52 protein-coding genes, 1 tRNA gene and 3 riboswitches (1 of these 56 only partly in view) are annotated in these 56,544 nt (G+C 65.7%); of the genes, 35 read left to right on the forward strand and 18 right to left on the reverse strand.

Features of this window, described 5'->3' with window-relative positions:
- Window positions 1-249 precede the first annotated feature (249 nt).
- Both IEX33_RS18030 and IEX33_RS18035 read left to right on the forward strand, forming a co-directional pair.
- Window positions 250-741, forward strand: a complete 492-nt coding sequence (locus IEX33_RS18030) for an SRPBCC family protein (protein ID WP_188732288.1) — start codon at window positions 250-252, stop codon at window positions 739-741.
- Window positions 742-850: 109 nt separating this feature from the next.
- Window positions 851-2,221, forward strand: coding sequence for an FAD-binding oxidoreductase (locus tag IEX33_RS18035; RefSeq protein WP_229675447.1), 1,371 nt, complete (start codon window positions 851-853; stop codon window positions 2,219-2,221).
- Between the two features lie 2 nt (window positions 2,222-2,223).
- On the opposite strand, the gene IEX33_RS18040 is transcribed toward IEX33_RS18035, so the two are convergent.
- The 4 genes from IEX33_RS18040 to IEX33_RS18055 form a co-directional block, all read right to left on the reverse strand.
- On the reverse strand, window positions 2,224-3,642 hold the full coding sequence (locus IEX33_RS18040; protein ID WP_174179679.1) for a DUF4032 domain-containing protein: 1,419 nt from the start codon (window positions 3,640-3,642) through the stop codon (window positions 2,224-2,226).
- A 185-nt stretch (window positions 3,643-3,827) separates the two neighbouring features.
- Complete coding sequence (locus IEX33_RS18045) at window positions 3,828-4,910, reverse strand: ABC transporter ATP-binding protein (protein ID WP_174179677.1); 1,083 nt, start codon at window positions 4,908-4,910, stop codon at window positions 3,828-3,830.
- 229 nt (window positions 4,911-5,139) lie between these two features.
- Entirely contained in the window at window positions 5,140-5,976 is an 837-nt protein-coding gene (otsB, locus tag IEX33_RS18050) for a trehalose-phosphatase (RefSeq protein ID WP_188732290.1), read from the reverse strand.
- Complete coding sequence (locus tag IEX33_RS18055; protein WP_188732291.1) at window positions 5,966-7,468, reverse strand: alpha,alpha-trehalose-phosphate synthase (UDP-forming); 1,503 nt, start codon at window positions 7,466-7,468, stop codon at window positions 5,966-5,968. Before IEX33_RS18055 ends, otsB begins: the two co-directional genes overlap by 11 nt.
- Before the next feature lie 180 nt (window positions 7,469-7,648).
- Between IEX33_RS18055 and IEX33_RS18060 the strand changes: the two genes are divergently transcribed.
- From IEX33_RS18060 to IEX33_RS18095, 8 genes are all read left to right on the forward strand, one after another.
- Window positions 7,649-8,521: a DsbA family protein gene (locus IEX33_RS18060; RefSeq protein WP_188732292.1), complete on the forward strand. Its 873-nt coding sequence runs from the start codon at window positions 7,649-7,651 to the stop codon at window positions 8,519-8,521.
- Window positions 8,522-8,685: 164 nt separating this feature from the next.
- Window positions 8,686-8,762: transfer RNA gene (locus tag IEX33_RS18065), tRNA-Thr, on the forward strand.
- A gap of 103 nt (window positions 8,763-8,865) precedes the next feature.
- Complete coding sequence (locus IEX33_RS18070; RefSeq protein WP_188732293.1) at window positions 8,866-9,291, forward strand: ChaB family protein; 426 nt, start codon at window positions 8,866-8,868, stop codon at window positions 9,289-9,291.
- A gap of 99 nt (window positions 9,292-9,390) precedes the next feature.
- Window positions 9,391-11,562 carry an elongation factor G-like protein EF-G2 gene (locus IEX33_RS18075; protein WP_188732294.1) on the forward strand — a complete coding sequence of 724 codons (2,172 nt, stop codon included), beginning with the start codon at window positions 9,391-9,393 and terminating at the stop codon, window positions 11,560-11,562.
- Window positions 11,563-11,573: 11 nt separating this feature from the next.
- Window positions 11,574-12,830, forward strand: a complete 1,257-nt coding sequence (locus IEX33_RS18080) for an MFS transporter (protein WP_188732295.1) — start codon at window positions 11,574-11,576, stop codon at window positions 12,828-12,830.
- A gap of 202 nt (window positions 12,831-13,032) precedes the next feature.
- On the forward strand, window positions 13,033-13,236 hold the full coding sequence (locus IEX33_RS18085) for a hypothetical protein (protein WP_188732296.1): 204 nt from the start codon (window positions 13,033-13,035) through the stop codon (window positions 13,234-13,236).
- Window positions 13,237-13,327: 91 nt separating this feature from the next.
- Entirely contained in the window at window positions 13,328-13,630 is a 303-nt protein-coding gene (locus tag IEX33_RS18090) for a DUF4193 domain-containing protein (RefSeq protein WP_104189665.1), read from the forward strand.
- A 292-nt stretch (window positions 13,631-13,922) separates the two neighbouring features.
- Window positions 13,923-14,471 (forward strand): AMIN-like domain-containing (lipo)protein, encoded by a 549-nt coding sequence (locus IEX33_RS18095; RefSeq protein WP_188732297.1) that lies wholly within the window; start codon window positions 13,923-13,925, stop codon window positions 14,469-14,471.
- A gap of 92 nt (window positions 14,472-14,563) precedes the next feature.
- Here IEX33_RS18095 and IEX33_RS18100 read toward each other — a convergent pair whose 3' ends face one another.
- A complete protein-coding gene (locus IEX33_RS18100) occupies window positions 14,564-16,120 on the reverse strand; it encodes an APC family permease (RefSeq protein ID WP_188732298.1) in 1,557 nt (518 codons plus the stop codon).
- Window positions 16,121-16,342: 222 nt separating this feature from the next.
- Here IEX33_RS18100 and IEX33_RS18105 point away from each other — a divergent pair, with 222 nt between their 5' ends.
- A complete protein-coding gene (locus tag IEX33_RS18105; protein WP_104189606.1) occupies window positions 16,343-16,822 on the forward strand; it encodes a Dps family protein in 480 nt (159 codons plus the stop codon).
- 105 nt (window positions 16,823-16,927) lie between these two features.
- On the opposite strand, the gene IEX33_RS18110 is transcribed toward IEX33_RS18105, so the two are convergent.
- Window positions 16,928-18,511: an MFS transporter gene (locus IEX33_RS18110; RefSeq protein WP_188732299.1), complete on the reverse strand. Its 1,584-nt coding sequence runs from the start codon at window positions 18,509-18,511 to the stop codon at window positions 16,928-16,930.
- Window positions 18,512-18,578: 67 nt separating this feature from the next.
- On the opposite strand from IEX33_RS18110, the gene IEX33_RS18115 reads away from it, so the two are divergent.
- The 4 genes from IEX33_RS18115 (at window position 18,579) to IEX33_RS18130 (ending at window position 25,437) form a co-directional block, all read left to right on the forward strand.
- Entirely contained in the window at window positions 18,579-19,118 is a 540-nt protein-coding gene (locus IEX33_RS18115; RefSeq protein WP_188732300.1) for a TetR/AcrR family transcriptional regulator, read from the forward strand.
- A 91-nt stretch (window positions 19,119-19,209) separates the two neighbouring features.
- Window positions 19,210-19,308, forward strand: a riboswitch (glycine riboswitch).
- Window positions 19,309-19,486: 178 nt separating this feature from the next.
- A complete protein-coding gene (gene gcvP, locus IEX33_RS18120; RefSeq protein ID WP_229675448.1) occupies window positions 19,487-22,420 on the forward strand; it encodes an aminomethyl-transferring glycine dehydrogenase in 2,934 nt (977 codons plus the stop codon).
- A gap of 11 nt (window positions 22,421-22,431) precedes the next feature.
- Window positions 22,432-23,589 (forward strand): glycine cleavage system aminomethyltransferase GcvT, encoded by a 1,158-nt coding sequence (gene gcvT / locus IEX33_RS18125; protein WP_188732302.1) that lies wholly within the window; start codon window positions 22,432-22,434, stop codon window positions 23,587-23,589.
- A gap of 408 nt (window positions 23,590-23,997) precedes the next feature.
- Entirely contained in the window at window positions 23,998-25,437 is a 1,440-nt protein-coding gene (locus tag IEX33_RS18130; protein ID WP_188732303.1) for an L-serine ammonia-lyase, read from the forward strand.
- Window positions 25,438-25,450: 13 nt separating this feature from the next.
- Here IEX33_RS18130 and IEX33_RS18135 read toward each other — a convergent pair whose 3' ends face one another.
- Window positions 25,451-25,996 (reverse strand): TspO/MBR family protein, encoded by a 546-nt coding sequence (locus IEX33_RS18135; protein ID WP_188732304.1) that lies wholly within the window; start codon window positions 25,994-25,996, stop codon window positions 25,451-25,453.
- A 109-nt stretch (window positions 25,997-26,105) separates the two neighbouring features.
- Here IEX33_RS18135 and IEX33_RS18140 point away from each other — a divergent pair, with 109 nt between their 5' ends.
- The 3 genes from IEX33_RS18140 to IEX33_RS18150 all read left to right on the forward strand — a co-directional run bounded on the left by IEX33_RS18140 (window position 26,106) and on the right by IEX33_RS18150 (window position 30,220).
- Entirely contained in the window at window positions 26,106-27,239 is a 1,134-nt protein-coding gene (locus tag IEX33_RS18140; RefSeq protein WP_188732305.1) for a lipid II:glycine glycyltransferase FemX, read from the forward strand.
- Window positions 27,240-27,304: 65 nt separating this feature from the next.
- On the forward strand, window positions 27,305-28,651 hold the full coding sequence (locus tag IEX33_RS18145) for a peptidoglycan bridge formation glycyltransferase FemA/FemB family protein (RefSeq protein WP_188732306.1): 1,347 nt from the start codon (window positions 27,305-27,307) through the stop codon (window positions 28,649-28,651).
- 48 nt (window positions 28,652-28,699) lie between these two features.
- A complete protein-coding gene (locus tag IEX33_RS18150) occupies window positions 28,700-30,220 on the forward strand; it encodes a threonine/serine exporter family protein (RefSeq protein WP_229666416.1) in 1,521 nt (506 codons plus the stop codon).
- Between the two features lie 14 nt (window positions 30,221-30,234).
- On the opposite strand, the gene IEX33_RS18155 is transcribed toward IEX33_RS18150, so the two are convergent.
- Both IEX33_RS18155 and IEX33_RS18160 read right to left on the reverse strand, forming a co-directional pair.
- Window positions 30,235-31,074: a siderophore-interacting protein gene (locus IEX33_RS18155; RefSeq protein ID WP_188732307.1), complete on the reverse strand. Its 840-nt coding sequence runs from the start codon at window positions 31,072-31,074 to the stop codon at window positions 30,235-30,237.
- A 14-nt stretch (window positions 31,075-31,088) separates the two neighbouring features.
- Entirely contained in the window at window positions 31,089-31,859 is a 771-nt protein-coding gene (locus IEX33_RS18160) for a uracil-DNA glycosylase (RefSeq protein ID WP_188732308.1), read from the reverse strand.
- 140 nt (window positions 31,860-31,999) lie between these two features.
- On the opposite strand from IEX33_RS18160, the gene IEX33_RS18165 reads away from it, so the two are divergent.
- The 5 genes from IEX33_RS18165 (at window position 32,000) to groL (ending at window position 36,620) form a co-directional block, all read left to right on the forward strand.
- Window positions 32,000-32,329, forward strand: a complete 330-nt coding sequence (locus tag IEX33_RS18165) for a DUF3263 domain-containing protein (protein WP_066273852.1) — start codon at window positions 32,000-32,002, stop codon at window positions 32,327-32,329.
- 50 nt (window positions 32,330-32,379) lie between these two features.
- The gene (locus tag IEX33_RS18170; RefSeq protein ID WP_188732309.1) at window positions 32,380-33,027 is read left to right on the forward strand and encodes a LytR C-terminal domain-containing protein; all 648 of its coding nucleotides are present in this window, start codon (window positions 32,380-32,382) and stop codon (window positions 33,025-33,027) included.
- 193 nt (window positions 33,028-33,220) lie between these two features.
- Complete coding sequence (locus tag IEX33_RS18175) at window positions 33,221-33,427, forward strand: cold-shock protein (protein ID WP_139028133.1); 207 nt, start codon at window positions 33,221-33,223, stop codon at window positions 33,425-33,427.
- Window positions 33,424-34,698, forward strand: a complete 1,275-nt coding sequence (locus tag IEX33_RS18180; protein ID WP_188732310.1) for an ABC transporter substrate-binding protein — start codon at window positions 33,424-33,426, stop codon at window positions 34,696-34,698. The genes IEX33_RS18175 and IEX33_RS18180 overlap by 4 nt, the downstream gene beginning before the upstream one ends.
- A 287-nt stretch (window positions 34,699-34,985) precedes the next feature.
- Window positions 34,986-36,620: a chaperonin GroEL gene (groL, locus tag IEX33_RS18185; protein ID WP_066273856.1), complete on the forward strand. Its 1,635-nt coding sequence runs from the start codon at window positions 34,986-34,988 to the stop codon at window positions 36,618-36,620.
- A gap of 86 nt (window positions 36,621-36,706) precedes the next feature.
- Here the strand turns inward: groL and IEX33_RS18190 are convergent, their stop codons facing one another.
- The gene (locus tag IEX33_RS18190; RefSeq protein ID WP_188732311.1) at window positions 36,707-38,014 is read right to left on the reverse strand and encodes an ABC transporter substrate-binding protein; all 1,308 of its coding nucleotides are present in this window, start codon (window positions 38,012-38,014) and stop codon (window positions 36,707-36,709) included.
- A 209-nt stretch (window positions 38,015-38,223) separates the two neighbouring features.
- On the opposite strand from IEX33_RS18190, the gene IEX33_RS18195 reads away from it, so the two are divergent.
- Window positions 38,224-39,186, forward strand: a complete 963-nt coding sequence (locus IEX33_RS18195) for a ribonuclease HI family protein (RefSeq protein WP_188732312.1) — start codon at window positions 38,224-38,226, stop codon at window positions 39,184-39,186.
- 7 nt (window positions 39,187-39,193) lie between these two features.
- Here the strand turns inward: IEX33_RS18195 and IEX33_RS18200 are convergent, their stop codons facing one another.
- From IEX33_RS18200 to IEX33_RS18215, 4 genes are all read right to left on the reverse strand, one after another.
- Window positions 39,194-39,481, reverse strand: coding sequence for a WXG100 family type VII secretion target (locus IEX33_RS18200; protein ID WP_188732313.1), 288 nt, complete (start codon window positions 39,479-39,481; stop codon window positions 39,194-39,196).
- 106 nt (window positions 39,482-39,587) lie between these two features.
- Window positions 39,588-41,096, reverse strand: coding sequence for a sensor histidine kinase (locus IEX33_RS18205; RefSeq protein WP_229675449.1), 1,509 nt, complete (start codon window positions 41,094-41,096; stop codon window positions 39,588-39,590).
- Between the two features lie 2 nt (window positions 41,097-41,098).
- Window positions 41,099-41,809 carry a response regulator transcription factor gene (locus tag IEX33_RS18210; protein ID WP_104186151.1) on the reverse strand — a complete coding sequence of 237 codons (711 nt, stop codon included), beginning with the start codon at window positions 41,807-41,809 and terminating at the stop codon, window positions 41,099-41,101.
- A 72-nt stretch (window positions 41,810-41,881) separates the two neighbouring features.
- Window positions 41,882-42,382, reverse strand: coding sequence for a DUF427 domain-containing protein (locus IEX33_RS18215; RefSeq protein WP_188732314.1), 501 nt, complete (start codon window positions 42,380-42,382; stop codon window positions 41,882-41,884).
- Window positions 42,383-42,599: 217 nt separating this feature from the next.
- Between IEX33_RS18215 and IEX33_RS18220 the strand changes: the two genes are divergently transcribed.
- Together IEX33_RS18220 and IEX33_RS18225 are read left to right on the forward strand one after the other, a co-directional pair.
- Window positions 42,600-42,857, forward strand: a complete 258-nt coding sequence (locus tag IEX33_RS18220) for a hypothetical protein (protein WP_188732315.1) — start codon at window positions 42,600-42,602, stop codon at window positions 42,855-42,857.
- A gap of 5 nt (window positions 42,858-42,862) precedes the next feature.
- On the forward strand, window positions 42,863-43,732 hold the full coding sequence (locus IEX33_RS18225; RefSeq protein ID WP_188732316.1) for an FHA domain-containing protein: 870 nt from the start codon (window positions 42,863-42,865) through the stop codon (window positions 43,730-43,732).
- 25 nt (window positions 43,733-43,757) lie between these two features.
- Here IEX33_RS18225 and IEX33_RS18230 read toward each other — a convergent pair whose 3' ends face one another.
- The 3 genes from IEX33_RS18230 to IEX33_RS18240 are packed head-to-tail and all read right to left on the reverse strand — an operon-like array spanning window position 43,758 to window position 48,149.
- The gene (locus tag IEX33_RS18230) at window positions 43,758-45,404 is read right to left on the reverse strand and encodes a DNA repair helicase XPB (protein ID WP_188732317.1); all 1,647 of its coding nucleotides are present in this window, start codon (window positions 45,402-45,404) and stop codon (window positions 43,758-43,760) included.
- Window positions 45,401-47,905 carry a helicase-associated domain-containing protein gene (locus IEX33_RS18235; RefSeq protein ID WP_188732318.1) on the reverse strand — a complete coding sequence of 835 codons (2,505 nt, stop codon included), beginning with the start codon at window positions 47,903-47,905 and terminating at the stop codon, window positions 45,401-45,403. The genes IEX33_RS18230 and IEX33_RS18235 overlap by 4 nt, the downstream gene beginning before the upstream one ends.
- A gap of 10 nt (window positions 47,906-47,915) precedes the next feature.
- Window positions 47,916-48,149, reverse strand: coding sequence for a hypothetical protein (locus IEX33_RS18240; protein ID WP_188732319.1), 234 nt, complete (start codon window positions 48,147-48,149; stop codon window positions 47,916-47,918).
- 225 nt (window positions 48,150-48,374) lie between these two features.
- Between IEX33_RS18240 and IEX33_RS18245 the strand changes: the two genes are divergently transcribed.
- Both IEX33_RS18245 and IEX33_RS18250 read left to right on the forward strand, forming a co-directional pair.
- Window positions 48,375-48,758, forward strand: a complete 384-nt coding sequence (locus IEX33_RS18245) for a cold-shock protein (protein WP_066273868.1) — start codon at window positions 48,375-48,377, stop codon at window positions 48,756-48,758.
- Window positions 48,759-48,764: 6 nt separating this feature from the next.
- Entirely contained in the window at window positions 48,765-49,427 is a 663-nt protein-coding gene (locus tag IEX33_RS18250) for a DUF3027 domain-containing protein (protein ID WP_188732320.1), read from the forward strand.
- Window positions 49,428-49,583: 156 nt separating this feature from the next.
- Here the strand turns inward: IEX33_RS18250 and serC are convergent, their stop codons facing one another.
- The gene (serC, locus tag IEX33_RS18255) at window positions 49,584-50,714 is read right to left on the reverse strand and encodes a phosphoserine transaminase (RefSeq protein ID WP_188732321.1); all 1,131 of its coding nucleotides are present in this window, start codon (window positions 50,712-50,714) and stop codon (window positions 49,584-49,586) included.
- Between the two features lie 280 nt (window positions 50,715-50,994).
- On the opposite strand from serC, the gene IEX33_RS18260 reads away from it, so the two are divergent.
- The 7 genes from IEX33_RS18260 to IEX33_RS18290 all read left to right on the forward strand — a co-directional run.
- Window positions 50,995-51,690, forward strand: coding sequence for a metal-dependent transcriptional regulator (locus IEX33_RS18260; RefSeq protein ID WP_104186160.1), 696 nt, complete (start codon window positions 50,995-50,997; stop codon window positions 51,688-51,690).
- Window positions 51,691-51,822: 132 nt separating this feature from the next.
- A riboswitch (cyclic di-AMP (ydaO/yuaA leader) is annotated at window positions 51,823-52,039 on the forward strand.
- A 10-nt stretch (window positions 52,040-52,049) separates the two neighbouring features.
- Window positions 52,050-52,874, forward strand: coding sequence for a M23 family metallopeptidase (locus IEX33_RS18265; protein WP_188732353.1), 825 nt, complete (start codon window positions 52,050-52,052; stop codon window positions 52,872-52,874).
- Window positions 52,875-53,010: 136 nt separating this feature from the next.
- Window positions 53,011-53,184, forward strand: a riboswitch (cyclic di-AMP (ydaO/yuaA leader).
- Window positions 53,185-53,254: 70 nt separating this feature from the next.
- Complete coding sequence (locus tag IEX33_RS18270) at window positions 53,255-53,965, forward strand: C40 family peptidase (RefSeq protein ID WP_104186162.1); 711 nt, start codon at window positions 53,255-53,257, stop codon at window positions 53,963-53,965.
- 157 nt (window positions 53,966-54,122) lie between these two features.
- Window positions 54,123-54,902, forward strand: a complete 780-nt coding sequence (locus tag IEX33_RS18275) for an NlpC/P60 family protein (protein ID WP_188732322.1) — start codon at window positions 54,123-54,125, stop codon at window positions 54,900-54,902.
- Window positions 54,903-55,175: 273 nt separating this feature from the next.
- Window positions 55,176-55,676 (forward strand): HNH endonuclease, encoded by a 501-nt coding sequence (locus tag IEX33_RS18280; RefSeq protein ID WP_066273874.1) that lies wholly within the window; start codon window positions 55,176-55,178, stop codon window positions 55,674-55,676.
- Between the two features lie 39 nt (window positions 55,677-55,715).
- Window positions 55,716-56,360 carry a molybdenum cofactor guanylyltransferase gene (mobA, locus tag IEX33_RS18285; RefSeq protein ID WP_229675450.1) on the forward strand — a complete coding sequence of 215 codons (645 nt, stop codon included), beginning with the start codon at window positions 55,716-55,718 and terminating at the stop codon, window positions 56,358-56,360.
- Window positions 56,361-56,376: 16 nt separating this feature from the next.
- Window positions 56,377-56,544, forward strand: the 5' portion of a protein-coding gene (locus tag IEX33_RS18290) for a DUF6457 domain-containing protein (protein ID WP_181038097.1). Its footprint extends 126 nt past the window's final position; only the first 168 of its 294 coding nucleotides appear in the window; it begins with the start codon at window positions 56,377-56,379; the stop codon falls past the right edge of the window.

Consider the following 56,544-nt stretch of genomic DNA (forward strand, 5'->3'; position numbering starts at 1 on the left):
AACACTGCCCCCCGCACCTGATACAGGCACCCGGACGAACCCTCCACCACCTAACGCAGGCACCCGGGGCACCCTCTCCCACCCACCCCAGGGAAACAGGCACCATTAGGCCCGGGAAAACATCCGGGAAACCCCGCACCCGGTGAGAGAGCGTCACAGGAAACCCCGCATCAAGTGAGAGAGCGTCACAGGAAACCCCGCATCAAGTGAGAGAGCGTCACAGGGGGAGGGGCGGTAAAGTTGGCCATCATGGACAGCCTCTTCAGCCACCAACACGAACCGTCCGGGGGTGACGGCCACGCCGCTTTCGGGATCCTGGAACCCGTGGTTCACACGGTGGTAGTCCCGGGAAGCGTCGCGCACGCATTTACCGGCTTCACAGACCACACCCACCTCTGGTGGCCACTGGAATCGCACGGCGTCTATGGGGCTGGCTCTTACGTGGAGTTCGAGGAGAACCTCATCCTTGAGACGGCGGACGACGGCCGGACCAGCATCTGGGGAACGCTGGATGACTGGCAGCCTCCGTTGTCATTCCACGCCACCTGGCATCCCGGTACCACGGCGCTGTGGTCCACGGAGCTCCTGGTGGCCTTCCGTGCAGTCCCGGAAGGAACCGAGGTGCGCGTGTTCCATGACGGCTGGGAGGGTTCTGAAGAACCGGCCGCCACGCGTGCCAAGTACGCCGATGCCTGGCCCGCGATCCTTGCCAGGTACGCCCGTTTCATGGGCGCTGCCTGAGCCTGTCTTCACGCTGCGGACGCGCCCCTGCCCGGGCATCCGCCAGCCGGTTGCGCTGGGCTTCCCCCTTTAGACTGGGGAGAATCCGCAACGACGTATGGAGGCCAGGTTGGGTAGCGTAGTTGACGAGCTGGAGAGGATCCTGGCACCCGGGCAGGTGGACGCAGGGGAGGCTGCCCTCCGCCGGTATGCCGTTGACCAAGCCCCCGTGATCGACTTTCAGCTGCCGCTGGCTGTTGTCTTCCCGCAGTCAGTGGCCGATGTCCAGGCTGTTGTCCGCGCCTGCGCCGGCACCGGCGTAGCTATCGTGGCGCGCGGCGCGGGCACTGGTGTGTCCGGCGGGGCCCACGCCACGAAGAACTGCATTGTCCTGTCCCTGGAGCGCATGGACCGCATCCTCGCGCTCAACCCCGACGACGAAACGGCCGTGGTGGAGCCGGGCGTCGTGAATGCCGTCCTCAATGACGCAGCCGCGGCTCATCAGCTCATGTACGCTCCCGATCCCGCCAGCTTCCGTACGTCAACGATCGGCGGGAACGTGGCCACCAACGCCGGCGGGCTGCGCTGCGCTAAATACGGGGTCACCCGGGACTCCGTCCTGGCACTGGACGTGGTGCTCGCGGACGGCTCGCTCATCCATACAGGCCATCAAACGTTCAAGGGCGTAGCCGGCTACGATCTCACCGGGCTTTTTGTAGGCTCCGAAGGGACGCTAGGCATAGTGGTCGGAGTTACCGTCCGCTTGAAGTACCTTCCCCGCGACGTGCATACCGTCGCAGCGTTCTACCCCGACTTCCGCCAGGCCGCCGCAGGCGTCCTGGCAGTGGGAAGGGCACGGGTCCAGCCAGCCATCATGGAACTGCTCGACGGCGGCACGCTGGCCCAGCTCGATGACATCCACGGATCCGACCTCACGGCCCGGGGCCGCGCTCTGCTCCTCATCCAGACCGACGGGTTCGGCGCAGCCGCCGAGGCGGAGGTGGTCCGTGATGTGCTGCTGGCGGGCGGCGCGGCCGTCACCACTGAAGCCAGCGCGGAGGCTGAACGGCTGGTGGAGCTCCGGCGCCACAGCCGGGGAGTGGAGGTCGACGACGAATACCGCGTGGGCGAGGACGTCGCCGTTCCCCGTTCCCGGCTTGTGGACTATGTTGCAGCTTTGGATGCCATGGCGTCGGACTACGGGGTGCACCTCAAAGTTGTAGCCCACGCGGGGGACGGCAACCTGCATCCCACCTTCTGGATCGACCGTACGGGCGGCACGGTGGACGCCGGTGCCCTGGAACGCCTCCAGCGGGTCCTGGACGAGTCCATCACCGCCGCGCTGGCCATGGGCGGCACCATCACCGGCGAACACGGGGTGGGGCAGTACAAGCTGCGCTGGCTGGGCCAGGAACAGCCGGAGCCGGTCCGCGAGATCCAGCGGAGGATCAAGGAACTGTTTGATCCTGAGGGAATCCTTAACCCGGGAAAGGCGATCTGACCCTAGTCGTCCGAATCCGGGTATTCGTCAATCGACTCATCGTCGCCGTAGCGGGACTCTTCCGTTTCCACCTCGAGGATCTTCAGCATGCCCGTGTCCGGGTTCAGCATGATCGCGGCTTCATCACGGCGGTGGCGCAGGATGGAGTCAATGTAGGACTGTACGGCCTCCGCCAGCGGAATGTGCCGCTCCTGCTTCTCCGACATGTACCAGCGGTGCTCCAGGACCTCATGCACCACCTCTGCCGGTTCCAGCTTGCCGGACAAGTCCCGTGGGATGGACCTGACGATCGGCTCGAAGATCTGGCTGACCCAGAGGTGGGCGCTGTATTCCTCATCCATGTTCGGGTTGTTGTCCGCACGGAAGGAGTCCATGTCGTTCAGCAGCCGGCGCGCCTGGTTCTCCTGCGCGTCGATGCCCGTGAGGCGCAGCAGCCGCCGCTGGTGGTGCCCGGCGTCCACCACCTTGGGCTGCAGCTGGATAGTGGACCCGTTCTGGGTGGTCTTGATGGCGTATTCCTCGACGTCAAAGCCAAGTTCGTTAAGCCGCCGGATCCTTGCACTCACGCGCCAGCGCTCACCGAGTTCGAAGGACTCCTTCTCTGTGAGTTCCGCCCAGAGCCGGCGGTAGCTGTCCATGATGAGCTCGCTGGTGGCCACGGGGTCCACCTTTTCCTCGATCAGCCCGCCGTCGAGCAGGTCCATCAGTTCACCGGCAATGTTCACCCGTGCAATCTCAAGGTCGTATTCGCGCTGGCCCGTGGACAGGTCCGGGTAGAGCTCGCCGGTCTCTGCGTCCACAAGGTATGCAGCGAAGGCGCCTGCGTCGCGCCGGAACAGGGTATTGGAGAGGGACACATCGCCCCAGTAGAAGCCGATGAGGTGCAGCCGCACCAGGAGCAGTGCCTGGGCGTCGATGAGGCGCGTCAGGGTGTCCTTGCGGAGCATCTGGGAGAACAGGGCACGGTACGGCATGGAAAACTTCAGGTGCCTGGTGACGAGTACCGGGTTCAGCGGGCGTCCGTCCAGGGTGGTGCGTCCGGTGATGACGGCGACGGGCTCCACGCAGGGGACGTCCAGGCGGGCCAGCTTCCGGAGCATGTGGTATTCGTGGCGGGCCACGTGCTCGGAGGTTTCCTTGATGGCGATCACGGAGCCGCCGAGGTGGGCGAACCGCACGATGTGGCGGGAGATGCCGCGGGGGAGGGCCGCCAGGTTTTCCGCCGGCCAGTCCTCCAGGGCGATGTGCCAGGGAAGGTCGAGCAGCTCGGGATCGGCAGCAGCCGCCGTGATGTTCAGGGAGCTGGAGACCGAGGCTGCCTTGCCGTCATCGGCGCTGGCGGCAACAAACCGCGGCAGTTTGCCGATCTGCGCGTAGTCGGTGGGTTCGTCGTGCCACTGGGCGCTGTATTCCTCGGTCATGGGGTCAATTCTTCCGTACATAGGGGCGGCCAGCTAATTCTTTTGCCTGCGCGGTTAAAGGCCGACGGCGGCCCGCACCGTTTCGAAGGGTGCGGGCCGCCGTGGGTGTGCCAGTGCCGGTGGGTGGGCCCACGCCGGCAGGGTTCCCTAACCGAAGCGAAGCGAGGTTAGGGTGCCGGTGGGGACTAGTCGCCCAGGCGCAGGCCGGTCTTGGTGTCGAACAGGTGCACGTGGCCCGACTGCGGCCGGACGTAGATGACCTCGCCCTTCATCGGAGGGCGGCGGCCGTCGACACGTGCCACGATGTCGTGGTCCTTGCCGTCAAGGGTGGTGTGGCCGTAGACGTAGGCGTCGGCGCCGAGCTCTTCGACGACGTCGACCTCAACCTTAAGGCCTTCGCCCTGCGGAGCGGTTTCGAGGTCTTCCGGACGGCTTCCGAGGGTAACCGTGGAGCCGTGCGCCTCTTCCAGGACGTTGCGCGGCACCGGGTACACCGTTCCACCGAACTGGACGCCGCCGTCGACGACGGGGAGTTCGAGCAGGTTCATGGCGGGGGAGCCGATGAAGCCGGCAACGAAGACGTTCTTGGGCTTGTCGTACAGGTTGCGCGGGGTGTCAACCTGCATCAGCAGGCCGTCCTTCAGCACAGCAACGCGGTCACCCATGGTCATGGCCTCGACCTGGTCGTGGGTCACGTAGACGGTGGTGACGCCCAGGCGGCGGGTCAGCGAGGCGATCTGGGTACGGGTCTGGACGCGGAGCTTGGCGTCCAGGTTGGAGAGCGGCTCATCCATGAGGAAGACCTGCGGGTTACGCACGATGGCGCGGCCCATGGCGACACGCTGGCGCTGGCCGCCGGAGAGTGCCTTCGGCTTGCGGTCCAGGTACTGCTCAAGATCAAGAAGCTTGGCTGCTTCGCGGACGCGCTCGGCGCGCTCTTCCTTGGAGACGCCTGCGATCTTCAGGGCGAAGCCCATGTTGTCGGCCACAGTCATGTGCGGGTACAGCGCGTAGTTCTGGAAAACCATCGCGATGTCGCGGTCCTTCGGCGGAACGTCGGTGACGTCGCGGTCGCCAATCAGGATTCGGCCGGCGTTGACGTCCTCAAGGCCTGCGAGCATGCGCAGGGAGGTGGACTTACCGCAACCGGAGGGTCCAACGAGGACCAGGAATTCGCCATCGGCGATGTCGATGTTGAGCTTATCGACGGCGGGCTTATCTGTGCCCGGGTACAGACGCGTAGCGTTATCAAAAGTAACTGTAGCCACAGTTATCAATCCCTTCACCGGCAGGTACGTGCCGGACGATCCGTTGTGAATGGTTCATGTTTGTTCAGTTATGTGATGCTGGCCAATTCCGCCGAGGCGGAGGAGCGCTGAGTGACGCCGCACGGTTCTTGTGCGCCACATCACAAGCAAGAGTATGTCAGATGTTCTACTAATGGTTGCAAATGTTACGGACGTCACACGTGAGCTTGCACAACCTCCGTGCGCTGCCTCACTCGTCGGCTGTCCCTGGAGTTTCCTCTGCGACGGCGATGCTTCGCTGCTGAAGCAGGACCTCCAGCAGTTCCGCCACATGGACCGGCGCCTCTACCCTGTATTGGGCCTGGGTAAAGTCGAGGCCCACTTTGACGCCGACGTCCCCTGGCTCCAGCCGCGCCAGTGCATCCTCGTCCGTGGTGTCGTCGCCGGCGAACAGGACCCCCGTGGCGCCGGTGATCTGCCGCAGGAAGGTGACTCCCTCGCCCTTGGAGGCATTGACGACAGAGGTCTCAAGGACCCTTTTGCCGTCCTTGAGGAACACCCCTTTCCGTTCCTGCAGCACGGAACGCGCAGCTGCCACGGCATCGTCGGCGACGTCGTCGGGGGCGAGGCGGGTGTGCAGCACCACCCCGGCCGGCTTGTCCTCGAGCATGGTGCCGGGTGCTTCCTTGACGATGTCCTCCAAGACGGCGCGCACCTCGGCAAGGAGCGCTTTTTGCTCGGGTTCGAGCGTCAGCCCGGTGGATCCAGGGCCCAGCCATGCCTCTGCTCCGTGGCTGCCAATGAGGAGGGTGTTCACCGGAGGGGACGCGACGGCGCGCAGGCTGGCGAGGGCGCGCCCGGAGATGAGTGCCGTCGTCGTTCGTGGAAGTACGGCCAGCCCGGCGAAAGCCGCTGCGGAGCGCGGCAGGGGCCGGGCGTCGTCCGCGTGGCCGACGATAGGCGCCATGGTTCCGTCGAAGTCCATGGCCACCAGCAGGTGCTCGGTCCCGGCGATCTCCCGGATGGCCTCCCGAAGTTCAGGAGTCAGCGCGAGCTTGTCCTTCGCGTGGCGGGCATCAGGAGTCATCGCGGACCACCTTTTCGTTGAGCGCGTGGAGGAAGTCGGCAGACCAGTGGTCCACATCGTGTTCGAGGATCTGCTTGCGCATGGCCCGCATCCGGCGGCCGGCTTCCCTCGGCTGCATCTCCACGGCGCGCATGATGGCGCCCTTGAGCCCGTCGATGTCGTGGGGATTCATCAGCAGGGCCTGCTTCAGTTGGTCGGCTGCGCCGGCGAACTCACTCAGGACCAGGGCGCCGTCGTTGTTGGTTCGTGCCGTGACGTACTCCTTGGCGACGAGGTTCATACCGTCCCGGAGGGCCGTCACCAGCATGACGTCGGCGGCGAGGTACAGGGCCACCATCTCCTCAACGGGGTAGCTGTGGTGCAGGTAGCGGACGGCAGTATTCTCGATGGTGTCGTAGGTGCCGTTGATATGGCCCACGGTGCCCTCCACCTCCTCGCGCAGGAGCCGGTACTGCTCAACGCGTTCGCGGCTGGGGCTGGCTACCTGGATCAGGGTGGCGTCACCGACAGAAAGCTTGCCGTCCGCCAGGAGCTCCTCGAAGGCCTTGAGGCGGTGCCGGATGCCCTTGGTGTAGTCCAGCCGGTCCACGCCGAGCAGGATGGTTTTGGGGTTGCCAAGGTCCTGGCGGATCTGGCGTGCCCGCTCAACGATTTCCGGGGTGGCGGCCAGCTCGCTGATATGCCGCACATCGATGGAAATGGGGAAGGCCTGGGCCCGGGCAATGTGGGTGATTTTACCGTCCGGACCCTTGACGTGCACCTGCTGCTGCTTGACGCTGGCGCCCAGGAAGCGGCGTGCGGACCGCATGAAGTTGCCGGCATCGCTGGTCCGCTGGAAGCCCACCAGGTCTGCTCCGAGGAGCCCGTCGATGATTGCCTGGCGCCATGGCAGCTGGGCAAAAATCTCGGGCGGAGGAAAGGGGATGTGGTTGAAGAACCCGATGCGGAGGTCCGGCCGCGCTTCGCGCAGCATGCGCGGCACCAGCTGGAGCTGGTAGTCCTGCACCCATACCGTGGCGCCCTCGTCGGCATGGCGGACGACGGCGTCGGCGAACCTTCGGTTGACCTTGCGGTAGGCGTCCCACCAGGTCCGGTGGAACTCCGGCGGTGCGATGACGTCATGGTAGAGCGGCCAGAGGGTGGCGTTGGAGAACCCCTCGTAGTACAGCTCCACGTCGTCGGTGCTGAGCTGGACCGGGACGAGGTCCATGCCGCCGTGGCTGAAGGGCTTGACCGTCTCGTCCGGCGCGCCGTGCCACCCCACCCAGGCACCGTCTGTCTTGGTCATCATGGGCGCCAGTGCTGTCACCAGGCCGCCTGGGGAGCGGCGCCAGCCGGAGCCGTCGTCCCCGCTGTCGCCGGGGGCGCAGCGGTCCACAGGCAGCCTGTTGGACACCACCATGAAGTCGTACTTTGTTTCGCCGCCGTGGCCTGCTCCGGCGGCGCCGGACGTCGCCGGGGTGGTGGGTTTTTCCTGGACGGGTGTTTGCATTGCGGCCCCCTGGGGTTGCTTGTGCCTCTCTGCCCACCCTAACGGGACGGAATCTTCCGTGCTATTCGGCCGTTCGTCAACCCCGCCAATACTTGAAGGAGCAAGCTCCCAGCTTTCTCCCCTAAAATGTTTGGAGTTGCCACGAAGTGGTCCCCCCACGTCAACCGACCCAAGGAACACATGAGCCCTGCAAACGAAGTCCGTAAGTCCAAGGCTGAGCGAACCGCGGAGGCGCGGGAAAAGGCGCGCCTGATCCGTGAAGCGCAGCTGAAAAAGGACAAGCGCAACAAACTGCTCATCGGCTGGGGCATCGTGGCGGCTGTCGTGGCCATCCTGGCTGTTGTCGCATTGGTGGTGACCACCAGCATCAGGCAGAACACCCCCATCGCCGACCAGGGGCCCGTGCCCGCCAATGCAAACGTCAATGGCGGCGTGACCCTCCTGGCCAACACCGACGTCAAGCAGACGGATCCTGCCACCGTTGACGTGACCACCCTGACCAAGCCCGAAACCCCGCCCAGCCCCGTGGTGGCGCCGGGGGCAGAAGCCGAAGAAGGGCAGCCCGTCAAGGTCATTGCCTACATCGACTTCATCTGCCCGGTCTGCCTGCGCTTCGAAGAGACCTACAACGAGGCACTGACGAGCCTTCGCAATGAAGGCAAGATCACCATGGAGTACCGCCCCCTGGGCTTCCTGGACCGCCAGTCCAGCACCAACTACTCATCCCGGTCCGCCAACGCGGCCGCTTGTGTTGCCGACACGGCCCCCGACAAGTACGGGGAATACGTCAATGTCCTCTTCGAGAACCAGCCCGCCGAAGGCGGTGCCGGCCTGTCCGATGACAAGCTGAAGTCCCTCGCCACCGACATCGGTGCGGACATCAACAGCTGCGTGGACGACAAGACCTTCCGCCCCTACGTCAAGTACTCCACGGAATTGGCCGCAAACACCGGCATCACCGGTACGCCCACGGTCTTCATCGACGGCAAGCAGTGGGACGGCGGCACCGACCTGAACGCCGAAATCCAGGCGGCAATCGACGCCAAGGCCTAACGCCTTCCCCGCACCTGTACACCCAGCGGCCCGCTCCCGGATTCTTCCGGGAACGGGCCGCCGGCGTTAACCCTGAATCCGGTGAAGGCCGCCGGCGTTTTTACCACCGGCAGCAGTTGGGCTAACCTTATCTAGCGCCGTTCAGGCGCCGCCCGCAGGGGCACGCCTCCTTAGCTCAGTTGGCCAGAGCACCGCTCTTGTAAAGCGGGGGTCGTCGGTTCGAATCCGACAGGGGGCTCCACCGCCAGACATTCCGTTCAGGCCGCCCGCCTCTCCGTGCACCCCGCCAGTTAAGCTGGTGTCATCCGCATGATCAGCCTGCTGATGAAAGGAGTGTGGGTGCCATGCCCAAGACCGGCAAGAACGACCACGCCCGCAAGGAAGAGCTTCCCTCCACCCTGCAGCGCTCTGAGCAAAAGGCCCAGGACACGTTCGCCAAGACCTACGATTCAGCCCTTGAAAGCTATGACAATGACGAGGGCCGGGCTGCGCGGGCGGCCTACGCCTCCCTCAAGCACAGCTACGAGAAGGTGGGAGACCACTGGGAGCCGAAGGAAAAGCGCGGCCCCTCGGACAAGCGGGCCGAGGAGGGCGGCACGTCATCCGAGCCCACCGCGGGAGGGGTGGACGCGAACGCCTCAAAGGAACACCTCTACAAGCTTGCCCAGGAGCTGGACATCGACGGCCGGTCCACCATGGACAAGGACGAGCTGGTCAAGGCCATCCAGAAGGCCAATGACGCCGCCACCCGGAAGGCGCGCGGAAGCTAATCCCAGGCCCTGCGGCTCTTGCCGATCCACCCTCCAGGGTGTCGAATCAGAGGACACATTTCAGTCCGGTCGGATGGCAAAGACGCCAGGAGGTTTCCCATGTCGGTCAAGGGCACCAAGGACCCAGGCAGGACGGCAGCTGGCCGCAACGGAGCCGAATCGCGCCGTGCAGACGCCTCTGCCGGCATTGCCGCGGAGGATCCGGCCAGAATCCGGAATGTGGCGCTCGTAGGCCATTCGGGCGCCGGAAAAACCATGCTCATAGAAGCACTGCTCGCTGCCCAGGGAATGATCACGCGCAAAGGATCCATCCCGGACGGGACAACGGTCAGCGATTCCGACCCCGCTGCCGTGCACCAGCAACGCTCCGTGACCCTGTCTTTGGTGCCGCTGCTGATCGACGGCATCAAAGTGAACCTCCTGGATACTCCCGGTTACCCCGATTTCATCGGCGAGCTCCGGGCTGGCCTGCGCGCGGCGGACGCCGCCTTGTTCGTGGTGTCCGCCGTCGACGGCATCGACGCCACCACCACCGCGCTGTGGGGTGAGTGCGAGCTCATGCAGCTGCCCCGCGCCGTCGCCATCACCCGGATGGACCACCCGCGGGCAGATTACGACGGCGTCCTGGCCGCCTGCCGGAAGTCCTTCGGCGAGGGCGTCCTGCCGCTCTATGTCCCGGTGCGGGCGGGCGGTGAGGTCACCGGCCTGCTGGGACTGCTGTCCGGCACGGTTACGGACTATTCGTCCGGGGAGCCGGCCGCTGCCGTGCGGGCAGCGGATGCGGCGGAACTCGCCGCGTCCGGTGCCGCCAGGGGTGATCTCATTGAGGGGATCATCGCCGAGAGCGAGGACGAGACCCTGATGGACCGCTACCTCGAAGGCGAGGACATCGACACTGATGTCCTCATCGCCGACCTGGAAACCGCCGTCGAACGAGGCACCTTCTTCCCGGTCCTGTCCACGTCCGCCGTGAGCGGGCTGGGCACCGCGGAACTCCTGGAGGTGCTGGTCCGGGCCTTTCCGTCGCCGCCGGACGGCAGCGTGCCCGGGGCGACCGACCTTGGCGGTTCACCAGCAGATGCCTTGCGGTGCGATCCCACGGGACCGCTGGCGGCGGAGGTGGTCCGGACCTCCGTCGATCCGTTCCTGGGCCGCGTCTGCCTGGTCCGGGTTTTCTCCGGGACGCTGCGGGAGGATGCGCCGGTGCACGTTGGCGGCCACGGACTGGCGGACCGCGGCCACCAGGACCACGACTCGGACGAACGCGTCACGCACCTCTACTCACCGCTGGGGGCCTCCCTGCGGCCCGTGCCGTACTGCGTGGCCGGCGACATGTGCGCGGTGGCCAAACTGGGAAGCGCCGAAACGGGAGACACCATTTCCGGACGGGACCGGCCCCTGCTGCTGGCCACCTGGGAGATGCCCGAGCCGCTGCTGCCGGTGGCGGTGGAACCCGATTCGCGCAGCGACGAGGACGCGCTGGCGCGCAGCCTGGGGAAGATCGCGGCCGGCGATCCCACCCTCCGCGTGGAACGCAACTCAGAAACGCACCAGCTGGTCCTTTGGTGCATGGGCGAGGCCCACGTCGAGGTAGTCCTGGACCGCCTCCGTGATCAAGGAGTAAAACTGCACACGGTGGACGTGGTGACGCCCCTGCGGGAAACCTTTGCAGCACCCGCGGCAGGACACGGCCGGCACGTCAAGCAGTCCGGAGGCCACGGGCAGTACGCCGTCTGCGACATCGACGTGGAGCCGCTTCCCCGCGGCGGGGGGTTCGAATTCGTGGACAAAACGGTGGGTGGCGTTATTCCGGGGACCTTCATCCCGTCCGTGGAAAAGGGCGTCCGTGCGCAAATGGAGAAGGGCGTGAGCGCGGGTTTCCCCGTGGTGGACCTGCGGGTCACCCTGACAGGAGGCAAGGCGCACAGCGTGGATTCCTCGGACGCAGCATTCCAGGCGGCGGGGGCACTGGCCCTGCGGGAGGCCGCGGCGGCCGGGCGGATCCAGCTGCTTGAACCGGTCTCGTCCGTGACCATCACGGTGGCGGACGAGCACGTGGGGTCTGTGATGAGTGACCTGTCATCCCGTCGCGGCCGGCTCACCGGCACCACGTCCTCGGGCGGGGGCCTGACTGAAATCGGCGCTGAAGTCCCGGACCAGGAGCTCCTGCGGTACGCCGTGGACCTGCGGGCGCTCACCGCCGGAACGGGGCGCTTCCGCCGCCGGTACCTGCGGCATGATCCCGTGCCTGCCAGCTTCAGCCTTTCGTAGCGGCACCTTCCATGAACGCGGCTGCCCGGAAGATCCAGCGCGTCTATCTCACGCTGACCCTGGGAAACACCCTGGCGGCCTCGTTCATCTGGGGAATCAACACCCTCTTCCTGCTGGACGCCGGGTTGACCAACCTTGAGGCCTTCGCCGCGAACGCCTTCTTCACCGTGGGCATGGTGCTCTTCGAGGTGCCCACCGGCGTGGTGGCGGACAGCTGGGGGAGGCGGGCTTCCTTCCTGCTGGGGACCGTCACGCTGGCCGGGTCCACCTTCCTGTACTTCCTGCTGTGGCAGTTCTCGGCCCCGTTCTGGTGGTGGGCCGGCGTCTCGGTCCTGCTGGGCCTGGGCTTTACATTCTTTTCGGGGGCTGTGGAGGCCTGGCTGGTGGACGCCCTGCGCTTTTCGGGATACGAGGGCGGGCTGGAGGTGGTGCTCGGGCGCGGACAGATGGTGTCCGGGGTCGCCATGCTCACCGGCTCCGTGGCCGGTGGGGTGATCGCCCAGGCCACGAACCTGGGGGTACCGTTCCTGGTGCGCGTGGGTGTGCTGGTGGCGATGTTCGCGGTGGCCTTCCTGCTTATGCACGACGTCGGCTTCACGCCTGAACGCTCGGCCCACCCCGTGCAGGCCACCCGGGCCGTCCTCAAAGCTTCAGTGGACGGGGGCCTCAAGCATCCGCCGGTGCGGTACATCATGCTGGCTGCGCCGTTTACCGAGGGCGTGGGCATCTACGTGTTCTACGCTCTGCAGCCCTACCTGCTGCAGCTGTTTGGAGATCCCCGGGCCTATGCCATCGCCGGCCTGGCGGCGGCACTGGTGGCAGGAGCGGACATCGTGGGCGGGTGGATGGCGCCGCGCATCCGCAAACTGGTCAAGCGGCGGACCAGCGTGCTGATCGCCACCAACATCGTCAGTGCAGTCATCCTGGTGGTACTGATGTTCACCACCGTCTTTTGGCTTGCCCTGGCGCTCCTGGCGCTGTGGGCAGTGGTGGCCTCGGCAGGGACTCCCGTGCGGCAGGCGTACCTGAACGACATGATCGCATCGAAGCAGCGGGCAACAGTGCTGAGCTTCGATTCCCTGATGGGTTCGGCAGGGGGAGTGGTGGTGCAGCCTGCGCTGGGCAGGGCTGCAGACCTCTACGGCTATCCGGCTTCCCTGGCCGTGGGCGGTGCGCTGCAGCTGATCGCTGCACCTTTTATCCTGCTCAGCCGCAGGCAGCGGCCGCCGGCGGACACGGCATCGGAGAGCACACCGGCGGCGCCCTAGCAGCAGCCGGGGCTACGGCGGACGTTCCGGTCAGTAAGAGTCCATCAGTTCGAGCAGCTAAGCCGCGTCCCTGATGTCATCGTGCCCGTACGGCGCCGCCCTGCTTTCCAGCGAGGAAGCGAGGCAGGGAAATCGTTATGGATTAACGCCGGCGAGACCGCGACGAAACGCGCCCACAACAATCGCTGCGTAGCTTTCAGGCATGATCGCAAACATTCCCGACCGGTTCCGCACGTGGCTCTTTGACACGTTTACCTACGAATCCGGCCAGCAGGCAGCCGATGCCATGGCTGATGCCACCCGGTGGGGATGGCTGCCGGCCCTGAGCGGAGTGGCGGTCGGGGGAGAACACGCCAGGCGGAGCCACAATGAATCCGTGGTCCAGGGCAGCGGAGTGTCCGGTTGAGCACACTATTGCGCCGGTAGCGGGATCATGCCCTAAACTGCTGCACTGAGGTGCCTGAAATGGCGCTGCGCAGCAACGAAAGTGAAACGCTATGGCTACCGATTACGATGCCCCACGCAAGCAGGAAGAAGAAACTCCGGCCGACTCGCTGGAGGCCCTCCAGGCGTCGCGTGGCGGCAACGCGCAGACCGCAGTCATTGACGTCGATGAGAACGACACCGCCGAAGGCATAGACCTGCCCGGCGCGGATCTTTCCAACGAGGAACTGACGGTCATTGTTGTTCCAGAGCAGTCTGATGAATTCACCTGCTCATCCTGCTTCCTGGTCCGCCACCGCTCCCAGGTTGCCCGCGAAAAGAACGGCATGAAGTACTGCCGCGACTGCGAAGGCTGACTCCTCCCGAACTTCCTGCGCCGGCGACCTCCAAAGGTGGCCGGCGCTTTTTCGTCTCCTGCCGCCGTCGTTATGCCGGTAACGGCAAGGTGCAGGAACAGCGCAACCACAGGTCGAAAACAGCCCGTATGGGGCCAAGGAAAGCCCGTTTTCCGCCCCGGATTTATGCGTGCGTGATGCGCGGCACCGCAGCCTAACGGTTGCGCGGCGAAGCGGCCACAGGCCTCGATCTGCGCCGGAAACGCTCCTACCCTTGAGCTATCACATCGCTCTACACATGGGTGGCCCCACAATGAAAAAGTTCTCCACCTGGCTCGCCGCCATCCTCATGGCCGCCGGGCTGGGAATAGTGGCACCGGGGCCCGCCTCGGCAACCACTTCCTATTGCGGGCTCGTCTGGGGGTCCCTGGCGAAAGCCGACCGGGACATGAGCACCGCCAACGTCACCAACGTCCGCGCGGGGCAGCACTACTGCTTCGACAGGATGGTGGTGGACCTCAACGGCCCTGCCGCCGGCTACACCGTGAGGTACGTTCCCCAAATAGTGCAGGACGGATCCGGGTTCACCATCCCGGTCCGGGGAAACGGGCGCCTGCAGGTGACAGTCAACGCACCCGCCTACGACGGGAACGGCAACTCCACCTATAACCCGGCTGACCCTGCCGAGCTCTCCAACGTGGCCGGTTACCAGACCTTCCGCCAGATGGTCTGGGCCGGGAGCTACGAGGGCTACACCAGCATTGGCCTGGGTGTCCGCGCCCGCCTTCCGTTCCGGGTCTTCACCCTGGACGGGCCGGGCTCGGGATCCCGCCTGGTGGTGGACGTGGCGCACTACTGGTGACAGGTGGCCGTAAACGGAAAGGTGCCGCTTCCCCCTGGTACGGGGGAACGGCACCTCTCCTGCGCCCGGGCTGTTGGGCTGGCCCAGGGTGACTACTCCGGCACCACGAGCGCGGGGGTATCCCGCTTGAGGGTTTCGCCGCGGAAGAAGCCGGGACGCACCCTGGCCATAATGAGCATGACGGCGGCGCCTGAGGCCAGGATGCCGACGCCGAGGACGAACACCAGGCCCACTCCAAAGATTTCCGAGCCGCTGCCGAATTCCGGGGCCCAGCTGTCCACTGCCGTCTGCAGGAACACTACGAACAGCCCGACCCCGCCCAGCACCGGGCACACCAGCCGGAGAACGAAGTGCCGCAGGCTGTCGAAGACGCTGTGGCGGAAGTACCAGGCGCAGGCCAGTGCCGTCAGTCCGTAGTAGAAGCAGATCATCAGTCCGAGCGCCAGGATGGTGTCGTTGAGGACGTTCTCGCTGAGCACATGCATTACCGCGTAGAAGCCCGCAGACATGATGCCGGCGGCAACGGTGGCGAAGCCCGGCGTCGCGAACTTCCTGCTGACGCGGCCGAACGGTGCGGGCAGGGCGCCGTAGAACCCCATGGCCAGCATGCTCCTGGAGGGGGACATGAACGTGGACTGCAGGGAAGCAGCCGAGCTGGACAGCACGGCAAGGGACATGAGGATGGCGAACGGACCCATGATGGGGGAGGCCAGGGCGGTGAAGATGTTCTCGTGGATCTCGGTATTGTTCAGGCCGTTGCCGGTATCCCCGACGCCGGCGAACATCATGGTGGCGATGCTCACCAGCAGGTAGATCGCCAGGACAATGAGGGCGGTGAGGGTACCGGCCAGCCCGGAGGTCTTCCGGCCGTTGGACGTTTCCTCATTGACCGTCAGGCAGACGTCCCAGCCCCAGTAGACAAAGATGGAGAGCGAGATGCCGGCGGCGATCTGCCCAAAAGTCTCGATCCTGGTGACGTCGAACCATTCCCAGCTGAACGGGATGGCGGTTTCAGACGAGGACCAGTTGGCAAAGGCCATGCCGACAAACAGCCCCAGGACCAGCAACTGGAATCCCACCAGGCTGTACTGGACCAGCTTGGTGGTGTGGAGTCCCCGGTAGCTGACCCAGACCGCCAGGGCCACGAACACAAAGCAGGTCAGCACGTTCAGTGCCTTGTTTGCTGACAGCTCAGCAAGTTCGGGTGAGCCGGTCAGCTGTGAAAGGAAGAGGTAAAAGAAGTCGACGGCGACTCCCGCGAGGTTGGAGAGCACAATGATGTTCGCGGCCAGCAGGCCCCAGCCTCCCATCCATCCCACCCAGGGGCCGAAGGCCTTGGTGACCCAGGTGAAAGTGGTGCCGCTGTCCGGGGAATCGGCATTGAGTTCCCGGTAGGCCAGGGAGACCAGGATCATGGGGATGAACCCGATCAGGAAGATGACAGGCAGCTGGAGCCCGGCTTCGTTGACCGTGGGACCCAGGGCGCTGGTGAGGGTGTAGGCGGGGGCAATGGTTGATATGCCCAGGACCACGACGGCGAGCAGGCCCAGCTGCCCGCCCTTCAGTCCTTTGGGGCTGATGCCGGACGTCCCCGGGGAGTGCGGCCCGGAACCGGCAGGGGATGTTCTGGTGCGGATGGTCTCGGTCATGGCACCACTTTCTGGAAGATGTTGAGACAACGGTCACTATATGAATGGCGTTCATTTAGTATGAGTGGATGTGACGCAGGACGCAAGGGGAAATATGAATGCCGTTCGTTTATGTCCGTGTTTCACAAATTAGTAAGCTCACTGAGAAATCCTCCGCCGACCGTCCCCAGCGCGCTGCGGTGCTGATAGCGTCGGGACTACTGGACCACTTGAGGAGGACGCATGAAAGCTTCACCGACACTGACCAACAACCTGCAGGCCGTGCTCGCCGACCTGATCGAACTGCACATCCAGGGCAAGCAGGCGCACTGGAACATCGTGGGAACCAACTTCCGCGACCTGCACCTGCAGTTGGATGAAATCGTGGACGCTGCCCGCCAGTTCGCTGATGACACTGCCGAGCGGATGCGGGCACTGCACGCGCTGCCGGACGGCCGCAGCTCCACCGTGTCCGGGTCCACGAGCCTGGCCCAGTTCCCTGAAGGCCTGATCAGCACCAAGGACGCGATCGAACGCATCGTCGCTGCCCTTGAGGCTGCCGTTGGCACCATGCGCAAGGTTCACGATGAAGTGGATGAAGAGGATCCCACCACTGCGGACCTTCTGCACGAGTTCATCGCCAAGCTGGAGCAGTATGCCTGGATGGTCAACGCGGAAAACATGAAGCCTACCGCCAGCGTTACGGCGCCGGACGCAAAGTAGCAGCGTCCGCAGCGAAGCGGAGTGCAGGGCGCCCGCAGCCGGAGGTGGAATCCTCCGGCTGCGGGCGCCTTTTGCTGTCCCGGGACGTGGTGGGCAGGGCACCTTTCAGCTGTCCGCCTTGGGCACTTTCCGAAGCACGACGGCGGCGAGGACTGCCGCCGTCGCCATCAGTACCAGCCCAATTCCTGCGGTGATGTGCACTCCCGAATCGAACGCGGCTGCCGCGGCCAGGCGCACGGCGTCTGCAAGGGGCTGCGGCAGCCTGGCCGCCAGCTCCATGGCGCCGGCGAGGGTCTCGCCGGCCTGCGCGGTTCCCGCGGTGGGGGCGCCTTCGGTGATGCCCGCCGGCAGCCGCAGGTTGTGCTGGTACGAGGCCGTAAGAATGGAGCCCAATACCGCGGTTCCCAGCAGTGCGCCCACCTCGTAGCCCGTCTCGGAGACCGCTGCTGCTGCGCCTGATTTTTCCGGGGGCGCACTTCCCAGGATGAGGTCGTTGGAGATTGTTTCGGCAGTTCCCACGCCCAGCGCGAGGATCAGCAGTGCGGCCAGTAGCAGTGAGGGACCCCCCGTGTGGCTGCCAAAGGTGACCAGGCTGTACCCCATGGCGCTCATCGCGAGCCCGGCCGCCACCACGAAGCCCGGCCGCATCTTCCGCACGGCCGGCACCGCGGCGAGCCCCGCAACAACGGTGGCCACCAGGGCCGGAATCATCGCCATTCCGGCGGCCGAGGGTGACATGCCCTCGATGAGCTGAAGGTGCTGGGCCAGGAAGAGGATGAACCCGTTGAAGGAGAACAAGGCCAGGACGTTGGCGGTGATCGCCATGCTGAAAACCCTGTTCCGGAACAGGGAAATGTCCAGGAGCGGGCTGTGCAGGCGCTGCTGGCGGCGGACAAACACAACACCCATTGCCACGCCGAACGCCATGGTCCCCAGCGCCGCGGCGCCTGGTCCTTCAGTGGCGAACTCCTTGATCCCATAGACCACCGGGGCCATGGTGAGCAGCGAGAGCAGGATGCTGGGCGCGTCCACCTTCCCCGGGGACGGGTCCCGGGATTCCGGAATGAAGGCGGGGCCCAGGACCAGGAGGGGGAGCATGATGGGCACTGCGACCAGAAGCACTGCTCCCCACCAGAATTGTTCCACCAGCCAGCCGCCAAAGATCGGCCCCAGTGCGGCGCCGCCCGAGAACCCTGCGGCCCAGACCGCGATGGCCAGCCGCCGCCGGTTGGGGTCCGGAAAGATGTTCCGGATCAGCGACAGCGTGGAGGGCATCAGCATGGCACCAAAGAAGCCCAGCGCGGCCCTGCCTGCGATAAGCCAGCCGGCGCTGGGGGCAAAGGCGGTGGCTGCTGATACCGCCGCGAAGCCAATGCTGCCGATGATCAGCAGCCGCCGGCGTCCGACTCTGTCGCCCAGGCTCCCCATGGCAACCAGGAGCCCCGCCAGCACCAGCGGGTAGGCGTCCACCACCCAGAGGAGCTGAACTCCCGAGGTGTCCAGGGCGCTCGCGATGGCCGGCAGTGCAAACGTCAGTGCCGTGTTGTCCACGGCCACCAGCAGGACTGGGAACATCAGTAGCGCCAGCGCCAGCCAGTCCCGCCGGCCTCCCCGGAAGCGGTTGCCTGCGGGCAGATTGGACGGAGCGGGGTGGAAGCTCTTGGGCTGGGAGGCGGCGGGCGGTGTCATGAACTTAACTGTACCGTCTGGACGGTATAGTTAAGAAATCGAATCCCGACCGTGCATGATGGGAACCATGGCCAGGAAACCCGTCGCGCGAGATGCAGTCCTCGATGCTTTTGAAGAGCTCCTTATCGACGTGGGGGAGCGGGCGGCCACCCTCGATGCGGTCGCCAGGCGGGCCGGAGTCTCCAAGGGCGGCCTGCTCTACCACTTCCCCAACAAGGAAGCACTGATCACGGCCACCCTCGAGCGGCTGGACCGGCTGGCAGGGGAGGATCTCGCCGCGATGGCGGCCGCGAAGGAAGGCGCCGCCGCGTACTTCATCCGGTCATCCCTCTGGTCCGACACCCCCATGGACCGCTCCTTTGTTGCTGCCACCCGCCTGGCGGAAGTGGCACATGAGGAGGCACGGCGCCGCTTCGCCGCGATCCAGCAGCAGTGGCTGGACCTCATCGGGAAGGACGTGGGTACGGCAATGGCCAAGGCGGTGCTGTACATGGGGGATGGGCTGTACTTCAATGCCATGTGGGAGAGCGGGCCGTCCGGTAACCCCGGGAACAGGCGGGAAGACGTGGAGGAACTCCTGGCGGCAGTGGAGCGGCTGAGGGGCTGACCGGCATTTGCCCGCGGGCCCGCAGCGTAGGAGAATTGCTCCATGTGTGGGCCGTCACCGGCAACCACAAACACTACAAATTAATAGCCTTTGATCTGCGGCGGGAGAGTTCTGCCAGAAGGTACAAGCAGGCGCCGTAGGAGCAATACCTCCCCAGGAATCTCACAGGCCCATGTACCGCCGCGGCGAGGCAACTCTGGAAAGCAGCAGGCTGCCGGCTCGGAGATCCGGTCCCGGAGATCCAGGCAGCTGTACTCACCGACGGTGCAAGCGCGGCCAGCCCAGGCAGGCCACGCGGAAACTCTCAGGTCCACTACAGAGCGGGGAGGGACACGAATCGATGTGGCGTACCCTGCGCCGCCCTATTTATGGAGTTCCTCGTGACTGTATCTTCGGCCTCCGCCACCCCGGCAACCGCCACCCATGCTTCTGCCGAACCCGCTGCCGCAGCCTTCGTTGACCGGCACATCGGCGCAAGGCGCCAGTCCGACGTCGACACCATGCTCAAGGCCGTGGGATACGACACCGTGGACGCACTGGTAGATACCGCCGTCCCCAAGGACATCCGGCAGGACTCTCCGCTGGAACTGGCAGGCGCGCTGAGCGAGGTGGAGGCCCTCGCTGAGCTCCGCAGGCTGGCCGCCAAGAACAAGACCGCCGTGCAGATGATCGGCCAGGGCTACTACGACACCGTTACGCCGCCGGTGATCCGCCGCAACATCCTCGAGGGACCGGCCTGGTACACCGCCTACACGCCCTACCAGCCGGAGATTTCCCAGGGCCGGCTCGAGGCGCTGCTGAACTTCCAGACCATGGTGCAGGACCTGGTGGGCCTGCCCATCGCCAACGCCTCCCTGCTGGACGAAGCCACCGCCGTGGCCGAGGCCGTGCTGATGATGCGCCGGGCGAACAAGGCCACAGGCCAGAATGCAGATGCCCGTGACGGCAAGACCGTGCTGGACGCAGACTGCCTGCCGCAGACCATCGCCATTGTGAAGGGCCGCGCCGAAGCGCTCGGCTTCGAGGTTGAGGTGGCGGACCTTTCCCAAGGACTGCCGGACGGAGCCATCAACGGGATTGTCCTGCAGCAGCCTGGTGCTTCCGGCCGGGTCTTCGACCACTCCGCGGTGATCGGCAAGGCCAAGGAGCGCGGCGCCCTGGTGACCGTGGCAGCCGACCTGCTGGCCCTCACCCTCATCACGCCTCCCGGCGAGCAGGGCGCGGACATCGCCGTGGGCTCCGCCCAGCGCTTCGGCGTCCCGCTGTTCTACGGCGGCCCGCACGCGGCCTACATGGCAGTCCAGAAGGGCCTCGAACGCTCGATGCCCGGCCGCCTGGTGGGCGTCTCCAAGGACAACGCCGGCGTTCCCGCCTACCGCCTGGCCCTGCAGACCCGCGAGCAGCACATCCGCCGCGAAAAGGCCACGTCCAACATCTGCACCGCGCAGGCGCTGCTCGCCATTGTGGCTTCGATGTACGCCGTGTACCACGGCCCGGAGGGCTTGAAGGCGATTGCGCAGTCCGCCCACACCCATGCCAGGACCCTGGCTGCGTCCCTCAAGGCCGCAGGCCTCGAAGTGCTGCACACCAGCTTCTTCGACACCGTCACAGTCTCCGTACCGGGCAAGGCTGCCGGAATCGTTGCTGCCGCCGAAGCCAAGGGCATCAACCTGCGCAGCATCGATGCCGACACCGTCGGCTTCTCCACAGATGAAACCACGACGCCGGACATTGCCGGCCGTGTCCTCGACGCTTTTGGCGTGAAGGCCCCCGGCGTCCCGGCCACGGCGAACGGCGACTCAGCCTTCGCGCTGGACAGCGCCGTCGAACGCTCCACCGACTTCCTCCAGCACCCGGTGTTCAACACCCACCGCTCCGAGACCCAGCTCCTGCGTTACATCCGCAAGCTTTCCGACCGGGACCTCGCGCTGGACCGCACCATGATCCCGCTGGGTTCCTGCACCATGAAGCTGAACGCCACGGCCGAGATGGAAGCCATTTCCTGGCCGGAGTTCGCCTCCATCCACCCGTTCGCCCCGGATTCGCAGACTGAGGGCTGGCGCGAACTCATTGCTGACCTGGAAGCGCAGCTGACGGAGATCACGGGCTATGACCAGGTGTCCATCCAGCCGAACGCCGGTTCGCAGGGTGAGCTCGCGGGCCTGCTGGCGATCCGCGGCTACCACCACTCCCGCGGGGACCAGCAGCGCAACGTCTGCCTCATCCCGGCCTCGGCGCACGGCACCAATGCCGCATCGGCTGTCCTGGCCGGCATGAGGGTGGTTGTCGTGGCGACCGCATCGGACGGCACCATCGACCACGCGGACCTGTACGCCAAGATCGAGGCCCACAAGGACTCCCTGTCCTGCATCATGATCACCTACCCGTCCACGCATGGTGTGTACGACGCCGACGTCCGCGAGGTCTGCGATGCCGTCCACGCCGCCGGCGGCCAGGTGTACATCGATGGCGCAAACCTGAACGCGCTTGTCGGTCTGGCGCAGCCGGGCAAGTTCGGCGGCGACGTGTCCCACCTGAACCTGCACAAGACCTTCTGCATCCCGCACGGCGGCGGCGGACCCGGCGTCGGACCCGTTGCCGCCAAGGCACACCTGGCACCCTTCATGCCCGGCAACGCCGCCACTTGGACCGAAGGCAACGACGTCCCCATCTCCGCCTCCAAGTTCGGTTCCGCCGGCGTGCTGCCCATTTCGTGGGCGTACGTGAAGCTGATGGGCGGCCAGGGCCTGACCGAGGCCACCAAGTCCGCACTGCTGGCGGCCAACTACGTCGCGGCACGGCTGAACGGCTACTTCCCGGTCCTCTACACCGGCGAAGCGGGGCTGGTGGCGCACGAGTGCATCCTGGACCTGCGCGAACTCACCGCCCGCACCGGCGTCACTGCTGAGGACGTGGCCAAGCGCCTCATCGACTACGGTTTCCACGCCCCCACGCTGGCGTTCCCCGTGGCCGGCACGCTGATGGTGGAGCCCACCGAGTCCGAGGACCTGGGGGAGATCGACCGCTTCATCGAAGCCATGACCGCCATCCGCAAGGAGATCGACCAGGTGGCCAACGGCGACTTCACCGTGGCCGACAGCCCGCTCCGGAACGCCCCGCACACCGCTGCCGCCGCCATCAGCAGCGACTGGGACCGCGCCTACCCGCGCGAGCAGGCGGTGTTCCCGGTGAAGTCACTCAAGCAGGACAAGTACTTCCCGCCGGTTGGCCGCATCGACGGCGCAGCCGGTGACCGGAACCTGATTTGCTCCTGCCCGCCGCTCTCCGAATTCGAAAACTGAGGACGCCTGCCATGACTGAGAAGCGCACCGTCCTCTACGACGAGCACACGAAGCTGGGTGCCTCCTTCACCGACTTCGGCGGCTGGCAGATGCCCCTTAAGTACAGCTCCGAACTGGCCGAGCACCATGCCGTCCGGAACTCCGCAGGGCTTTTTGACCTGTCCCACATGGGCGAGGTCTGGGTCACCGGGCCGGAGGCTGCCGCGTTCCTGGACTATGCGTTGGTGGGAAAGATCTCGGCCATGGCCGTGGGCAAGGCCAAGTACTCGCTGATCTGCACTGAGGACGGCGGCATCATCGACGACCTCATCACCTACCGCCGCCCTGCGGCGGATACCGCAGGAGACGGGACGGACCGCTTCCTGGTGGTTCCCAACGCAGGCAACGCGGACGTAGTGGCCGCGGCCCTGGCCGAACGTGCAGCCGGGTTCAACGTCCGGGTGGACGACGCCTCCGCGGCCACCTCGCTGATCGCCGTCCAGGGTCCCAGGGCACAGGAGCTGCTGCTGCGCCTTGTCCCGGCTGCACAGCATGGCCTGGTCACGGAACTGAAGTACTACGCCGCCGTGGAGGTTCCGTTCCTCGTGGGAGGCGCCGGGAAGGAGCTCCTGCTCGCCCGCACCGGCTATACCGGTGAGGACGGCTTCGAGATCTTTGTGGCGAACGACGACGCCCCCGCCCTGTGGCAGGCACTCGCCGCCATCGCGGAGGATGGCGAGCTGACGCCTGCCGGGCTGGCTTCGCGCGACTCCCTCCGCCTTGAAGCGGGGATGCCGCTGTACGGGAACGAGCTCTCGCTGCAGGGTGACCCCTTCGCCGCCGGACTGGGACCCGTCGTCGCGCTCTCCAAAGAAGGCGACTTTGTGGGAAAGTCCGCCCTGGCCGCCAAGAAGATGGCCGGAGCCGGCTCCACTGGAGGCCGCAGGCTTGTGGGACTCAAAGGACTGGGCCGGCGCGCCGGCCGCGCACACTACCCCGTGCTCAAGGACGGCAAGACCGTGGGCGAAGTGACCTCCGGACAGCCTTCGCCCACCCTGGGGTACCCGATCGCCATGGCGTACGTCGATGTTGAGTTCACCCAGGCCGGCACGGTATTGGACATCGACCTGCGAGGCAAAGCGGAGCCGTTCGTCGTCGTCGATCTCCCGTTCTACAAACGCTCCACATAGGCCTGGAATCACAGTGGCTCCGGGGCCACCGGACCGGACAGTTTCACGCGTGCCCTGGGCCCACGCCGTCAGGGTTCCCTGGCCGAGCTTGCGAGGCTAGGGAGACGGTGGGGAGCACGCTTCCGGATACCTGTCCCACAGGGGCGAGGTCAAGGCACCTTGGGCACGGACACGAGGCCGCTTCCTGCACGGGCAGGAGCGGACAACGTTTGTGTGTTGGTTTCCTCCGCCCATGCCGGGTCGCGGAGGTTGTCTCCTGCTTGCCTTGTCGCTTGGTGACGGAACCCTGGATGGCTGGGGGATTCCGGAAGCGTGCGTCAGAGCGACGAAGGAGCAGCACGCGGAGGAATTCCGCAGCCATCCACCCAACCGACCACGCACCCAACTCAGTTTTAGTAAGGACAAGTAATGGCTGTTGGCGTCTTTGATCTCTTTTCTATTGGGATCGGTCCCTCTTCTTCCCACACTGTGGGGCCGATGCGGGCTGCTGCTGTGTTCGCGGAGGAGTTGAAGGCTTCGGGGGTGCTGGCGGGGGTGGCGTCGTTGCGGGTGGATTTGTATGGGTCGTTGGCTGCGACCGGTCACGGGCATGGGACGATGACGGCCATTTTGCTGGGGTTGGAGGGTTTCCATCCGGAGTTGATCCTGCCTGATGAGGTGGAGGAGCGGCTGGCTGCGATCGCCGAGACCGGGACCCTTCAGCTGGCCGGTGCGGTGGCGTTGCCGTACGGGGTGAAGGATATGGTGCTGCGGCCCTTGACGGTTCTGCCCAGGCATACGAACGGGATGACGTTCACGGTCTCTGACGCCGGTGGGCGGGTGTTGCATGCGGCGACGTTCTTTTCGGTGGGTGGCGGGTTCATTGTCCGTGAGGGTGAGGAGGACGCGGCCCAGCTGGAGCTGGAGGAGTCGAAGAAGGAGCTGCCGTTGCCGTTCCGGACCGCTGCGGAGTTGTTGGGGCACTGCCGGGTGACGGGCCTGGGCATCAGTGAGGTGATGCGGGTGAACGAGGAGGACAGCCGGTCACCGGAGGAAATCCGCGAAGGCCTGCTGCACATCTACTCCGTCATGGAAGGCTGCGTGGCCGCGTCGCTGAAGCGGGAGGGTGTGTTGCCGGGCGGGTTGAAGGTCCGGCGCCGTGCCCCGGACTGGTATGACCGGTTGCGGAAGGAAAGCGCCCGGCCCGGCGGCGCCGGTGACGAGAACGGGGCCGGGGACGAGTTCCATGATCCGAAGTATTGGCAGGAGTGGGTTAATTTGATTGCTCTTGCGGTGAATGAGGAGAACGCGTCGGGGGGCCGTGTGGTGACGGCGCCGACGAACGGGGCTGCGGGGATCATTCCGGCGGTGCTGTATTACGCGCTGCATTTCGCACCCGGCATGGAGAACGCGTCCCAGGAGGACCGGGATGACGTCGTGGTGCGTTTCCTGCTCGCCGCGGGTGCGGTGGGGGTGCTGTACAAGGAGCAGGCGTCGATTTCGGGGGCTGAGGTGGGGTGCCAGGGTGAGGTGGGGTCGGCGTCGTCGATGGCCGCTGCGGGCCTGGCTGAGGTGATGGGCGGGTCTCCGGCGCAGGTGGAGAACGCGGCGGAGATCGCGATGGAGCACAACCTGGGGTTGACGTGTGATCCGATCGGCGGGCTGGTCCAGGTCCCGTGTATCGAGCGGAATGCCATTGCGGCGGCGAAAGCGATCAACGCGGCGAAGATGGCGCTCTGGGGTGACGGGTCCCACCGGGTGTCGCTGGATGAGGTGATCGTGACCATGCGTGAGACCGGCAAGGACATGAGCTCCAAATACAAGGAAACGGCCATGGGCGGCCTGGCCGTCAACGTCGTCGAATGCTGACAGCACTAACCCTTCAGTTGTGGACCGCTGCCCACCAGTTCAAAGTGGACGCGAAGACCAGCCAGGCGATGTAGGGCATCAGCAGCAGTCCCGCGGTCCGGCTGATGGGGCCGAAATAGAGCACCGTCACCGTGACCGCGGCGATCAGGGCCACAATAATGGCCATGGCCAGCCAAAGGGCAGCCGTACCCAGAGCTGGATAGAGGCCGAAGAACACCGGAGTCCAGGCGAGGTTCAGGCCCAACTGGACCGCGTAGGCCGTTAACGCAGGCCTGGTCCTGGAAGTCCGCTTCCGCCAGACCAGCCAGGCAGCCACCGCCATGGCTGTGTAGAGCAGTGTCCACACCGGGCCGAAGAGCCAGTTGGGCGGGGACCAGGGTGCTTTGTCAGCTGTGGCATACCAACCGTCCACGTTGTCCACGGTAGAGAATCCGCCGAGCCCGGCCACCAGGAAGGATGCCACCAGGAATCCGGCCAGCACCGCTGCCTGAACCCGCGCGCTGTACGGCTGGTCGCTTCCATCCGGCGGGGATGACAACTCTTCACGGTTCGGCTGCATGCCTCCACCCTTGCCAACCCGTCCACCCGAGTCAAGGGCACGGGTGACAGCAGGCACGGGCCGGCTCCTGAAAAGCCGCGGGGGCTTCAGGCTTTAGACTTGAGGCTGCATGTCCGCACGCAGACACGAGTACCGAAACCGCGCACGAAACCGATTGGACACGGCCCCCTTGCGAGAATTTACCGCACGTTTTGCCACAGCCGAAGAGATTGAAAACTGGGACAAGCACGTCACGGCCAACCCCAACGGCGGCAACATGCTGCAGTCCGCCGCGTACGCGTCAGTAAAGAACGGCAGCGGCTGGAAAGTCCGCTTCCTGGTCCTCGAAAACGGTGGATCTGCCAGCTACAACCTGGTGCTCGAAAAGAGCTTCCCTGTGCTGGGCCGGCTGTGGTACCTCATCAAGGGCCCTGGCCTGGAGGCGGCGCCGGACCTCAAGGCTGCGCTGGAGGCCTGCGCAGCTTTTGTCCGCGGCCGGAAGCTTAACGTCTTCACCATCAAGATCGAGCCGGACATCGTGGACTCGGATGAGGCCCAGGCACACCTGAGGGGGGCGGGCCTGGCCAAGGCACCCAACATCCAGTCCAACGACTCCACTGCGCTGCTTGATATCTCCGGCCCCGAAGAAGCGGTGTTCAAGGCCATCTCCTCCCGGGCACGCAACGCCATCCGACGGGCCGAGCGGGAAGGCTGCGAAGTGGTCCGCAAGGAACACGGTCCGGAAACCTACCGGGCCCTTTATGGCCTGATGGCGGACACCGTCAACGCCAAGGGCTCCATGCCCTTGCGCAGCTACGAGTATTACGCTGCGTTCTGGGACGAATTCTGCAACCGGGGCCAAGGCAACTTCTTCTTCACCTATGAGGACGGAAAACCCAGTGTGGGAGCCTTTGTCATCAACTATGGTGCCAAAGCCACCTACAAGGACGGCGGCTCCACCCAGAACCGCAAGCAGTACGGCGATTCGCACCTCGTCCAGTGGGCTGCCATCCGGCGCATGCAGGAACTGGGCTGCACGGAATACGACTTCTGCGGCACCCCGCCAGCCTCACAGATCAAGGACAAGAGCCACAATCTCTACGGGATGGGCATGTTCAAGACCAGCTTCACCAAGACTGTCACCGATTTTGTCGGCTGCCACGACTACGTTCTCTCGCCCCTCAAGCACCGGCTCTGGGTCAAGGGAGCGGAGAAGGTGTTCCGCCGGATCGAAACTGCCCGCACCGGCCAGCAGTTCTACTGACCCGGAAGACCGGCCGCAGCTGACTGCCCAGCCACCCGCCGCCGGGCCCTGCCCACATCCTGCCTATGCCAGCCCCCATCCGTGAAGAAGGTAACCCCTTGACTGCAATATCCGCCGCCGACCTGGAGTTCGCCATGCTCAGCGATGCCGAATTCGAGCAGTTCGCACTGAAGCACCCACAGAACAGCTTCCTCCAGTCCCTCGACTTCGCCCGGTTCCAGCGCGCCAGGGGACAGCAGGTTGAACTCTTCGGAGTGCGCCGCGACGGCGAACTGGTGGCGGCCGGCAAACTGAACTACACCACCACGCGCCTCGGCTACACGGTGTGCGAGTGCGCCAAGGGCCCCCTGATGGACTACACGGACCTTGAACTGGTGCGCGCCGTCGTCGAACTCCTCCGCAAACGCGCAGCGGAGCGGAAAGCCGCCGAGCTGCGGATCTCCCCGAACCTCAGGTATATCGCCCGCGATGCCGACGGCGCGGAACACCCCGACGTGGAGGACAACAGGCCGCTGGTGGAACAGCTCGGCGGGCTGGGGTTCCAGCACCAGGGGCTGGACATGAACTTCGTGAACGTGAACTGGATGTTCATCAAGAGCCTGGAAGGCATCCAGGACGCGGAGGAACTGATCATGGGCACCAGCTACCGCACCCGGAAGGCCATCCGCAAAGCGGAAAAGAACGGTGTTTTCCTGGAACAGGCAACGCTGGAGACCCTTGATGAGTTCTACGGCGCCCTGAGCCGGGCCGGCGACGAAAAGGGCTTTGTCTACCGCGAACGCGCCTACTATGAACAGCTGCTCCGCACCACCTCGGCCGAGTTCACCAAGCTCATGATGGCCAAGATTGACATTCCCGCCTACCGGAAATCCATTACGGAGCGGCTGGCCGCGGAAGCGGAAACCGCGGCAGAACTCCGCCGCGACGTAGAGGAGACCGGCAGCAAGAAGAAGGCCAACCGGCTCAAAGTGGTCCAGGACCTGGTGGACAGCTACGAGCGAAGTCTGAAGGACATTGAACGCTTTCCGGATTCGGTTGGCGTTGCCACGGTGGCCGCCATCCACTTCGTCTGCTACGGCGACGAAGTGGTCTGCGTCATCGGCGGCACCGTACAGGACTACATCTACTTCAACGGCGCCACGTCGCTGTACTGGGGAATGATGCTGCACGCCCTTGAAAAGGGCTACCCGCGGTACAACTTCTACGGCACGTTCGGCATCTCCGGCCAGGACGAGGAAGGCCACGGCGGCTACGAGTTCAAGAAGGGCTTCGGCGGCGAAGTGGTCCAGCTCGTGGGCGACTTTGTGATGCCTGTCCGCCCTGCCGTGTTCCGCGCCAATAAGCTTGCCCGCGCGGCAGCGGGGGCCGCCCGCCTCCTGCTGGCCAAACTGCCCCTGCGGCGCTCCGCCTGACGCGCTCCGCAGCCACGCTGCACACCATTACAACGGGAGGAGGGACCCATGACCGACCGGCCTGACTATCCCGGCGGCGGATCACCGAAGGCGACGCCATCACCGAAGGCAACGCCGCGCACGGACGGCCTGCCCAAAACCGAGCCGCTGACCCCCTCCCAGCTGCGGCAGAATGCTGCGGCGAAAAGGATGCTGCGGCGCCTGGTCCAGGGCGAGAACCCGCCCACGGCTCCCATGAGCATCGTGGACAGGCTCACCGGGAGCCCCTATGCGAACCCCATGATCCAGGTGGGCGGCGTGGACACGTCCGCCCGGAAAACCCTGGATTTCGCGCTGCACCTGGCCGAAACCATGTTCCGCTACGGTGCTGGTGCCTTGGAGGTTGAAACCAGCATCATTGCCGTCACGGCGGCGCTTGGCCTGAAGAACATCGAAGTGGACATCACCAACCAGTCGGTGGGCATCAACTACGCCCCCAAGGACCAAACACCCATTGCGCTGCTGCGGGTGGTCCGGTCCTGGACCAACAACTACGCGGGCCTGGCCAAGGTCCACCAGCTGGTGACGGACATCGTTGCCGGGGGAGTAGGGCGTGATGAGGCGATCCGCAGGCTGGATGAGGCCATCACCAGTCCCAAGCCGTTCCCCCGCTGGATGGTGACGGCGGCGTTCGGAGTATTTGCCGCCGCGTTCGTTGCTGTGCTGGGCGGCGGTCCCGTGTCCTCCGCCATTGCGTTCGCCGTCAACATCGGCGTGAGCCTGCTGGCCCGCCAGCTGGGCCGCTGGCGCGTGCCGGACTTCTTCACCACCGCCAGCTGCTCCTTCGCCGTGACCCTGCTGGCGTTGCTCTTGTGGCAGTTTGGGCTGACCACCTCGCCGGCGATCGTGGTGGTGGGCGGAATCCTCCTGCTCCTGCCCACAGGCCGGCTGGTCTCCTCCGTGCAGGACGCCATCAACGGCTTCCCCGTGACCGCCGCGGGGCGGTTCCTTTCCACCCTGCTGACCTTTGGCGCGCTGGTGGCAGGCATCGCCGTAGCTTTTGTGGTGGGCCAGCTGACCAGCATGCAGGCCATCGACGTGACGCAGACCTTCCCGCCCGCCTACGACTTGTGGGTGCTGGTGATCCTTGTTGCCGTGGCGGTGATGGCCATCGGGGTGACCGAGCAGACCACCTGGCAGCTCCTGCTTCCCACCGCGGCCGTGGGGGTCGCGGGGTACCTGGTCCTGCTGGGCGGCGGCCTGCTGGGCATTGGTGACCGGTTCTCGCCGGCCCTGGCCGCCGTGGTGATCGGCCTGCTGGCCCGGGTGGTCGCCTTGCGGATGGGAGCACCCCAGCTGGTGGTGGCGGTACCGGCGGCACTGATCCTGCTGCCCGGCCTCACCATTTTCCGCTCCATGTACGTACTGACCATCGAGGAAGCCGAGATCCTGCTCGGCGCCGGCGGGATGCTCAACGCCGGTGCCATCGTCCTGGGAACTGCCGGGGGGATCGTGCTGGGAGATACCCTTGCCAGGCCACTGACCCGCAGCCTGGCCAGCAACGAGCGCCGGCGGGCCCGCCGCCGCTGACCAGGCCTGGCTGCCTAGATCTGTCCTACGGGCAACTTCTTCTCCGCCTGGAAAACGTCCTCAACGCGGCCCTTGGCCCAGTAGCCGGACAGGGAAACCTGCTTGCGTTCCAGGCCGCGCTGGACGAAAAGGACATCCCGGAGCGCCTTCATGTACCCCCGCTCGCCGTGGGCAAAAACGTCCACCCTGCCGGCGGGCCAGTCAGCGTCCGCAACGGCCTGCACCAGGAGGTTGCTTTCGCCGGCGGGGACACCGTGGCGGAAGAGCCAGTGCAGTTCCAGCCCGGCCGGGGCGGCAATTGGCTGGATGTCGGCGTCGGAATCGACCTCGAGGAACGCGACGCCGGCCGCTTCCGCAGGCAGGGATTCAATGCAGGCGGCGATGGCGGGCAGGGCGGCCTCGTCTCCGGCGAACAGGTACCAGTCAGCTTCGGGATTCGGGTTGTACGCTCCACCCGGGCCGGTGAAAGTCAGGGTGTCGCCCGGCTGGGCCCTGGCCGCCCACGGCCCGGCCAGCCCCTCATCGCCGTGGACCACAAAGTCGATGGCAAGTTCCCGGGCCGCGGTATCCACCCAGCGGAGGGTGTATGTGCGCGTGAAAGGCCATTGTTCCCGAGGCATGGTCTCCCGGATGCTCCACAGATCGAGGGGTGAGGGGTACTGGACACCCGGCTGCGGAAAGACGATCTTGACGTACCGGTCAACAAAGCCGTTGTTGACGAAATCGGCGAAACCGTCACCGCCCGCGACAATCCGGACCATTTGCGGCGCCAGCTGTTCCCGGCGCACCACCGTGAGGTTGACCTGGGGGCGGCTTTTCTTGCTGGCGCTGGTGGAGGCGGGAACAATGCTCATAAGGCAAGCCTAAGCTAGGGCACCGCCGGAAGCTCCCAGGTTACATCCGCGGCCCCCTGCTCACGCAGGAGCGCGTTGACACGGCTGAACGGGCGGGAGCCAAAGAAACCCCGTGAAGCGGACAAGGGGCTGGGGTGCGCGCTGGACACTGCCGGGACCCCGGGCAGCAGCGTGCGCACGCTCTCGGCGTCCTTTCCCCACAAAACCGCGACCAACGGCAAGGGCGACCCGTCCGGTGCCCGCCGCGCGCCCAGCGCCTCGACGGCCGCCGTCGTAATGTCTTCCCAGCCCTTCCTCCGGTGGGATCCTGCAGATCCCGCCCGTACCGTCATCACGCGGTTCAGCAGCAGCACCCCCTGCCCGCCCCACGCGGAGAGGTCACCATGCACCCTCGGCGGGATTCCCAGGTCAGCCTCCAGCTCCCGGTAGATGTTCGCGAGGCTCCTGGGAATGGGCCGGACGTGCGGGTCAACGGCAAAGGACAGTCCGACGGCGTGTCCCGGCGTGGGGTAAGGGTCCTGTCCCACAACCAGCACCTTCACCTCCGCGAGGGGCTGGCGGAAGGCCCGCAGGACGTTCGACGGCGCCGGCAGGACCTGGTGCCCGGCCGCCACCTCGCCGGCTGCGAAGCGAAGAACGGCGCGAAGTTCCGCGTCCACGTCCGAGAGTGCGGCGGCCCAGTCGGGCGCCATCAGCTCCGCCAGCGGCAGCTGCGCCAGATCGGCGAAGCCGGTGCTGCCTGCCGGTTCCTGCTCCAGCTCAAACAAGGCGTCCGATTCAAACATCAGTCCATTCTTGCAGGCGGCGGGAGGCGCCGGCTGTACCGTTCGGCGTGTGCGGCAGGGCTATGCGCAAATGACAATGGTGTTGTTCGTCCGTAGCATGGGGGTCAGACATTTACGTAACCAGCTAAGGAGAGTGCGCCGTGGCGGAGCCAGCTCGGGAGCACCTGCCGGCGCAGGAACAACGGAACACCCTGCTGGCGGATTTCACGCTGCGGGAGTCGCCGCTGAGCGAGCGGGACCAGCAGATGCTCGCACTGGAGCGGCAGTGGTGGAAGTATGCCGGCGCCAAGGAACAGGCCATCCGGGAACTGTTCGATCTGTCCGCCACGCACTATTACCAGCTCCTCAACGCCCTGATCGACACCGAGGATGCGCTGGCGCACGACCCCATGCTGGTCAAGAGATTGCGTAGACTACGTACGTCGCGTCACCGTGCACGCACTGCACGCCGCCTGGGGTCCGACGCATAAGACGCTCACGCTGAGTCCTCAGCAGCTACACACAAGGATGTCTCTTTCCCATGACCAAATACGCCCGCGATGAATTCGACAAGGTCCCGGAGACCGCGTCGCGACAAGGTGTACACCGCACAGCCTCCGCTCCGGCACGGGTCCGTCTCTGGCCCATCCTGACTGCGGGGATTGTTGCGCTGGCCATCGGCGTGGTTTCCTTCCTGATCCTGCCCAAGCTGGGATTCGACGGTCCGGCAACCCAGGCGTCGTCGAGCCTGGAAGCAGCGCCGCTGGCCGAAACCGGTTCGACTCCATCCGCTACGCCTGAGACGGCGGACGTCCCCTCCACCGAGCCGGAGCCGTCGTTTTCCCCCGAACCGGCCGGCACCGCGGGGAACGGGACCCCATCCAGCCCCCCGAGCACTGCTCCGGCCGCAACAGTGGACAAGGCCCAGGCAGTGGCGGTCTACAACGCTGCCGGAACTGCCGGGCTGGCCAGCCGGGTGGGCGGCACCGTGCAGTCCGACGGGTGGACCCTGGGGCAGGTAGGCAACTGGGCAGGGGCGCCCCAGCAGGGTTCCATCATCTTCTACGCGGGGGCGGCACAGGAGGCCAACGCGCAGGCCCTCGGGGAACTCCTGGGAGTCCCCACCGTGGTGGAGAGCACCGAATTCCAGGTTCCCCTGGTGGTGGTGCTCGGCCCCGGATACCGGTAGGCCGGGTTCTCCAACAGGACGCGTTCCGCCACGCGTGCCCACGTCAGGGCCGGGGATTACGCCTGAATAACGTTTCCGCCCGGCCATGCTGTGCCCCGGCGCTGCCGGCGTCCATTGGCTAAAGTGAGTTCCGGGCCTCGAGCCACGGCGGCACCGGCGCAGCATCCCGGACCTAACGGAAAGAGTGGTCATCATGGCACGAGGAACCGTCAAATGGTTCAACGCGGAAAAGGGCTACGGCTTCATTACCGTTGACGGCTCCGGGGACGACGTCTTTGTCCACTGGTCCGCCATCCAGGGCGAGGGCTACCGCGCACTGGACGAAGGCCAGCGCGTGGAACTCGAGGTCGGCGAAGGCGAGAAAGGCCCGCAGGCCGAAAGCGTCCGGCCGGCCGAGTGAAGCATCCGTTTCCACCCGCTGCACCCAACCGTCCGTTCTTCGCCGCAGCCCTTTGCGGCACGCTGGCCCTGACAGGCTGCTCTGGGGTGACCGGAAACGCGCGCACGGAGGCGGCGGAGGCCTCCGGTGACGGCACGCTGCGGGTGGGCCTCATCCTGGACAACACCGGTGACAACAGCTTCCTGAACGGTCCCCAGCTGGCAGCCGCCAAGCTCGCCGTCCAGGAAATCAACGCTGCCGGCGGGCACAAGGGCCGGCCGGTGGAACTCCTGCCCGTTGAATCAGGCCAGGACACAGCGTCCCAGGCGCAGTCCCTGGTGCAGGCCAAAGCGGATGTGGTCATCGGCCCCACCGACTCCAGCCACGCCTCCGCAGCTGTCGATATCCTCTCCAGGGCGCGGACGCCACTGATTTCACCTGCCAATACCGCGGCCGGGCTCAGCAGTATTGCCAGCGGCGGATACTACTTCCGGACGGCCGCCGCCGACGTCGCGCAGGGACCCGTGCTGGCCAAGCTCGCCAAGGACGCCGGCGCTACCACCATCTCCGTGGTGTACCAGGAAGGCTCCTACGGCAGCGATGTCTCCGCTGCCGTCTCCGCGTCCGCTGAACAGTCTGGCCTGGACGTACTGGCCGCGGTTGGCTTCACACCGGGTGAAGCTGGATCTGCGGCTGCCGCAATCCGCGAGGCGCAACCCGACGCCGTCATCCTGGTGGCCCGTGACGGCGCACAGGGCGCCCTGGCTGAGCTGAACAACGCCGCCCTTGCAGGCTCAAGGCTTATCCTGAGCGACGGCGCCTTCAGCCGGTACGGCTCCAAACTGGGAACCAGAGCCCTGGACGGTGCACGTGCGGTCGTTCCGGGGCAGCTTCCCTCGGCAGGGTTCCAGGAAAGACTGCTGGGCATCGATCCGGCCCTGAAGGATGTGTCCTTCGCGGCGGAGACGTACGACGCCGTGACCCTTGCCGCGCTCGCAGCGGCCAGGGCCGAGGACGACTCCGGGCGTTCAATCGCCGCAAGCCTGATACCGGTATCAGGCGGGACTGCTGACGGAACAGGCCCGGCTGGAACGGCGCCCTGCCCCAGCTACAAAGACTGCCTGGCAGGCAAGGCTTCCGGTGCGGACATCAATTACGACGGCGAATCGGGCCCCATCGCCTTCGATGCCAACGGTGACATCACCTCGGCCGCCTTCACGGTGTTCACATATGGCGCCGACAACATTCCGGCGGCCACCGGCGTCGAAACGGCAGGCCGCGCCGCCGGCTGATCGCCCTCGGCGAAGACGTGCCCGCCAGGGTGCTTTCCGCCGGTTATTCGCTTGCACTCTCACGTGGGGAGTGCTAATTATTGAGTTAGCACTCTGACGTACCGACTGCTAAGCAAAGCGTGGCTCCGGCCGCCGGCGCCGGCATCGGTCGAAGAGCGAAGAAACACCTAACTGGAGTGAGACCCACACCCGAAGGCATACAGAGGCCGCCGGCAACGGGTCGTCCGTCGCGGGCACTGCAGCGAAGGTTCATTCTTAACGACTGTCCCGAAAGGACTACTGCCGTTATGGCCAAGATCATTGCATTTGATGAAGAGGCACGCCGCGGCCTTGAGCGGGGCCTGAACATCCTCGCCGACGCCGTTAAGGTCACCCTCGGCCCGCGTGGACGCAACGTCGTCCTCGAAAAGAAGTGGGGCGCCCCCACGATCACCAACGATGGTGTTTCCATCGCCAAGGAGATCGAGCTGGACGATCCTTACGAGAAGATCGGCGCCGAGCTGGTCAAGGAAGTTGCCAAGAAGACGGACGACGTCGCCGGCGACGGCACCACCACAGCAACCGTGCTGGCACAGGCACTGGTGAAGGAAGGCCTGCGCAACGTTGCTGCCGGCGCCGACCCGCTGTCCCTCAAGCGCGGCATCGAGAAGGCCGTTGAGGCCGTCACCGCCGAACTTCTGAACTCCGCCAAGGAGATCGAAACCAAGGAAGAGATCGCCGCCACGGCGTCCATCTCCGCCGGCGACGAGGAAATCGGTGCACTCATCGCCGAAGCCCTGGACAAGGTGGGCAAGGAAGGCGTCATCACGGTCGAGGAGTCCAACACCTTCGGCCTGGAGCTTGAGCTCACCGAAGGCATGCGCTTCGACAAGGGCTACATCTCGGCCTACTTCGTCACCGACGCTGAGCGCCAGGAAACGGTCCTCGAGGATCCGTACATCCTGATCGTCAACTCCAAGATCTCCAACGTCAAGGAACTGGTTGCTGTCCTGGAAAAGGTCATGCAGTCCAACAAGCCGCTGCTGATCATCGCTGAGGACATCGAGGGTGAGGCCCTGGCCACCCTGATCGTCAACAAGATCCGCGGCACCTTCAAGTCCGTCGCCGTCAAGGCTCCGGGCTTCGGCGACCGCCGCAAGGCACAGCTTGCCGACATCGCCGTCCTCACCGGCGGCCAGGTCATCTCCGAGGAAGTCGGCCTGAAGCTGGAAAACGCCGGCCTGGAACTCCTGGGCCAGGCACGCAAGGTTGTTGTCACCAAGGACGAGACCACCATTGTCGAGGGTGCCGGCGACGCCGACCAGATCGCCGGCCGCGTTTCGCAGATCCGCGCCGAGATCGAAAACTCCGACTCCGACTACGACCGCGAGAAGCTGCAGGAGCGCCTGGCCAAGCTGGCCGGCGGCGTTGCAGTCATCAAGGCCGGTGCCGCAACGGAAGTTGAGCTCAAGGAGCGCAAGCACCGCATCGAAGACGCCGTGCGCAACGCCAAGGCTGCCGTTGAGGAAGGCATCGTCGCCGGTGGCGGCGTGGCCCTCATCCAGGCCGGCGCCAAGGCATTCGCCAACCTGCAGCTGTCCGGCGACGAAGCAACCGGTGCGAACATTGTCCGCGTTGCCATCGACGCCCCGCTGAAGCAGATCGCCTTCAACGCCGGCCTCGAGCCCGGTGTCGTGGTGGACAAGGTCCGCGGCCTCCCCGCCGGCCACGGCCTGAACGCAGCCACCGGCGAGTATGTCGACCTGCTGGCCGCCGGCGTCAACGACCCCGTCAAGGTGACCCGCTCTGCCCTGCAGAACGCGGCTTCCATCGCTGGCCTCTTCCTCACCACCGAGGCAGTTGTTGCTGACAAGCCGGAGAAGAACGCTGCTCCTGCCGGCGGCGACGACATGGGTGGAATGGGCGGAATGGGCGGCTTCTAGCCACTCCTGCCGGGACCTGTCCCGCTAAACACGAATGTGGCCCCCTCTCCGGAGGGGGCCACATTCGTGTCTACCGCAGGTTGTGACTACTTGGCGCTGGCCAGCATTCCTTCAACTTCCTTCTTGAACGCGTCAGCGGCCGCCTGGGGCGTGAGGCGGTCATAGAGCACCTCATCGGTGTAGCGCTTGATGACGTTCTGTACGCTGCCCGCGCCCACCGGCGGGACCGGCGGCGCCTCCTTGATATCGGGTGCGATGTCCTTCAGGAAGCCCACCACTGTGGTGTCGGCAGGCTTCAGGGACGGCGTAATGCTCTCAACGATGTCCGTGTTGGTGGGCACGCCGCGGTCCGTCATCAGGATGGCCCCGGCCTCCGGGCTGTTGGCCAGGTAGTTGATGAAGGTGGAAGCGGCTTCCGGGTGCTTGGAGCGTGATGAGGCAGACCAGAACATGGTGGGCTTGTAGTACATCCCGTTCTCAGCCGACGAACCGTCGAGGCTGGGTGCCCGAAGCATCTTGATGCTGCTCCCGGTAGTGGACTCCAGGGACCCGAGCTGGTTGGTCCACCACCACGCCATGCCTACCCTGTTGGTGCCGAAGAGGCTCTCCTCGAGTCCGGCGCCGGAGTCCTCCGTGGCCACCGTGGCCGGCGGGCTTGCCTTGGAGTCGCGCTGTTCCTTCAGCCGTTCCCAGAAGGACGCGGCCGTGGCGGTATCGAAATCGAGCTTGCCGTCCTGCGAGTACAGGTTCTCCCCGTGCTGGCGCAGCCAGATGATCAGGTCGGCTTCATTGCTTCCGTAGGCGGCACCGTAGTTCTTGCCGTCCCCGGCGGCGCTGATCTTCGAGGCTGTTGCCATGAACTCCTCCCACGTCCACGTGGTGTCATCCGGGATGGGAACATTGGCTGCTTCGAAGACCTTGGTGTTGGCCATGATGACATAGGCGTTCTGGCCGGTGCTGAGTCCGTACTGGGCGCCGTCATACTGGCCCGACACCAGGGCCTCCTGGTCCAGCTTGGAGGTATCGATACCGCCCTGCTTGGACAGGTCAAGGAGCGCCCCGCGCCCGCCGTATTCCGCGATGTACTTCTGGTCCATCTGGATCACGTCCGGCGCATCGTTGGCGGCTGTCTTGGTGGCCAGCTTGTCCCAGTAGCTGCCCCACTCGCCCGGCTCGGATTCAATCTTGATGTTCGGGTGTTCCGCCTCGAAGGCATCGATAACCTTCTCGGTCTGGGCGTTGAGGTACTCGTTGCCCCACCAGGCAAACCGGAGGGTTACTTCCTCGTTGCTCTCAGAGCCTGAAGAGGTGCCACAGCCTGTGGCGAGGAGGGAGAGTGCGACGGCGGCGGCGCCGAGCTGGAACTTCCTCCGGCTGAGGGTTGGGATCGTCATTGATGTGCCTTCCTGGTGCTGAGGGCGCTTTCCGTTGGCTGCCGCGGCGCGGTGCGTGTCGGGGACCGGATGAGAAAGCGCTTTCTCGTTTCAATACAGCGATTGTGCCCGCCCGGCTCTCCCCGCGTCAAGTACTGTCGGTAACCGCTTTCCGAGCAGCGGCCACGGGCGGACTCCGGTTTGTCGTGCTGGTCTGGCAGGATGGACCGGTGACGATTACTGCAGCGGCTGACGGTTCGGCCTTGGGAAACCCTGGTCCGGCCGGCTGGGCCTGGTACGTGAATGACGACTGCTGGCGTGCCGGCGGTTGGCCCCACGGGACCAACAACCAGGGCGAACTGATGGCGGTCCTGGATCTGTTCCGGGCCACAGCCCACCTTCCCCAGGAGGACCTTCATATCCTCTGCGACAGCCAGTACGTCATCAATTCGATCACCAAGTGGATGCCGGGATGGAAGCGCAAAGGCTGGCGCAAAGCAGACGGGAAGCCGGTCCTCAATGTGGACCTGCTCAAGGAGCTGGACCGTGAGCTTGCCGGCCGGAAGTACACCTTCGAATGGGTGAAGGGGCATGCAGGGCATGACCTGAACGAAGCCGCGGACGAACGTGCGCGGGCGGCCGCAACGGCCTACCAGCAGGGCGTGGCTGCCCGCTCCGGGCCAGGCTTTCCCGGTGCCCACCATGCACACCCGGCGCCGGCGAAACAGGAAGCCAGGGACGCACGCCCGGAACCAGAAAAGCCGGCAGCGGCCTACGAGGAACCTGACCTGTTCAGCCAGCTGGACAACCGGGGTTTCGATGCGACCGGGACTGCCGCAAAGGCAGCTGAAGCCCGGCCTGAGGCCGTGGTGGAGGAACTTGAGCGGGAACTGCTGGGCCCGCTGGTGCGCGGGGACATCGGCAGGACAGCCGTCCTGCTCCACCCCGATTTCATGGAGATCGGCAGCTCAGGCAGGATGTGGACCCGGGACGCCATGATGATGGCGCTCGAGGAGGACCCGGGCGAGCGGACGGACATCGAGATCCTGGGTGCCGAACGCGTCGGTGCTGAGGCGGTCCTCCTCACGTACCGCAGCTATGCGCGCTCCGGCACCACCCTCAGGAGCTCGCTGTGGGTACTGGACGGCGGCCGGTGGCGGCTGCGGTTCCACCAGGGCACACCCGAAGCCTAGGCGCAGCTCAGCTGAACCGCTGGGTATTGCCCTGTTCCGCCTGCGCGTAGGTGGCTGCTGCTGAGGCAAGCGCGGTGTTGATGGATGCCAGTGATGCCTCCACCCTCCCCTGCGTAAGGGTCCATTCCGTAATCAGTGCCTGGAAGTTCGTGGCGGCGGAGCCCCGCCAGGAACCCTGGAGTTCGTCCAGTCCGCGTTTCATGGCCTGGACATCGGCGCTGATTCTGTCCATGGTGGCCTGGACGCTGGCGGACTTCAGCTGCAGGAGTTCGGTATCGACGGAGATAATGCTCATGGTGGTGCCTTTCGCTGTGCGGCAGCTTGCGCCTGCGGGCCCGGCCGGTCCGGTACCTTGCCTTCGAGCGTAGGAATACCGCTCGGGACGCTGCCACTGCAAACGGCTATATGTGCATAACCTCGCCGCCGCTGCCCTTGCTCTTTTCCGCACGGTTCTCTTCTGCGGGCATCCCCGCATCCGGGAGGTCGTCACGCTGCGGAAGGCTGACCACGAGGGTGGCGCCGCCGCCGTCGGTCTTTTCAACCCGGACGCTGCCGCCGTGGGAGCCCACGATCGCGGCAACAATGGCGAGTCCAAGCCCGCTGCCTCCCGTTTCCCGCGTCCTGGAGGTGTCTGCCCGGTAGAACCGCTCAAAGACCTTGGATGCGTCTTCTTCCGAGATGCCTGGCCCGTGGTCCCGAACTTCGATCACGGAGCGCAACTGCCCGTCTTCCGCCGCCCGGACCCCCACCGCCAGCTCGATGGGGCTGCCCTCAGGGGTGTAACGGAGGGCGTTGCCCACGAGGTTGCCCACTACCTGGCGGAGCTTGGCTTCGTCGCCCAGCGCAGGGGCAGGCGTGGCGGGAGCGCCGTCGAGGCCGGTCAGCGAAATCACGCGGGAGCGGTCGCTGGCCTGGGTGTCCACCACGGCATCATGCGCAATGAGCTGGAGGTCCACGGGCTTTTGCTGCAACGGCCGCTGCTCGTCAAGGCGGGCCAGCAGCAGCAGGTCTTCCACCATCGAACCCATGCGCTTGGCTTCGCTTTCGATCCTTCCCATGGCTGTGGACACGTCTTCCTCCGTGGCCAGCGCTCCATGCCGGTACAGCTCGGAGAACCCCCGGATGGTCACGAGCGGGGTCCGCAGCTCGTGGGAGGCGTCGGCCGCGAACCGCCGCATCCTCGCCTCCGATGCGGTGCGGGCCGCGAAGGCTGTTTCGATATGGGCGAGCATGGCGTTCAGCGACCTGCTCAACCGCCCGAGCTCGGTTCCGGGGTTTTCGACCTCCACGCGGCGGGAAAGATCGCCGGCGGCGATTGCGGCGGCCGTCTTTTCCACCCGGGCCAGCGGCCTGAAGGAGCGGGAGACGGTCCAGCTTGCAATGAGGGACGCGAGCAGCAGGGTAAGCAGCCCCACCCCCGTCACCACCAAGGTGGCGTGCTTAAGGACGTCGTCGACGCTCCGCAGGGGCAGCCCTATGGCCACCACTGCTGTGGTCTGGCCGTTCTGCACGGGCACAGCGACCACCCGCCAGTTCTCGCCGTCCGTGCCCCGTACCTGGTACGGGACCGTCCCGCGTGCCTGGGCCTGTTCCACGGTGATGGAGCTGATGTCCGGGCGGTTCTCCGGATCGCCGCCGAACGGATAGGGCTCCTCGCCGGGGGCGAAGAGAATCAATGAATAGTCCGTGGGGACCATCGGGTTCGTGGGAGCCTGCAGCGGCGTGAAGGAGCGCTGTTTCCGGGCCAGGTCCACAGCGGCATACAGCTTGCCGTCCACCTGCCCCTGCAGGTAACTGTGCAACAGCGCCAGCGTTCCAGCCCCGGTCACTGTCAGGGCAACTATCAGCAGCGCCATGATCATGGCCACCAGCTGCGTCCTCAGGGACGCCGACTTCCATCGCTGCAGCAAGGTCAGCGCTTTTCTGCCGTCCGGAGCACGTAGCCCACGCCGCGCTTGGTCTGGATCAGTGCGGGGGCGTCGGGGTCGATGTCCACCTTCCGGCGAAGGTAGGAGATGTACGACTCCACGATGGAGGCGTCACCGTTGAAGTTGTATTCCCAGACGTGGTCCAGGATCTGCGATTTGGAGAGCACCCGGTTGGGGTTGAGCATGAGGTAGCGGAGCAGCTTGAACTCGGTAGGGGAGAGCTCAATCACGGTACCGCCGCGGCGTACTTCGTGCGCGTCGTCGTCGAGCTCCAGATCGTCCACGCGGATCACGGCGTCGTCATCCATCATTGGCTGCGTGCGGCGCAGGACGGCGCGGATCCGGGCCACCACCTCATCGAGGCTGAACGGTTTGGTGACGTAATCGTCCCCGCCGACAGTGAGCCCGGTGACCTTGTCCTCGGTGTCGTCCTTGGCAGTAAGGAACAGGACCGGGAAATGCTTCCCGGCGGCGCGGAGGCGGCGGGTGACAGTGAAGCCGTCCATGTCAGGGAGCATCACGTCCAGCACGGCCAGGTCCGGGGCATGGGCATCCGCGGCTGCAAGGGCGTCACGTCCGTTTGCGGCCGAGACGACGTCAAATCCGGCAAACCGCAGCGAGGTGGACAGCAGCTCGCGGATGTTGGGTTCGTCGTCGACAACGAGGAGTTTCGCTTCTGGACCGTTCTTGTTCATGCTCCCATCATGCTCCCAGACTCTGGGAGTTGTCTGGATATTTGTTGGAAGCCAGGTGGGGAAAAGGAGTGCTCACCAACCCATGGTCCCGGGTTCGCCCTTGAACGGGCCAGCCACGCGGTCAGTGATCCAGCCGCCGTAGAAGCCTCCCGCCTGCGGACGGACACGTTCGCCCTCCACCTCGCAGTAGTCCATCATGCCCGGGTACACGGCAACGCGGTCAGCCAGTGCCTCATACCCCTTGGATGGCTCCGGGTAGAACCACGCTGCTGCTTCAGCCACCGTCCCGCCGCCGTGGACAGTCAGGTACTGTGCTGCGCCTTTGAACTCACAGAAGCTGCTTCCGGGGGCTGGTTCCAGGGACCCTGGCGGGAACGCCGACCGGGGCAGGTAGTAGACCGGCGGGTGGCTGGTTTCGAGCACCCTGAGCGAGTCGGTGGTGTCCAGGATCAGTTCGCCGCCAAGGACGATCCGGATCCGCTCGGTGCCCGGCTCCACGCGTGGGGGCCGGGGGTAGTCCCATACGGATTCCTGTCCGGGACGGGGAACGGCGGGGGTGACTTTTCGGCGCATGCCTCCAGTGTGCAGGACGGGAACCCAAACCGGACTAAGAACGTTCCGTGCTTCACGCCTTCCGCCGGGTGCAGCACGGGAATACAGTGATGGTGCCGGGCTTGGGTCCGTCCCGATCCGGCACCGCAGGGCCCTTGTTGCGCCCGCAGACCCGCGCTTGGCTGCTCCACAATTTGTTCTTCAATGATTTCCGGCCTAATGAAGGGGATAGACCATCATGACTGACCTGAGTGCATCCGAAAACACCGCATCCAATGAACGCAGCATCCGGGACTGGGCGGACCTGGCGGAGGAAATGTGGTCATACCTCACCGGCAAGGGTGCCGAGATCAACTACCAGTTCGTTGATATGACCATCGAAGTTCCGCGTGACATTGGCCCCGACGCTCCCCGGGCCACCTGGAAGCTGAACGGCAGCCTGCGCGTCACCACCAGCGACAAGGATGCCGTCGGCTCCGATCTGAACCGTGGCTGACGGATATGGCTGACTACCGCCTGGACGTGGATCTGGACTTCTCGTACACAGATGAGTCCGGATCGGTTACGAGGGGGAGCGCCCGGTCCTCGGGCACGGACGTCACGGTGTCCATGGACAGCCTGGCGCCCCTGGGAGGCGGCGGCATCCCGTCACTGGAGGAAATCAGGCCACTGGCGGAGATGCTGGCCGGGAAGGGACTCAGTGTCACCCTCTCCGGCCCGGACGGAAGTATCGTCAGCCTGGGTGCGGTGAACAGCCCCGCCCCGCAGCGCCTGGTGACGCGCTCGCCCCACATCAAACTGGGCAAGCTGGGAGCGCTCGTGCCGATCGTCAGGCAAGGGCGGCGCAAGTCTGCAGCCGTCCCGCTGCTGCCGCCGTCCACTCCGTTGCCCCTGCTCCCCACCGTCCGGCGGAAAATCAACCGCCGGATCACCACCACGCACTACACCCGGGGCAGCGGCCGGCCGCGGCTGATCTTCGTCCAGGACTCAGCCACTTGGACCGGACAGATCCCCCGGGAGGTGACGCTTGCCGGGGAGAAGACCACGATCGGGAGTGACCCGGGCTGCGACATCCTCCTGGAGGGGCTCGACGGGTTCCACGCCGAAATCAGGCATGACGAGCAGGACGAGTACGTCCTGGTCCCCCACGGCGTGGTCAGCGGCAGCGTGGCGCAGGGCGGACCTTCAGTGCTTCGCACCGGCGCCAGGATCCAGATGGGGCAGTGGTGCCTCGCCTTCTTCCGGGAAGAGTTCGCCGACCACGGGCGCCCTTACGGCGGCCGCAGCGGTGGTGAACTGGCGTACGAGCGTCCGCAGTTCGATCCTCGGACCGGCACCATGGAAAGGGACAGTTCGCGCGGGGTGACCTGAAAGGACCCAACCTGGCCGGCACGGCCTAGTCAGCCGTCTCCACGTCCTTGGCGTCCATGATCCGGTACGCGTAGCCCTGTTCGGCCAGGAAGCGCTGGCGCTTGGCGGCGAAGTCCTGGTCCAGGGTGTCCCGCGCCACGAGCGAGTAAAAGCGTGCCGAGCGGCCGTCCTTCTTGGGCCGCAGGAGCCTGCCCAGCCGCTGGGCTTCCTCCTGCCGGGAACCGAACGAGCCCGACACCTGGATCGCCACAGAGGCCTCGGGAAGGTCGATGGAAAAGTTGGCCACCTTGGAGACCACCAGCGTCTGGATCGCCCCGGCACGGAAGGCGTCAAACAGCTTCTGGCGCACCTTTACCGATGTATCGCCCTTGATCACGGGCGCATTGAGGCGCTCGCCGAGCTCGTCCAGCTGGTCGATGTACTGGCCGATGACCAGCAGCTGTTCACCCGTATGCCGGCTGACCAGCTGCTCCACCACCTGGGTCTTGGACTCGGAGGTGGCACAGAGCCGGTACTTGTCAGCGTCCTCGGCCATGGCGTAGGCAACCCGTTCGTCCTTGGGCAGGTCCACGCGGACTTCCACGCAGTCAGCAGGCGCGATGTAGCCCTGGGATTCGATGTCCTTCCAGGGCGCGTCGTACCGTTTGGGCCCGATCAGGCTGAATACCTCGCCCTCGCGGCCGTCCTCCCGCACCAGGGTTGCCGTCAGTCCGAGGCGCCGCCGCGCCTGCAGGTCCGCCGTCATCCGGAAGATCGGCGCTGGCAGGAGATGAACCTCGTCGTAGATGATCAAACCCCAGTCGTGCCCGTCCACCAGCTCCAAGTGGGGGTAGAGGCCGCCGCGCTTCATGGTGAGGACCTGGTAGGTGGCGATGGTCACCGGGCGGACCTCCTTGACCGCCCCGGAGTACTCGCCGATCTCGTCCTCGGTAAGGGACGTGCGCTTCAGCAGTTCGTCCTTCCACTGGCGCGCGGCCACGGTGTTGGTCACCAGGATCAGGGTGGTGGTGGACCCGGTAGCCATGGCGGCAGCCCCCACCAGCGTCTTCCCGGCGCCGCAGGGCAGCACCACCACGCCGCTGCCTCCGGACCAGAAGTTGTCGCTCGCCATCTGCTGGTAGGGCCTCAGCTTCCAGCCGTCCTCGTTGAGGGCGATCAAGTGCGGAGTGCCGTCCACGTAGCCCGCCAGGTCTTCGGCCGGCCAGCCGATCTTCAGTAGCAGCTGTTTGAGCTGTCCCCGCTGGGAGGCGTGCACCACCACTGTTTCGCCGTCAATCCTTGGCCCGAGCAGGGGCTGGATCTTTTTGGCCCGGATTACTTCCTCCAGTACCGGATAGTCATCGGTCCGCATGACCAGCCCGTGCTGGGGGTCCTTCTCCAGGCGCAGCCGTCCGTAGCGGGACATGGTTTCTTCAACATCGATCAGCAGCGAATGCGGCACGGGGAAGCGCGAGTACTTCAGCAACGTATCCAGCACCTTCTCCGCATCCAGTCCGGCTGCGCGGGCGTTCCAAAGCCCCAGGGGCGTCAGCCGGTAACTGTGCATGTGCTCCGGTGCCCGTTCGAGCTCCGCGAAAGGTGCGATGGCGTGGCGGGCTTCGGTTGCCAGCTCGTGGTCCACTTCCAGCAAAATGGTCTTGTCGCTTTGGACGATCAAAGGTCCGTCGTTCACGCCGGGAAGTCCTTCACTGGCGCAGTTTCCTCTGCAGCCTCAATGTCGATAATGCGGTGGATGGACAGCACGCGTTCAGTTTCCCTGGCGGGATCAAACACCCGGACGCGTCCGCCGCTTACAGAGAGCGGAACAACCGTTTCCAGGTTGGCATTCCCCAGGCCGTCCACGACATTCATGCTGATCCGCTGCTTGAGCCTGATGGCGCGCTGCAGGGCCTCAAGCCCCAGCTGCGTCCCCGTTTCGCCCGCGTGGTCTCCGGACACACCGCGGTGTCCGACGGCGGCGCCACCCTGGCGCAGGACCGCCAGCTGGGCGTCCACCTCCTCCGTCCCGGGCGCCATCCGCGGTGCGGTGTACACCGGGCGGTGGGCGTCCTGGGCGGCCTGGGTTCCGCGGAGCCGGACGACGGGCTCATCCGCGCCGTCCACGGCCGGGGAGAGCCCCAGGGTGCGGAGGACCTGTGCGGTTTCCCGCGGTGGCGCGGAGGAAACCAGGACAGTTGGGGCAATCTTCTCCAGCTTCAGGTGGGCTGCCTTAGGCCCGGACAGAAGCTCCAGCAGGGTGCCCTCGTCCTCGCTGTGGACGAAGCTGGCCGCCGGTCCCACCCGCAGCCTTCCGTGCCGCAGCGATGTGTCCTCCACGAGATATTGGAGAGGCTGGGGCACCGCGGTGGCGGAGTGCTCGCGGAGGAACTCCAGGATGCCGGCAGCGTCGTACCCCGTGTCCAGGGCCCGCTTGATGGAGCCTTCCGAGAAGCGGTAGATGGTGGCCGGCCCCTGGCCTTCGGCGTCGGCCATCACCAGTAGCTTCTCGGTCAGCCCGGGGTCGAGGTATCCCGGGGCGACGGCTGTGAGATCTGCCTGGAGCAGGACATGGCTCAAAGCTGCCGGCAGGTGTTCGCCAAGGATGGCAATCGCGGCTTCCGGCTGGTCCTCCGCCAGGGCACTGCCCAGTTGGCTGAGGGCGCCGGACCCCACCAGGCCCAGGAGTTCAGCTTCGGCGAGCACACCGCGGATCATCGAGCTGAAGCGGCGGGCCATCCGCGGCTGGGCCCATTCCGCGCGCTGGAGGACCGCTGCGGCGTCAAGCACCGGAGCGGTGCCGTCTGCGGAGCCGGCCTCCACGGTCAGTTCGTGCAAAATCTCCAGGATGCGTTTGCGGACCAGGGGAGCGTCAGGCCGTTGGGCTTCCGCCGATAAAGCGATGATGGTGCTGCCGGAGGCTGAACGGTGCGCCGCCGGCACGCCCCGCGCCCCGTTGATGGGCTGGCCCACCAGGGACGGCACGCGCTCGCTGGCCAGCCAGGCATTCACCAGCCAGAGCCACTGTTCCTGGCGCGGCAGGACCAGCCATTCAAGCTGCGGAGGCTGGACCCAGGACGAGGAATCGACGTCCAGGCGAATCAGGCCTGCCAGTGCGGCCAGTTCCAGGAGGAGTCCCGTTTGCTGCTGGTCGATCCGCAGCAACTCGGCCAGCCGCCTCATTTCGCGCACCCCAACGCCACCGCTGCGAAGCGTGGCCAAGGGTTGCTCCCGTACGGCATGGAGGAGCTCGCCCATCAGCCGCAGCGTCTCCGATATGGCGCTGAGCGCAGCATTCCTGCGCAGGACCGCAGAGGTCCGGCCGAGCTCTGGGACGGGGGGCTGGAGGGTGAAATCATTGATGATCGCGCCGCCGCGCAGCGAGAGTCCCACGCTGTGGGGCAGCTCCACGTGTGCGGCGTCCAGGGGCACCAGCAATCCGCGCGCCAGCAGCCAGTCCACGGGCCCGACGTCGGACCCCTCCGTAGTGATGGAGGCCTTGCGTTGCGCCTGGGGGACCGCCCCCATGGCCCAGTTGCGGAACCTGGCGAGCAACGCCGTCGTCCGCTCCGGTGCCGTGGACAGGATGGTGTTCAGGGCCTCAGGTGAGGAGGTCCAGTGCTGCAGCGCCAGCGCGGCCTCCATGGGAGTAGTGGCGTCGTGGATGGCCACGCCGCTGCGGTGCAGCTCGGAGACCAGCTGCACCACGCGCTGGGCGAAGGCGGGCTGAAGCCGGACCAGTTCCGTGTAGCTCCTGCCCAGCCCGGCGGGATAGATCCCCACCACGTCCTTCAGGGAGCCCACCGGGAGGTAGTGGCGCTGTTTTGCCGCAGGTTCCGGGGTGCCATGGGGAGGGTCGGCACGGTGCACCAGCGCCAGGTCCTGCAGAGAGTGCAGGATCCGTTCAACCGCGGCCCCCGACGAGCCCGGAATCATTTTGCGGAGTCCAGCCGCCGAGGCGCTGTGCCCGGTGTCCGTATTGGTGCACAGGTGCAGTGTCTCGAGGACCTGCATCTGCGGCCTGTTGAGCCGTTCCAGCGCACGCTGCACGCTGAGCCTGGCGCTGGCCCGCGCCGCGAGGGCGCCGAAGTCGGGGACGGGGGGAGAGATGAGGTCCGGCCGGGCGTCGAACAGCGCACGCAGTGAATCGTCGCTGCGTGCCTCCAGCTCCTTGCTCAACGCGCGAATGAGGGACATCAGTCCAACGTTACCGCCGGTCCGGCTTTCCTGCCCGGCGCCGCCCGGCAACGCTGTCCAGAACCAGGAAAAGCATCAGGAGGAACGCGACCGGCAGGCCGTACAGCGCCGAGTACGTGACCCAGGCGGGGGCCACTGACCCGGCGAAGGCCAAGGCCATCACGGTGCCTACTGCCACCAGGGAGAACACGGCGACAGCTGCGGCGAGGATCATCAGGGTACGCCGGTAACGCGAGGGTGTCATGGACGCAACGCTACAGCTCCGGCACCCTCCGGCGTGAACGCTGCTGTACGGAGCCCCGGAATGCCTCCGCAAGGCACGTAAAAGCAGGAATAGGGCGGTGGGCAGGATAACCTTGGGGGATAGACCAACACGGCCTGCAGCCGCCATACCCTAAACCCGCACAGCAATGCGGATGCGGTGGCGGGCGGCCGTGTCAGAAGACGCTGAACGAAGAAGGTTGATTACGTGCCTACCGGCAAGGTCAAGTGGTATGACAAGGACAAGGGCTTTGGTTTCCTCGCGGGCGAGGACGGCCAGGAGGTATTCCTGCCCAAATCGTCGCTGCCCGAGGGCGTAACAGAGCTTAAGGCCGGCACCCGGGTTGAGTTCGGTGTTGCTGACGGCCGGAAGGGTGCCCAGGCGCTTGGCCTGCGCGTGCTGGACAAGACGCCTTCCATCGCCAAGGCAAAGCGGCCCAGTGCAAAGGACCTTGCCCCCCTTGTCCAGGATCTGGTGACTGTCCTGGACAACCTGTCCGGAACGCTCTCGGCAGGCAAGTACCCGGAAGGCAACAAGGGCAAGGCCATCGCCGCTGCCCTGCGTAAGGTTGCCGACGAGCTGGACGTTTAGGCACTGATGATCCCGGAAGCTGAACAGCCGGTCCCGGCCCCGCCGGAACAGGACATGCCGGAACAGGACAGCACGACGGCGGGTGGCGCGGCCGCTGCCGGCCCCGCCGCTGCGGGGGCGAAGGCTCCGTCCAAGCGCCGCGCGGGTGTCCCGGTATGGCGGACAGGGAAGCCGGATGCCTTCCTCGCCGCCGCCGTGGACGCGGCGCGTGCTGCTGTGGAGGAAATCACGCCCGCACCAACCGTTGGCCGCCATCTGGCGGCCAAAAGCGAAGGCGACCGCCTGGTGACGCACCTGTTTGAATCCAGGCTGCCTGGCTACCTGGGCTGGCAGTGGTACGCGGTGCTGACCCGCAACTCCCGCTCAAAGGTGGTCACCGTCAGCGAGCTCGGCCTGTTGCCGTCGGAAGATGCGATCCTCGCCCCGGAATGGGTGCCGTGGGCTGAACGCGTCCGGCCCGAGGATGAGCAGGACCAGGAGCCGGAGCAGGTCCGGGCAGGGGAACCGGAAGTCGGCGCGCAGGAAGCTGCGCCCGCGGAAGGCGAAGCCGATGACGACGGCCAGGATGCCGTATCAGAGCCCGCCGTTTCAGAGCCCGCCGTCGACGCCCCCGGTGGTGCCTCTCTTCCGCCCGCTCAGCCCGCGGAAGACGATGCCGTCACGCCTTAAGGCAAGCTGCGCGCCAAGGAACGCTTCCCACGACATACACAAAGGCGCCGCCCGGAACTAACCCCGGGCGGCGCCGTCGTAAGTTAACGCTCTTTGCTTCTGGGTGCGCTGCTTTTGGGACCACGGAGCCGCAGCGCGGACTGCTGCTGGAGCCCGCTACTTGCGCAGCTTGCCCACCACGAAGTCGATGCTGGCCAGCAGCGCGGAAACGTCGTCCGGTTCGATGGCCACGAACGTGGCGATGCGCAGCTGGTTGCGGCCGAGCTTTCGGTAGGGCTCGGTGTCCACGACGCCGTTGGCCCGCAGCACCTTTGCCACCACGGCTGCGTCCACTGACTCGTCAAAGTCGATGGTGGCGATGACGTTGGAGCGCTCATCCGGGTTGGTGACGAACGGGGTGGCGAACTCGGAAGATTCCGCCCAGCCGTAGATGCGGCCGGCGGAATCCGCGGTGCGTGCGGAGGCAAAATCCAGGCCGCCGTTCGCGTTCAGCCACTGCACCTGGGCATTCAGGGTCACCAGGGTGGACAACGACGGTGTGTTGTACGTCTGGTTCAGCCGCGAGTTGTCGATTGCGGTCTGCAGGTCGAGGAAATCCGGGATCCAGCGGTCGGTCGCCTTGATGCGGGCCGCGCGGTCCAGGGCGGCGGGGGAGAACAGGCCCAGCCAGAGTCCGCCGTCGGAGGCGAAGTTTTTCTGCGGGGCGAAGTAGTAGACGTCGCTCTCCGCCACGTCCACGTCAAGGCCGCCGGCGGCTGATGTTGCGTCAACCAGCACCAGCGCGCCCTCGTCCGCACCTGCGACGCGCCTCACGGGGGCGGAGACGCCCGTGGAGGTCTCGTTCTGCGGCCATGCGTAGACATCAACGCCCGCTTCGGCCTGCGCGGCCGGGCGGGTACCTGGTTCGGACTTGATGATGGAGGAGGCAGCCAGGAAGGGCGCCTTGTTGGTGGCGGCCGCAAACTTGGACCCGAACTCACCGAACGAGAGGTGCTGGGCCTTCTGCTCCACCAGGCCGAAGCTGGCGATGTCCCAGAACGCAGTGGAACCGCCGACGCCGAGGACCACCTCATAGCCCTCGGGTGCCCGGAAGAACTGGCTGAGGCCCTCGCGCACCGACCCCACCAGGTTCTTTACCGGAGCCTGCCGGTGCGAGGTTCCCAGGATGGTTTTCGACGCAGCGGAAAGCGCGTCGATCTGCTCCTGCCGGACCTTTGACGGTCCGGCGCCGAACCGTCCGTCCTTGGGCAGGAGGTCGGCGGGAATAGTGATGCTGTTTTCGCTCACAGGTGCTCCAATTTCGGCGTGGACGCGGCTGGGGTCCGGACGGGTGGTTGCTTGGCGGACAGTCGGCTGTGACTGCAACTCCGGCCCTCCTCATTCTGCCTGAACCGGCGTTGGGGCGGGAACCGGCACCGTCATAGTCCAGACATTGAGACGGCCTGTTGTGACGGCCGCCAACTATTCGGACAAAGTCAAAATAGGCTAAGCTTTCCAACGGACTACGTCGCGCGGAAGGCGATACGGTGGGACAACGCAAGGTACTGCGCTCGAGGAGCTGAGCTGGATGACGGATCTGATCGACACTACGGAGATGTACCTTCGGACCATCTTGGAGCTTGAGGAAGAGAACATCGTGGCCCTCCGCGCCCGGATCGCCGAACGCCTGCGCCACTCAGGGCCCACGGTCTCCCAGACCATTGGCAGGATGGAGCGGGACGGCCTGGTGGTGGTCTCGGGCGACCGGCACCTCGAACTCACCGAAGTTGGCCGGAAGCGCGCTACCGAAGTGATGCGGAAGCACCGGCTGGCTGAGCGGCTGCTGGCAGACGTGATCGGCCTGGACTGGGCCTACGTCCATGACGAGGCCTGCCGCTGGGAGCACGTCATGAGCGAACGCGTGGAACGGCGCATCTACGAGCTGCTTGACCACCCAACGGAGTCCCCGTACGGCAACCCCATCCCCGGCCTGGCTGCCCTCGGCGGCCAGGCATCACAGGGCTTCGCCGACGGGGCCATCAGCCTGCTGGAAGCAATGAAGTCCTATGGCCCGGCGTCCGAGGTAACCGTAAGCCGCCTGGCTGAGCCAATCCAGGTGGAACCGGAACTGCTGGTCCAGCTGGACGAGGGCGGAATCCGCCCCGGGGCCGCAGTCTCGCTGGAGCGGGTGGGAGACTACATTTCGGTCCGCGTGCCCGGCATAGAGGGCGCCCTGGAGCTGCCGCCGGAAGTGGCGGCCCACGTCTTCGTTGCCATCCGGTAAACGTGCGTTCTACCCCGGTTGGGGCAGAAGAGGCAAAGATAACGGAATTGTTACTTTGGGACTTCTGGCCCTATAGTTAAAACCCAAGCGTAGATACTAAAGCGTTACCTGATCCGGAGCCGAGCTCTGCCAGCGGATCAGGTGCACGAGTCATTACTGGCAGAGGTGGGGGAACCACAACCGGCAGACGGGGGACTGCCTTGGGGTGAAGTCCGTCAGCAGCAAGCCTCTTCCAGCGTTGGATCCTTCCGGGGATACCTCTGTGCCGAGCTTGCCCAGGCGGACCGGGTCTGTGAACTCTCTGACCCGAATCCGACAGCTAACTTCGCAGGCTTTCCAGAGAGGAACCCTTCTTGTCCATGCAGACCCCCAAGGGGCGCCGCCGCGCGGCCGCCCCCGTTTCAACGCCGCGCGTTGTCGAGGTCATCACCACGGAACGCCCCCGCGATCCGCACCGTGATGCACGCCGCCGTCGAGGACCCTTCCGGCAAATCACGGAATTTGCCTCCGCCAGCGGGATCGGCCAGAAGGCCGGAATCGCGCTGGCCGCCACCGGGCTGGTGTTGACCGTGACCGTTCCGGCAACCAGCCCCGTCATGGCTACAGACAATGCCGGCAGCGTTACCCCGGTGGCAGCTTCGGCTGTCACACCGCAGCCGCAGGTATCGGCCGAGGCCGGCGCACAGATCGACTTCAGCCGCTCTGCCGTGGTGACCCAGGCCGATCCCGACGGCAAACTGAAGCAGCTGCTCAGCGCGCAGTCCGCAGGTTCCGTGTCCCGCGCAGCATCTGCCGGAAGCCTCGGAGCCCCTTTGGCCGCGCTGTCCACTGCTTCCCCGTTCGGTTACCGGGTCAGCCCGATCACCGGCGGCTCTGGTGACTTCCACCGCGGCCAGGACTACGTGGCCCAGTGCGGCACCTCGGTCCTTGCAGCAGCCACCGGCACCGTGACGTTCGTGGGCTGGCACCAGTATGGTGGCGGAAACCGGGTTGTCGTGGACCACGGCAACGGCCTGGAAACCACGTACAACCACCTCTCCTCCTTCAGCGTCGCCGAGGGCCAGACGGTCTCCCGCGGCGATGTCCTGGCGCTCAGTGGCACCACAGGTGCTTCAACAGGCTGCCACCTCCACTTCGAGGTCCAGGTCAACGGCGAAGTCGTCGATCCCACCGGCTGGCTGTAGTCAAATGATGGTTCACTCTCGAATCATCGTGACCTGCCGTGACCTGAATGTGACATTCAACGAAAACTGCTGTACCGTCTAACTCGCGTCAACTTTTCCGAAGTTGACGCTCTTGTGCGGATTGCCTAGCTCTGCCACCGCTCAAGGTCCGTTCGCATTTCATCGTCTGGCAGGGGCGGGGGAACCAATTTTGGTCTTTGCTTCAGCGAAGGCCTTGGGGTTAAGTCGCAAAGCTTCCTTGGAAGCGGTGTGGCCGGGTGACTCCCATCCGAATCCGACAGCTCACCTCGCAGGCATTGGGAGAGGCTACCTTCGTGTCTTCACGCCATCATTCTGCGCGCCACCGTGCGCAATCGGTTCGTACCAACCCCTTGGGCACCGTGTCCAAGGCTGTTAGTGCCAATGCCGGGACAGTAGGTCGCCAGGCTGCAGTTATCGCAGCCGCTTCCGGTCTCATCCTCAGCATGGGCCTGCCTGCCAACGCCGCGGACACCACCGCCGGCGTATCCGCTTCCACCGAGTCCGGGTCTGCCCAGTCTGCCCTCGCGGTGACCGCAGCACCCACCGCCACCGTCTCCTTCGAGCGTCCCGTGGTGAAGACCACCGCCGCTCCGAAGCCGGCACCGGTGCGGGCACAGTCGACCGAATCCGAGAGCCGGACTGCTTCCGGAACCCGGACGGCCTCCACCGCGTCGGCTTCCACCGCGTCGGCCCCCGAAGCTGCAGCTGAGAAGCAGGCCGAAACGGTTTCCTCGGCCTCTACCTCCGGCATTGCCGCACTCGCGTACACCGGCATCGGCCGTCCCTACGTCTGGGGCGGCACCACCCCCAACGGCTGGGACTGCTCCGGCTTCACCCAGTGGGTTTACGCCCAGGCTGGCGTCAGCATCCCGCGCGTCAACGCCTGGACGGCAATGACGCCTACCTCCACCCCGCAGCCGGGTGACCTGGTCATGCAGAACGGTGGCGCGCACGTAGGCATCTACGTCGGCAACGGCATGATGATCAGCGCGCTCAACCCCTCCCAGGGCACTCTGCTTCACTCGGTGGCCGCCACCGGAAGCTCCGCCTTCTTCACGATCAACAAATAGTTCTTGGGCCTTCGGGCCCAAGAACTATTTCTTTGCCCCACCACTTTCCACAAACACCACATCCCCGTTCGGGGCGTGCCGGCGTACCCCCAAGATGCCGGCACGCCCAAACCCCTTGGTGCCCACAACGGCCTGAGGAAAACGAAAGAGAGAACTGATGACTACTCGTGCCACCGCACGGCATCGCGCCGAAGTCACCAAGACCAACTCAATCGCCGTTATCGCCAAGGCTGTTGGCGGCAACGCCGGCGGCATGGGCCGCCAGGCAGCGGTTATTGCCGCTGCTTCGGGCCTGGTGCTGACCAGCGGCATCGCTGCAAACGCGGCTGACTCCAGCGTCCAGCGCGACTCCGCTCCGGCCACCCTGGAAGTTGAGTCCTCTGTCGAGGCGCCGATCTCCGCTGCTTCCACCATCGCCATCACCTTCGAGAAGCCGGCCGTCACCACCACGCCCGCGCCTGTTGTGGTTGTCGAGGAAGAGCCAGCTCCTGTTGAGGTCGAGGAAGCCGAGCCGGCTCCCGCCGTCGTCCAGCCTGCCGCAGCCCCCAAGGTGACCGCCAAGGTAACCACCGCCTCTGCACCCGCTGCAGCTCCTGCCGCTTCCGCCAGCGGCAAGGGCGCAGCCATCCTTTCCGCTGCGTACGCCCAGCTGGGCGTCACGCAGGACTGCACCATGCTGGTGACCAACTCCCTGGCCGCAGTGGGCATCAACTTCCACGACTGGCCTGCAGGGTACCTCTCCCTGGGCCGCACCGTAAGCGCCGCGGAAGCCCAGCCGGGCGACCTCATCTACTACGCAGATGGTGGCGCGGGCATGGCCCACATCGCTGTCTACGCCGGCAACGGCCAGGCTGTCCACGGTGGATACAACGGAAACCAGACCGTGGTGTTCAGCGCCAACGTTGGCTCCGGCCCTGTTTTCATCCGCGTGAACTAACGAGCCCCGCGTTAGCCGTTCCCTGGGGACGGCACGAAGAACCCCTGCCCCGCGGCAGGGGTTCTTCCATTTAAGTACGATGCCGGCGGAGTGCAGCCCGCAGCCACCCGGGGAACGCCCGCCAATGGACCCGACACGGCAGTTTTGGAAAACCGCAATTAGCTGATAATGCGCATCTATGTTTACTCTTGTGGTGTCGATCCATAGCCCGGACATGCCGAGGGCAGCCGGCCCTCGTGCCCCTGACGGGTGCGGCCGTGAAGAGGTACGTGCATGCGCACTCTCGTTCTGAATGCTGGATATGAACCGCTGGCGGTCATCACGTTCCGCCGGGCGCTGGTGCTTGTGCTCACAGGCAAAGCCAGCGTGGTTGCCGAGGGTGATGATCCCGTGGTGGGACCCCAGGAGATATTGGGCCGCCCGTCCGTTATCCTCCTGAACCGCTATATCCGTCCCAGATACAACCAGGCCACGGCTGTCAGCCGCCGCGGAGTGCTGAGGCGTGATGGCCACAGGTGCGCGTACTGCGGAAAAGCGGCCCACACCATCGACCATGTCCAGCCCAAGTCCCGCGGCGGTGCCGATTCCTGGGAGAACCTTGTGGCCGCCTGCCTTCGGTGCAACAACGTTAAGGGTGACCACACGCCGGCCGAGATGGGGTGGAAGCTGCGGTTCGTCCCGGAGCCCCCGCACGGAACCATCTGGCAGATCAAGGAACTCGAAAAGCCCACCCCCGCCTGGGACCCGTTCCTGCTGCCCGAGCGCGCCGCCTGACCCACCCCGCACCATGCCCTTGGTGACTAGGCTGGGGGAGTGGAAGAGAACCGGTTGCCCTTCGATGCCCTCATCCTGGCCGGCGGCCGGTCGTCCCGGCTGGGCGGAGTGCCGAAGCAGGACCTTGTCTTCCACCACGCCACTCTCCTGCAGCGTGCGATTGACGCGTCCGCAGGAGCCTCCAGCATCGTGGTGGTGGGTCCCCGGCCGGAATCTTCCGCTGCCGGGCTGATCTGGTGCCGTGAAGAACCGGAGTTCGCGGGGCCGGCTGCAGCCATCGCGGCCGGACTGGAGGCTCTTGCACAGCACGGCACCAGCACAACGGAGTACACCCTTGTGCTGGCTTGCGATATGCCCCTGGTCCACGACGCCGTGGCGGCACTGAAGGAGGCGCTGGTCCCGGGAGGGGGTGACGGCGTCGTGGCCCGTTCCGGTGACGGAACCCTCCAGCCGCTGGCTGGCATTTACCGCACGGCCGGGTTAATAAAATCAGCGGCGGAACTGTCGTCACGCGGTGCCTTAATCAACGGCTCCGTGCGCTCCCTCCTTGCTAGTCTGGAGGTGCAGCCTGTCACCGTCCCCGCAGGTTCCACGGCAGACGTGGACACGTGGGATGATGCCGCCGCACTAGGGATTGCCGCCGGGAACCAGGACAAGGGCCAGGACCGGCGCAGCCGCAGTTAACTTGGGAGGCACGTTCGTGAAAAGTCAGGATGAAACGCTGGAGGAGTGGTGCAGGTCCCTGCTCCAGGCCTATGAGCTCGAGGACGTCCAGGTGGACGTCAACGCCATCCTTGCCCTGGCTGGTGTGGCCGCCCACTCTGTGGTCCGCCCGGCGGCACCGCTGACCACCTTTATCGCGGGTTAT

The sequence above is a fragment of the Pseudarthrobacter scleromae genome, assembly GCF_014644515.1.
GTDB lineage: Bacteria > Actinomycetota > Actinomycetes > Actinomycetales > Micrococcaceae > Arthrobacter > Arthrobacter scleromae.

Bases quoted from the DNA above. Each gene is read 5' to 3' on its own strand.
- IEX33_RS18115 (WP_188732300.1), top strand. From the start codon at position 18,579: ATGGCCAGGAAACCCGTCGCGCGAGATGCAGTCCTCGATGCTTTTGAA.
- IEX33_RS18140 (WP_188732305.1), top strand. From the start codon at position 26,106: ATGTCCGCACGCAGACACGAGTACCGAAACCGCGCACGAAACCGATTG.
- gcvT (WP_188732302.1), top strand. From the start codon at position 22,432: ATGACTGAGAAGCGCACCGTCCTCTACGACGAGCACACGAAGCTGGGT.
- IEX33_RS18265 (WP_188732353.1), top strand. From the start codon at position 52,050: ATGCAGACCCCCAAGGGGCGCCGCCGCGCGGCCGCCCCCGTTTCAACG.
- IEX33_RS18160 (WP_188732308.1), bottom strand. From the start codon at position 31,859: ATGTTTGAATCGGACGCCTTGTTTGAGCTGGAGCAGGAACCGGCAGGC.
- otsB (WP_188732290.1), bottom strand. From the start codon at position 5,976: ATGACTCCTGATGCCCGCCACGCGAAGGACAAGCTCGCGCTGACTCCT.
- IEX33_RS18040 (WP_174179679.1), bottom strand. From the start codon at position 3,642: ATGACCGAGGAATACAGCGCCCAGTGGCACGACGAACCCACCGACTAC.
- IEX33_RS18060 (WP_188732292.1), top strand. From the start codon at position 7,649: ATGAGCCCTGCAAACGAAGTCCGTAAGTCCAAGGCTGAGCGAACCGCG.
- IEX33_RS18200 (WP_188732313.1), bottom strand. From the start codon at position 39,481: ATGAGCATTATCTCCGTCGATACCGAACTCCTGCAGCTGAAGTCCGCC.
- IEX33_RS18190 (WP_188732311.1), bottom strand. From the start codon at position 38,014: ATGACGATCCCAACCCTCAGCCGGAGGAAGTTCCAGCTCGGCGCCGCC.
- IEX33_RS18275 (WP_188732322.1), top strand. From the start codon at position 54,123: ATGACTACTCGTGCCACCGCACGGCATCGCGCCGAAGTCACCAAGACC.
- IEX33_RS18280 (WP_066273874.1), top strand. From the start codon at position 55,176: ATGCGCACTCTCGTTCTGAATGCTGGATATGAACCGCTGGCGGTCATC.
- IEX33_RS18070 (WP_188732293.1), top strand. From the start codon at position 8,866: ATGCCCAAGACCGGCAAGAACGACCACGCCCGCAAGGAAGAGCTTCCC.
- groL (WP_066273856.1), top strand. From the start codon at position 34,986: ATGGCCAAGATCATTGCATTTGATGAAGAGGCACGCCGCGGCCTTGAG.
- IEX33_RS18260 (WP_104186160.1), top strand. From the start codon at position 50,995: ATGACGGATCTGATCGACACTACGGAGATGTACCTTCGGACCATCTTG.
- IEX33_RS18135 (WP_188732304.1), bottom strand. From the start codon at position 25,996: ATGCAGCCGAACCGTGAAGAGTTGTCATCCCCGCCGGATGGAAGCGAC.
- IEX33_RS18085 (WP_188732296.1), top strand. From the start codon at position 13,033: ATGATCGCAAACATTCCCGACCGGTTCCGCACGTGGCTCTTTGACACG.
- IEX33_RS18105 (WP_104189606.1), top strand. From the start codon at position 16,343: ATGAAAGCTTCACCGACACTGACCAACAACCTGCAGGCCGTGCTCGCC.
- IEX33_RS18030 (WP_188732288.1), top strand. From the start codon at position 250: ATGGACAGCCTCTTCAGCCACCAACACGAACCGTCCGGGGGTGACGGC.
- IEX33_RS18130 (WP_188732303.1), top strand. From the start codon at position 23,998: ATGGCTGTTGGCGTCTTTGATCTCTTTTCTATTGGGATCGGTCCCTCT.
- IEX33_RS18215 (WP_188732314.1), bottom strand. From the start codon at position 42,382: ATGCGCCGAAAAGTCACCCCCGCCGTTCCCCGTCCCGGACAGGAATCC.
- IEX33_RS18055 (WP_188732291.1), bottom strand. From the start codon at position 7,468: ATGCAAACACCCGTCCAGGAAAAACCCACCACCCCGGCGACGTCCGGC.
- IEX33_RS18075 (WP_188732294.1), top strand. From the start codon at position 9,391: ATGTCGGTCAAGGGCACCAAGGACCCAGGCAGGACGGCAGCTGGCCGC.
- IEX33_RS18220 (WP_188732315.1), top strand. From the start codon at position 42,600: ATGACTGACCTGAGTGCATCCGAAAACACCGCATCCAATGAACGCAGC.
- IEX33_RS18235 (WP_188732318.1), bottom strand. From the start codon at position 47,905: ATGTCCCTCATTCGCGCGTTGAGCAAGGAGCTGGAGGCACGCAGCGAC.
- IEX33_RS18095 (WP_188732297.1), top strand. From the start codon at position 13,923: ATGAAAAAGTTCTCCACCTGGCTCGCCGCCATCCTCATGGCCGCCGGG.
- IEX33_RS18155 (WP_188732307.1), bottom strand. From the start codon at position 31,074: ATGAGCATTGTTCCCGCCTCCACCAGCGCCAGCAAGAAAAGCCGCCCC.
- IEX33_RS18090 (WP_104189665.1), top strand. From the start codon at position 13,328: ATGGCTACCGATTACGATGCCCCACGCAAGCAGGAAGAAGAAACTCCG.
- IEX33_RS18250 (WP_188732320.1), top strand. From the start codon at position 48,765: ATGATCCCGGAAGCTGAACAGCCGGTCCCGGCCCCGCCGGAACAGGAC.
- gcvP (WP_229675448.1), top strand. From the start codon at position 19,487: ATGGAGTTCCTCGTGACTGTATCTTCGGCCTCCGCCACCCCGGCAACC.
- IEX33_RS18145 (WP_188732306.1), top strand. From the start codon at position 27,305: ATGCCAGCCCCCATCCGTGAAGAAGGTAACCCCTTGACTGCAATATCC.
- IEX33_RS18110 (WP_188732299.1), bottom strand. From the start codon at position 18,511: ATGACACCGCCCGCCGCCTCCCAGCCCAAGAGCTTCCACCCCGCTCCG.
- IEX33_RS18240 (WP_188732319.1), bottom strand. From the start codon at position 48,149: ATGACACCCTCGCGTTACCGGCGTACCCTGATGATCCTCGCCGCAGCT.
- IEX33_RS18175 (WP_139028133.1), top strand. From the start codon at position 33,221: ATGGCACGAGGAACCGTCAAATGGTTCAACGCGGAAAAGGGCTACGGC.
- IEX33_RS18150 (WP_229666416.1), top strand. From the start codon at position 28,700: ATGACCGACCGGCCTGACTATCCCGGCGGCGGATCACCGAAGGCGACG.
- IEX33_RS18170 (WP_188732309.1), top strand. From the start codon at position 32,380: ATGACCAAATACGCCCGCGATGAATTCGACAAGGTCCCGGAGACCGCG.
- IEX33_RS18210 (WP_104186151.1), bottom strand. From the start codon at position 41,809: ATGAACAAGAACGGTCCAGAAGCGAAACTCCTCGTTGTCGACGACGAA.
- IEX33_RS18100 (WP_188732298.1), bottom strand. From the start codon at position 16,120: ATGACCGAGACCATCCGCACCAGAACATCCCCTGCCGGTTCCGGGCCG.
- IEX33_RS18225 (WP_188732316.1), top strand. From the start codon at position 42,863: ATGGCTGACTACCGCCTGGACGTGGATCTGGACTTCTCGTACACAGAT.
- IEX33_RS18080 (WP_188732295.1), top strand. From the start codon at position 11,574: ATGAACGCGGCTGCCCGGAAGATCCAGCGCGTCTATCTCACGCTGACC.